This window comes from Kitasatospora sp. NPDC091335, assembly GCF_044757205.1.
Classification (GTDB): domain Bacteria; phylum Actinomycetota; class Actinomycetes; order Streptomycetales; family Streptomycetaceae; genus Kitasatospora.
This window is the reverse complement of the sequence record NZ_JBIVUM010000020.1, coordinates 1-53,385: the sequence shown is the minus strand read 5'-3', so window position 1 is coordinate 53,385 and position 53,385 is coordinate 1. Positions and strand designations below refer to the sequence as shown.

Sequence of the window (53,385 nt, the reverse complement as noted above, 5' to 3'; positions counted from 1 at the left end):
TGCCTTGCCGACGGCAACCGAACCGACGTCACGACCGCGCGAAATCCCTTGTCTCGCTTGGGAATTGGCTTCGCTTCGCGCGAGCGCGCGTCTTCAACTCTGGCGAGATCGAGCGCCTTGCTATGTGTGACCCAGCTCACGCAAGCTCGGTTTGACTTGTCCGGTGCTCGGCCCGCAGTGTTGGTCCTGCAAGCGAACGACCGACCGGAACGAGATCACAATCCGTAACCACCGCACCCCCGCCGCCCTGGGCCTGATCATGCTGCTGGCCGGGTCGCCGTGGCAGACGCACAACTGGGGCGGCGGGCTCGCTGCCGCCCTGCTGACCGGCCTTCTGGCCCACTGGGCGGGCAAGGTGCCCGCCCTGGTGCGGCGGGCCGTCCAGGGACCGGCTGTGGCCGCTGTCGAGCCGGAGCCGGTGGCCGTCGCCTCGGTGAGCGCCTACGACCGCGACCGCGCAGAGGTCCGCACCCGCCGCCCCCGTAACCGCCGCAACTCCCGCTGACTGCCCCGCCTCAACCCCCGGAGATTTCCGATGAACCCCCGCCGCATCCTCGCCGTGATCACCCTGACCCTCGCAACCTCCTTCGGCGGGTGGCTGGTCGGCCACGCGAGCGCCGCACCGGCCACGCCCGAATCCGTGCAGGTCCAGCTGTTCAACGACGGGTGGACCGAAGGCATGCACGACGCCTGCGAGCAGGGCAGCGCGTACGCCTGCGACTGGCTTGCCACCACCCGCTGACCTGCCCCGAACCGCACCACCCGCAAGGAACAATCATGAGCACCACCCTGACCGCCGAACTCCTCACCGCCATCGAACGGCACTGCCACCGCTGGGACTTCGTGACCCGCTTGGAGGACGAAGCCGACGCCCACGGATGGGCCAGCCTCGGCATGGTGATGGACGGCACCGGCGGCCTCCTGGAGGACGGGGAAGGCTGGCACCAGCACGAGGCGGAAGCGATCCGCGCACAGTCCAACTGGCAGGCCGCCTGCCGGATCATGGGCGACGCCGCCGGGGAGTGCGGGACGCTGTGGGACACCTGCGGCGACGGGATCGTGTACGACGCCGATTCGTTCCTGGCCGCCGACGCAGCGCGCCGGATCGCCGACAGCCTGGCCGGGTACCCCCTGCTGGACGACGACGACCACACCGAGCGCGAGCGGGCCGCGATGGCCCGGGAGGTCGGCGAGGCGGGCGGACCCCTGCCGCCCGACGTGGACGCCGACGACGTGCTCCGTCAGCTGCCATGCCCCCAACTCGGGGAGATCACCTGCTACATGGTCGAAGACGCCGTGTCCGCCATGGGCTACGTACAGTGCGGCGACTGCGACGAGTGGCTGACTCCCATGGACGCCCGCGACGGTGCGCCCTTGTGCCGCGACTGCGCGCTCGAAGAGTCGTGCCGGGCCGGATCGGGAACCACCGGCAAGCCCCTGAGGGCCGTCCTCAAGCCCTACCTGGACGGCTACGCCGCCCGGCAGGGGGCCGCGTACCGCGAAGACGTCCGCGCCATCGTCCGGGGCTCCGCGCAGGGATACCGCGCCGTGTACGGCCGGGCCGCGTAGGCAACAGGCACCACCCCCTCCAACTCCCGCACCACAGAACGGAAGCACCACCATGACCCGCGCCGACATGATCCGCCTGTCCGGCTACTGGCCCGCCCTGGCCAAGCTCGGCATGGACCACCCCGACCAGGCGGCCGCGATGCTCGACGCCTTCCGCGACATGCGGCGTGACCCTGAATTCGCGCCCGGCCTCGACGTCCTGCTGGACGAGCTGTTCGACGCCCCCGACACCGTCTGACCACCCCCGACCACCACGTCCCGCGCCGACCCGAGAGAGACCCCCGTGAGCCGCACCGCCGAGTACCTGACCGACCTTGCCGAAGACGCCGGAATCGTCGCCGAGCTCGAAGCCCTCACCGCCTACGCCGCCTACGTCGGCAACGCCGAGTACGCCGTAGCCACCTTCGAAGACGCCTACGAAGGCGAGTGGGACGACCTGGAGGACTTCGCCCACGACCGGCTCATGGAGACCGACGACGAATACCGCGCGGCCGTCGAAGGATGCCGAGGCTGGCGTCCCCAACTGGACATGACCGCGTGGCAGTGCGACTACTTCCACGCCAGCAGCGGGCACGTCTTCCGGTCGCTCTGAGCTGTGCGCCCCTGGTGAGGGCCCAGCCCCCCGCCGGGCCCCCCGCCAAGGGTGCACAGACACCAGACCCCACCCCCTCCCGAACCCCTTTGGAGCACAGCCATGCCCGTTGACCTGATCAAGTCCGCCGCCGTCGCCCAGTCCTTCGCCGAAATCGTCGCGGACGTCCCGGACCACGAAGTCACCGCCACCGAAGACGAGTTCGCCTGTGAGAAGTGCGGCGGGACGCTGGAGGCCGCCGCCCCGCTCTGGTTCAACGTCCGCCGGGGCCCCGACGGAACCCCCGTCCTGGACGTGTACGGCGTCGGCGTGGAGGCGTCCACGGTCAGCTGTGCCGACTGCGGCCGGGACGCCGGGGACCACCTGGCCCAGCTGATCACCTACGCCATGTGCCCGTTTGACGCGGCGCTCAAGGGCATGGAGGTCTGAGCCGCTTCGGTGGCGGCCGGAACCCCCGGCCCCCGCCGTGGCCGCTCAGCCACCAGGCCCCGCCCCCGACCCCCGGAGCACCACCGTGACCCCCGCCGCCCGACTGCGCGCACTCCTTACCGCCGCCGCCGACTTCGAGACCGAGTGGGAAACCCGGTTCCACGAAATCCCCTCGTACAACCCCAACGCCGACGGATGGAACGACTTCCACACCGACGATGACGACTGCGAGGAGTTCGACGAGGTCATAGACAGTCGCGCACGCGACGCCTACGCCCTGTTGACCGAGACCGTGACGGCCCTGGAAGCCATCACCCGCGAGCTGGAAGCCGCCGAAGCCACCACCTCCTGACCTCCGCTGACACCAGACCCCACCCCCATCCGAACTGAAGGAACAGCGCCATGCCCACCGCCCGCCTGCAAGCCCTCGTTGACCGCGTCCACCGCAACGAACGCGACTGGGAAGCCCTCTTCTACGAGTGCGTCCCGACCTACGACCCGCACTGCGACGACCAGCCCGCCGAAGACCGGCACATGGGCCGGTACGACGAGATGAACGCCGACCGCGCGCACGACTGCCGGGAACTGCTGCTCACCCTCACCGCCGAACTCGAAGCACTCATCCGTGAGACGGAGGGCGGCCGGTGATCCGCGCCGACGACTTCGCGCTCCTCGCCCACTGGAGCTTCAGCGACCGCATCGGGGCCGACGTCGCCGACTCCGGCGGCACCACCACCGCCCGACTCGCCGAGGCCGGATACCTCACCCCCGGGCACGTGCCCGGCATCTGGCGAGCCACCCGCGCCGGACACGCTGCCCGCGCCGAGTACACCAGGGCCCACCCCGTCGGCGTCCCGGCGTGACCGATCCGGACGGCTTCGAGATCGACCCCGCCAAGCTGGACGAGCTGCGCGCCAGCGTCGCGGCCGTCACCGCCGCGAACACCGCGTTGCGCGAAGAACTCGCGGGCCTCCGGGCCGACCTGGTCAGCCTGCTCGGCCTCCTGAGCCCCTGACACCAGGCCCCGCCCCCGGGCGCCCGAAGGCCCGCCCCGAGGCCGGCATCCGGCGCGCCCCGATGCCGGCCGGGCCCAGGTCCCACCCCCCGACCCACACCACCCGCAGGAGACCGTTGTGCCCCGCTTCGCCGTCTACATCGACAACACCGAGACCTTCCGCTTCGTGGTGGAGGCCGCCGACTACGACGCCGCCGAGGCCGCCGCCGTGGACCTCTTCGAGAGCGACGCCCGCGCCGACGCCTACAGCCACGGCCACGAACCGACCGTCCACGACCCCGAGTTGTTGGACGCGCTCCCGGTCGCCGCGTGACCGCGCGCCGCTGACACCAGGCCCCACCCCCGCCACCCCGAAGGACCAGCGCCACCGTGACCGCCCTCCGTGATGAACTCGCCCCCCTGCGCGCCGAGCTGCTGTCGCTCGCCGAAGAACTCGCCCAGGCCCTCGACCCCACCGTGTGGACTGTCGACCCCCGCCGGATACCCGACTGGCACCCGTGCGTCGAACTCCTCCGCACCGAGGACAGGGCCCGCATCCTGATCCAGCAGGAACGGCTGCGCCCCGGGCGGTGGTGGGTGCACGGCGTCCTGCCCGAGAGCAGTACCTACTTCTACCGGTACGACATCGAGTCCGGGGACATCACCGTCACCCGGGCCAAGACCGGAGCCCAGGTTGCCCGGGACGTGCAGCGGCGGCTGCTGCCCGTGTTGGACGCGGCGGTCGCGGAGATGAGCGCCCGGCAGCACCGGCACCTGACCGACGTCCACGAGGTCGACACCATCGCCCGCCGCTTGAAGCGCGTGCCGCTGACCACCGGCCGGCCGCCTGGCGAGGCGAACCGGCGCAACGGCGAGGACAACGTCCGCACCCTCCGCTGGAACCAGGGGACCGGCACCTCCTGGATGTCGCCGCACGCGGAGGTCAAGGTCAGCCGCGCCCGCTTCAGCGGCATCGAGATCACGTGCTCGCACCTCACCCCCGACATGGCAGAGGCCGTGCTGCGGGCCCTCACCGCCTCGCTGCCCGCCGCCGAAGCCGCGTAGGCACCAGGCCCCACCCCCGGTTGGCACCAGGCCCCACCCCCTCCCGCACCACCGAAGGAACAGCGCCACCGTGAACAGCACCACCCTGACGACCACGCTCCGCCTGCCCCACGAGGACGGGCCCACCGAGACCGTCACCGTGACCACCCCGGCCGGTCGCGGCGCGCAGGCGAAGCACACGAAGGCCGTGCAGCTCGCGCTGGACCTGCCGAGCGCCAGCAGCCCCGGCCGCGCGGTGAAGATCGGCCCCAGCCCCCGCCCCCGGATCAAGCCCAGCAGCACCCGCACGGCAGGCGCGGGCTGGCAGCGCTGGACCGAGCCCGACGGCCGAGTCCGGTACGGCGTCGCCAGCGACACCGACCCCAGTGTCCTCGGGCTGCTCCGCCCGGCCGTCCGCGCGACCCGCGCCCGGTTCCGCGTGGTCGTCCCCGCCGACGGCGGCGAGCCGTTCGCCATCGCCACCGCCCCCGGCTTCGGCTGGTTCCGCGACAAGGACACCGAGATGGTGCCCGCGCTCCTCCAGGACTGCCTGCCCGGCCTGCTCGTCAGCGGCACCGAACTGGCGGCCTGACCCGCCTCGGCACGGTCCGGACCACCGTCCGGACCGTGCCGAGGCCCGGCCAGACCCCAGGCCCCACCCCCGAGCAGCACAGGAAAGAGCGCATGCCCAAGTACATCGTCCCCGTCGACCTCATCACCGTGCACGTTGTCCCGGTCCTCGCCCCCACCCCGGAGGCAGCCCAGGCCGAAGCCGAGCGCATCGTCACGGGCGACTGGGAGACCTGGTACGCCCACACCGAGCCCGTGGTCGTCGGCGACGCCCTCACCGAAGCCGAGTGGGACGCCCAGCAGGAAGCCGACGCCCGGCTCGGCCTCGTGCCGATGGGTATCCCCGGACGCCGGCCGAAGAAGAACATCCCCGTGGCCAAGCCCCGGGCGCCCCGGACCGACCACCACGCCGACGGCTCCGTGTGCCCGCCCGCGCACAAGCACACCAGCAGCGGCAAGCCGCTCACCGAGGGCTGCCCCGGCCGGGCCTACTCCACCGCCACCTGCACCTGCGGCTGGACGACCCGCAACACCGCCAAGGGCTACACCGACGAGACCCGCAGGCGGCACCTGGCGACCGACCACCGCTGAGCCCCCGCTGGCACCAGACCCCACCCCCCGGAGAACCCCGTGCACGCCGCCCCCGAACCGCTGAAGGTCATGGACCTGCCCCGCACCCACACCTTCGGCTACGCCAGCCCCGGCACCCCGCCGCACGTCGCTGTGGTGGACGACCCCGACCGTCGGGCGCTGTGCTCCCCGGACACCCCGCTCGCCTCGGACTGGGCACTCAACGGTGACCCGCTCTGCCCGACCTGCGCCCCGCTCGTCCAGCCGTGACCCCAGACCCCACCCCCACCCCGGAGACACCAGTGCCCCCCGCTACCGCCACCGCCACCCGCTACACCCTGGTCTACCCGAAGGCCCGCCCCGAGCAGCCGCCGATGGCGGTCCGCTTCACTGTGGCCCCCGACGACGCCAAGGGCGCCTGGACCGTCGAGCGCCAGCCCTACGGAGCGGCCGGCCGAATGCTCACCGGAGACCAGCCCCGCCACTACTACGGAGACGAGGCCCAGGCCCGAGCCGAAGCCGCCTACCGAGGGCTTGTCGTCCGCGAAGTCCTCCACGTCGGGCAGCTGCTCGACCTGGAGCTGGAGCCCCGGGACGTCCGCTTCCGGGACGGCCTGCCCACCATCGACGGCATGGACGCCGGCCAGTGGCTCGACGCCCTCGGAACCGGCTGACCGCTCCCGCCGGCACCAGGCCCCACCCTCTGCCCAGGGTGGGGCCGGTGTCGAAGTGCCGGGTGTCGGAGCCCGGTTGGCATTGAGTCTCACCGTAAGAGTGCTGTGTATAGATTTTTTTAAGAGTGTCAATAAAACGACACTAACGACATGGCCCTTACGCCGTACTACCCCCTCCACCCCCAGCGTGACCACAGGCCCCCAGGAGACACCAGTGACCACCCCCGCCCGCGCCCCCTGGATACCCGGAGGCGGCACCGCCCTGGAGTGGGGCCTGCGCAACCCCTGCCCCGTCGGCGTCGGCCCCGGCGGCTACCGGGGCGAGGGCGGGAAGGTGTGGTGCCTGGACTGCGGCGACAAGTACGCCGGGCGCCCGGCCCAGGTCGGCGACGAACACCACCACCGCGACGACGCCCACCACGCCGCCCGCCTCCACGCCGACGACCACGAAGCCGACTTCCGCCGCTTCATCGCCGCCGAACGAACCCGCGAGGCCCGCGAGCAGTCGGGGTGGACGACCAGGGTGTACGGCCTCGTCGCGGCGGCCACCGGGGAGGACTACAGCGGGGTGTGGTGGGACGGCACCGGGTACCGGCTCGTCCCCGCCGGGGCCCGCCTCGGTGCCAAGGGCCGCCGGGTGCGTCGGAAGGTGGTCGAGCTGGCCATCAAGGCCGGGTTCCTCCAGCAGGACGAGCGCGGCGACGTGGTGGCCACCGTCGACGGCCGCACCATGCTCCGCATCTGGCAGCACCACCGCGCCGACCTCGCCGAGCCCTGGCCCGCCCGCCACGAACCCCAGGCCCTACCCCCGCTCCCCGGCGGCCAGGAAGCCGCCCGCCGCCGCGAGGCCACCCGCCAGCGCCTCGCCGAGCTGGAACGCCAGGCCGCCCACAGCCGCGCCGAGTTCCTACGGCGTCGTGAAGAGGCCGATCGGCAGCACCAGGCCGAGCAGGCGGACGAACGCCAGCGCCTCGCCGACGAACGGGCCGAGCGCGAGCGCGCCGACCGAGCCCGCACCGGGGCGGACATCGACCTGACGTGGGCCTCGGTGGGTGCCGGCCGCTGGACCGTCACCGGTGCCGGCCACGACCGCCGCCTGGACGTCGTCCTCAACGACCGCGACTTCGCGGAGGACATGTACGAGATCCGGGAGAACGGCTACTACATCTCCCGCCACCGCTACGAGCACCAGGCCGACGCCGCCGTACGGCAGCTGCTCGCCGACGGCGTCGAGATCGGGCAGCGAACACCAGACCCCACCCCCGCCTCACCCACCCAGCCGGCTGTCGACAGCCCCGCCTGCCGCTGGCACCAGGCCCCACCCCCACCCACCCGAACGGAAGGCACCACCCCTGAGCATTCACCCCGACAACGTCCTGCCCGACGGCCGATGGAATCCGCGGTGCTTCGAACTCGACTACGAGGGCCGCAGAGGCCACTACCGGGTCGTACGGGGCCTCGGCGAACAGATCGGCACCGTGGAGAAACGCGGGGGCGTCTGGCTGCCCAAGGACACCACCGAGGCGTGGGTGGCAGCCGCCGTCGGCCGGAGCGGCTACCTCACCCGCCGAGTCGCAGCCATCGAACTGTCCATCGCCGTCCCGCTCCCACCGCCGGAGGAAGAGGAGAAGTACCGGGTGGGCACAAGCCCCACCCCCTCGTGACCCGGCGACGAGGGCCGGGAACGCCAGGACACCCCCGCCTCCGTCGGAGGCGGGGGTGTCCTGGGCAGACGATATGGAGAAGGGCTTCTACAGACCGAGCCGCGTGCGGATGGCGGCCATGCCGTCAGCCATCGCGATGAACTCCTCTGGGGTGAGTCGAACGCCGAGGATGTCAGGATTCTGGCTGTCACCGACGAAGACCCCCGCAAGCTGTCCGTCCGCACCTGTGATCGGCGCGAACGTTGCGCACGTACCGTTCGCCTGGCTCAGCGGAGATTTGAAGCGCTCCTCGATGGGCGGGACCACGTCGTACAACTTCTGCTTTTCCATGTCACAGTTCCTTGAGTGCGGCGCTGATCAGCCCCACGGAGTCGTCAGGATCCAGCGCATTCCTTACCAGGTAGTCAAACATGCGGCGACGAGCCCGCACTTCCTTGGGGTCCTCGGCGAAGACGACTCCGGTCCCGGTATCGATCGCCGCCACCCCGGGGTCCTTCGGGTTGGGATAGTCCATGATGTTCAGAAAGAGCTGCGTTGCAGCCGCGGCTCCCGCTGAGAACGGCAGGACCCGGAGGCGGACGTTCGGTAGCTGCGCTATCTCCACGATCCGCGCCAACTGCTCACGCATTACCTCTGGGCCGCCTACCTGAGGACGGATCGCAGCCTCGGAGAAGAGAACGTCGATCGACGCCGGCCGCTCGGCCCGGGTAATGATCTCCTGCCGTCTCGCCCTCACCTCATGTTGAACGGCCAGGCGCTCCACCCCGACCTCATGAGCGGCGAACTCGTCGACACCCCTCATGTACTCCAGGGTTTGGAAGGGCCAAGGGATCAGGCTTCCCGTCGCGATGCTGATCTGGGACGCGCTGTCCTCGTATTCGATGAGCTTGACCAGGCTGCGCGGCAGATCCGCGACGTACTCGGCCCACCAAACCGCTTCCGACTCCCTGGCCCCTCTGATCTCGGCCATCAGGTCGATCCTGGTCGCCTGATCCACGCCGTAGAGGTCGAGCATCTTCCGGAGTTGCCCGTCCGTGGGGAGCTGTCCGCCCTTCTCGAACAAGCTGATCATGTCTTGACTCTTGCCGAGGGCCATGCCTACTGCGGCTTGCGTGTGGCGCGGGCGCGCCTCCAGACGAAGCGCCTTCAGCCGCCGGCCGACGTTCGCCATCGTGCGGGATGTCTGCGGCTTCGTCACCAAGCTCTTTGCTCCCTGTACAGCAGAAACGGTCGTGGGACGAGCGTAGCGCGCAGAGCGTCAACCAAGCGCCAGGAGAGTGAACTTTGACGAGTCATCACCGAAGGGTTGCGTACGAGGCTCTCGTACGAGGATTATCAATCCCGCGCCACCCCGCTACGAGCCGTCCGCGGAGTGTAGTGCGTCCGCGATGACGCACGGCTCCCTCCGGCCAACCTGTGGAGGAGCTGTGCACAATCCGTTCGATCACGCCCACCTGAGCACTGTCGTTCGTCTCTTTCGATCGGAATCCTTCGAACCCGACCCCACCTCGGTTCGCGGTGTCCGACAGCTCGTCACCGAGTCGTGCAAGGCCGTCGGGATCGACCCTGGCGACCCGGCACTCGTCGCCTGCGAGCTGGCCACGAACGCGCTCCGGCACGCTGGCACGCCGTACCAGGTGACCTTCGTGTCGCTCTGGAACCGGCTCCCGTGGATCGAAGTGATGGATCGTTCCACGGACCTCCCGAAGCCCCGTCTGGCCGGCATTTACGACACCGGCGGTCGAGGCTTCGGGCTGATCACGGAGCTGACCGCGTCGTGGCATTGGGACCTCAGCCCGGTTGATCACTACAAGATCGTCTGCGCCACTCTCAAGGGGGACTTCGATGAGTCCGGCGGACAGCATGTCCATACAGCCTTACCCGCAGGACAGCTCTCCGCTTCGTCGGGGCCGGATCAGCATCGAAGAACTCGGCCCGTCGCAGCTGGAACGCCTCGGTCAGCCTGACTTCCCCATCCTGCTGACCCTGAGCGGGGTGGCCCTCGACGCCGCCGAGGGCCACCCCTCTCCCTCGATCAAACTCCGGCTCACCCGCAAGACCGTGGTGCGGCTGGAAAACAAGATCCGAACGGTCCTCCGCCCCACGGGCGGGGCCGCGCCTTCGAACCCACAGACCCGCACCGCGCCGCGACGAGGGCCGATCTCCGTCGAGGAGATCCCGCCGACGCAGTTGCAGCTCCTCGATCGTCCGGAGCAGTCGTTCCGGATGACGTTCAGCGGCATCGAGCCGGACCCCTCCGGCGTGTGCCCTCCTCCCGTGATCGAACTTCGGCTCAACCGGTCGATGCTGGAAGACCTGCAAGCCCAGATCCGGGCCGTCCAGCTCGCATCGGTCGTGAACGCCGGCAGGGCCGCGACGGCTCCCCCGTTGGCCCGCCGCACTCGCGGTCGAGCGCTCCGAGAGCACTTCGGCTTCAGCTCCGAGCAGATCGAACAGCTTCACCAGGACCACAGCCACCAGGCGCCGTCGGCCGATCTCATGCAGCGGCTACTCGACGGCTTAAGACGGATGGAGGTGACAACGTGACCGTCGTCGTTGAGCCGCGCCTGCACGTCGAGCTGGAAGAACCGCTCACGCGGTTCACCGCGAAGTACCCCTACACCCCCGAGGCGGCGGCGTTGTCCCGCTGGCTTGTGGACGCCGCCTTGGCCTCCTGGGGGATGTTCGACCTGATCGACCCCGCCGTCCTGGTGGCAAGCGAGCTGGTGACGAACGCCATCCAGACGGGATGCCAGCTCAAGATCGGGTTCCAGGTCGAGCGCCTGGGCGAGTCCACGGTCCGGATCACGGTCAGCGACGGCTCATGCTCGATGCCGGTCTTCGTTGACGCCGGCCTGCCCGCCGGCCCCGACCACGTGCCGTCGCGCGGCCGAGGGCTCGTCATCGTCAACAGCTTGGCGCGCCGCTGGGGAGTCGACTTGTACGCCTGCGGCAAGGACGTGTGGGCCGAACTCCGGCTCAGGCCGCAGTCCCGCGCCCGCTAGTCGGCGGCAATCCAGGCTCCCAACCAACTCAAACTGCCCGCCCTTTCCCTTGAGAAACGAGTATTCAGACATGCACATGGAATGGCTCTGGGAACGCGCGCACCTCACGCACGCCCAGCTGAAGGCGCGCTCCAGGGACGCGCCGGACCTCCTGAACCTGCTGCTGCTCAGCTTGCAGGAGTACATGGGCAACGCGGCGCTGAACATGCTGAAGCTGCGAAAAATGCGGCCCAGCCAGAAGGCCACCGCTACCAGGGACCTCCAGTCGGCCTTGGCCGCGGTGGCGATGACGGCGCTGGCGGCGCTCCTGGAGTGCACCGAGGACGCGCCCGAGGTCTTCCGATCGGAGGTGGGGCCTCGAAACTAGAGCCTCGGGGCGACCCGCGCCGGGCTGCCAACAAATGACAGCCCGGCACTATCTACAACCCTGTTTCATTGCCGAAGCAGGGAGCTTTGCTATGCCCACATACAGAAACTCCGGAATGCAAAATTCCTTATAAATAGTACCGCCAAAAACGCTTTAGTGGATCTCTGGTATCGGCTATGTTAATGCCAGCTTCGAGGGGGCATCCCGCATCGGGGTGATCATCTCGAAGATTTCTTCCGGCGGCCGCCGGAAGGATGCTCGGGAAAGGAGAGTACATGTCCTCGCTCAACATCGCGGCGAGCATCGGAGCCGACCCGGAGGTCAGCGGCGTCTTCGCTGGCTCCCCGGACGTGACCACCCAGGGGAACGCCACCTTCTCCGCCGGGGGTGTCGTCACCGACGGCGACGAGATCGCCGTCAGCCTCGTGGACCAGGCGCCCGAGGACGCCGGCCTGTACGACCTGCTCGGCGTCCGGCGCACGGCCCTGCTGATCGCGGCCTGATCCCGTGGGGACCGTCATCACGGCCGTCGTGCTCACGGTGTGGTTCTTCGTGTCGGCTGCCGGCCAGTTGACGGTTCCGCGGGGAGGTCGGTTGCTGGACCGGTTGAGGCTCTGGGACATCTTCGGAATCATTCCGAATTTCCGCTTCTTTGCGCCTCGACCGGTTCAGCATGACTATCACCTTCTCATGCGGACGTCCGGACCATCCGGCGAATTCGGCCCCTGGCAGCAGGTCGCCGGCCCCCCAGAGCGCCGCTGGTGGCACGTGGCATGGAACCCGGACCGCCGCACCTTCAAAGGCTTATCCGACGTCATGTCCGTCGCGCATCGCTTTGATTTGGAGAGACCCCGCGCCGTGCAGGTTTCCCTGCCGTACCTCGCGATTCTGAACCACGTCACCGCCATTGCGTCGCAAGATCCAGACGGCCGCGAGGTTCAATTCGTCCTGGCGATTTCGCATGGCGTTCTCAGTGACGCGCACCCGGACGTGGTATTCAAATCCGGCCGCCACCGTCTTGGAGAATCTCGGTGATTCCGTCATCCGCCATCCGTATCACGGAGATCATCGCCGGAATCGGCGTACTCATCTCTTCTCTTGAGGTTCTGGCCCGGCCCCGGTCCACCGACGACAGCTCGTGGAACAGCTGGCGCGTCCTACGGCTGCGTCGGCGCTGGACTTCGACGGGGCGCTCGGGAGCCCTGTTCGACGTGCTACTGGGGTACCCCCGCGACCTGATCGGCGTGGCGGTGCGCTCGGTGGCCGCCGCCGTGCTGGTCCTGACTGCCCCCTCCGGGGCTTGGCAAGTCCTACTGCTGTGGTTGGTGACCGTGTCGCTGGCACTGCGGGGCCTGCGGACCCCCTACGGCGGCGAGGGCTCCGACCAGGTTCTCCTACTTGTCTTTGGCGCACTGGCGATGGCGCAGACGTTCGATGCCGAACAGGTAGCCCTGTGGTTCATCGTCGCCGAGGCATGCTTGGCCTACTTCTCGTCGGGGCTCGCGAAGGTTCTCCACTGGGAGTGGCGCGACGGGACCGGCCTTCTCGGTGTGCTCCGCACGCGCTCATGGGGCAACGCCTGGGCGGCCCGTCGGCTGTCCGAGCGGCCTGTTCTGTGCCGCTGGCTGTCGCTGGCTCTGATCAGTGCGGAGACGGCGTTCCCGCTGGTGCTGCTCGCGCCGCCTCCGCTGCTTCCGCTGCTGATCGGGTTGGCCCTAGTCTTCCACCTGCTTGTGGCGGTCGTGATGGGCCTGAACTGCTTCGTCTGGGCGTTCGCCGCCACCTACCCGGCCGTCGCGTACGTCGTCCTGGGAAGCGTCCGGTGACCAGCCGGTCAGCTCAGCCGAGCCAACTCCTCTTCGATCGTGCCCAGCACCCGGTCTTCGACCTCGGGGATGCCGATCTTCGCGATGATGTCGCGGAAGAATCCGCGCAGGACCAGACGCCTGGCTTCGTTCTCGTCAATGCCACGAGACATCAGGTAGAACAGCTGGTCGTCCTCGAATCGGCCGGTCGCGCTTGCGTGGCCGGCACCGACGATTTCACCGGTCTCGATCTCCAGATTCGGGACCGCGTCGGCACGGGCGCCCGGCGACAGCAGGATGTTCCTGTTAGCCACATAGGTGTCGGTACCAGGAGCGGCGGAACGGATGAACGCGTTACCGATCCACACGCTGCGCGAGTCCCGGCCGTGCACGGCGCACTTGTAGTTGACCCTGGACGTGCAGTGCGGTGCGGCGTGGTCGGCGATCGGCCGGTGCTCGATGTGCTGGCCGGCCTTCGAGAACACCAGACCCGACAGCTCCGCGTCCGCTCCAGGCGCGTCGAAGGTCAGCGTGGGGCTGACGCGGACGACCGAGCCACCAAGGCTGACGGTGGTCAGCCTGAGCTTGGCGTGGTGTCCAAGGCTCGTGTGGTGTGCGGAGACATGGACGGCGTCCGCGTTCCACTCGTGGAGGACCACCACCGCCAGGTCTGCGCTTTCGTCGGCAATCAACTCAACGTTGTCCGCGAAGGTCCCCGAGCCCGTGTAGCTCAACACGATGGTGGCCTTGCTGAACTTCCCGGCCCGGATCGTCACATGTCCGTACGCTGCGGTGTCCTCCCCCGGGCCGGTGACTCCGACCAGGACAGGTTCCGTCACGATCGTGTCCGGCGGGACAGTCACCAGGAGTGCGTGGGTGTGGCTGCGCCAGGCTTGAGCGGCGACTCGGTCGGCCGGAGCGATGGCACCGCCGATCCGGCTGTCACCGGACGCGACGACCTGAACAGCCACGCCGCTGTCCGCCTGGCCCGTGGGGCCGGCGTAAAGGCCGTTGTCGCGGTGAACAGCCTTGCCGTCGTGCAGTCCGCGCAAACGGTGCAGCGGGGTGAACCGCCATTCCTCCTCCCGGCCGGCCGGGACTTCAAATGCCTCAAGATCAAGAGAAGTGAAGCGGTGGATCGCGGACAACGCCAGAACGTCGCCACCGCCATGAGCAGCCGCATCGTGTCGTTCGTCGGGGAGCTTCATTCTCGCAGCCTACAGCGAACTGCCCTCCTGCGAGCGCTAGTTGGATCATCTGATCGATGCGCAGTGATCACGCTTCCGGCCCACACGGCACGTACCCCGCTCGAATCTCCGAGCATCCTCTCCGAATGGATAGCGCCTACATCGTGAAGCGAAAGATCCCCGATTCTGAAGTCCAGTTCGCCGCCAACAATGCCGCCTTAGCCATGGCAGCCGTCTGCCAAGTGGCGCGCGCGGATTCCGGCGTGTCCCGAGAAGAAGGGGACCGGCTCATCAAAGAGCAGATGCTTGCCGAGCTGTGCCAGCTCAGTCGTCGGCTCGGCCTCGCTCCCGACGCGGCGGTGGCCGAGCTGCTACGGGCGCTGTCGATTCTCTCGGGCGGCCTGTTGGCGGAGAACGCCCTTCTGGCCGACATGTCCGTGGCTGACCTCATCGAGATCCGGCAGATGGAACTGCGGTACGGAGGACCTGAAGGCGGAGAACAGCGGAGCAAGTGATGAGCGAGAACAAGAACACTTACCGCCTGACTGTGGCCATCACGGACCGCCAAGGGAGGAAGGTGTCGCGCGTCTACACCCCCTGGCGAGGCAGCGAGGATGAAGCGCGGCAGAAGTGGATTGCCTACGTGAAGGAATACATGCCCAAGGCAACGACCGAGGTACTGAGCTGCGAGTTCATTAGGTCGGACTGAAGGGGGGCGGTCGGCCGGGCAAGCACGGCCTCCGAATACGTCGTGGCCTCTTGCATCTCAGCACGTATCCGCAGGTCGGGAACAAGGTGCAAGGGTGATACGTTCTCCCAGGTGCTGGCCCACACCAGTTCGTACGGCAGCGCCAGCAGTTCCTCACCGTGCGACGGGTTCAGCCAGACCCGCAGCGGCTTCACCCGCTCGCGCGGCAGCGGTGCGTGGCGGGCCACCCAGGACTCCGGCAGCATCCGGTGCGTCCGGTAGCCGTCCGGGCGGCGGGTCTTGGGCGCCGCGTAGGGGTTGAGCGGCCCGTCGACGTCGAGCAGGAGCAGCGGCCGCCCGGTCATGCGGCCTCCGCCCACTCCCGCAGCCTGGCGAAGTCCCCGGCCAGCAGGCCGATCCGGGGATTGACGTGCAGGGTGAGGGCCGGCCCCGGGTGGTGGGCGGCGATCCACTCCTCGTCCTGCGGGCCGAGTTCGTCGTCCACCCAGACGAACGGGCGCCCGGCGGCCCAGGCGACCACGTCCCTGGTCTTCCAGTGCAGCCCGTCCCGGTCCTCGCCGAACAGGTCGGACCAGCGGATGTACGGGAGTTCGGGCAGACCGATGTGCGGGCCTATGTGGGTGTTGGCCTCGCCCATCCACCCGGTGGCCCACACCAGTTCGTACGGCAGCGCGAGCAGTTCCCCGCCGTGCGACGGGTTCAGCAGGACCCGCAGCGGCTTGACCCGCGCGGCGGGGGGCCTGGCGTGTCTGGCACGCGTGGCCTGCCGGGCCCGGACCGCCGCCAGGTGCTCCTGCTTCGCCACCCACCAGGCGGGGCTCAGCCGGTGGGTGTCGTAGCCCTCGGGCCTCCGCTCCGGCGCGGCGAAGGGATTGAGTGGTCCGTCCACGTCGAGGAGGAGCAGGGGCTGCTGGGTCATGCCTTGAATTCTCGGTCCGCCGGGGGCGCTTGACCAGCGATTTGCGGGTCACGATCGGGCTCCCCCACCGCCGTCCCCACCGCCGTCCCCGCCCCCGCCCCCGCCGCCGTCACGGGCGGGTCCACAGGTTGCGGGCGGCGAGCAGCGGCAGCACGCCCTCGCCGAACCAGTACGCCTCCTCCAGATGCGGCATCCCGCTCAGCACGAACTCGTCGATGCCCAGCCCGTGGTACTCGCAGATCAGGTCCGCGACCTCCCGGTGGCTGCCCACCAGCGCCGTCCCGGCGCCACCGCGCAGCAGCCCGATGCCTGCCCACAGGCCGGGATGCACCTCCAGCCGCCGCGCCGAGCCGCCGTGCAGCGCGAGCATCCTCCGCTGTCCCTCCGACTCGCTCTCGGCGAGCGCCCGTTGGGTCTCCCGTACCCGGCCCGGGTCCATCGCGGCGAGCAGCCGCTCGGTCTCCGCCCAGGCCTGCGCGGCAGTGTCCCGGGTGATCACGTGCAGCCGGATGCCGAACCGGACGGTCCGGCCCCTGGCGGCGGCCAGTTCGCGGATCCAGCGGATCTTCTCCCCCACCTGGGCGGGCGGTTCGCCCCAGGTCAGGTAGACGTCCGCGTGGTGGGCCGCGACGTCGCCGGCGGCCGGGGAGGAACCGCCGAAGTACACCGTCGGCACCGGGTCGGGCAGCCGGTTCAGCCGCGCTCCCTCGACCCTCAGGTGCGGCCCGTGGTGGTCGACCGTCTCGCCGGCCCAGAGCCGGCGGGTGATGTCCAGGAACTCCCCGGTCCGCGCGTACCGGGCGTCCTTGTTCAGGAAGTCCCCGTAGGCGCGCTGCTCGGCGGACTCCCCACCGGTCACCACGTTGAGCAACAGCCTTCCGCCGGACTGCCGTTGGTAGGTCGCGGCCATCTGCGCGGCCAGTGTCGGGCTGATCTGCCCGGGCCGGAACGCCACCAGGTACTTCAGCCGCTCGGTCACCTGGCTCAGCATCGCGGTGGTCAGCCAGGCGTCCTCGCACCAGGCCCCGGTCGGTGTCAGTACCCCCTCGAAGCCCAACTGCTCGGCGCTGCGGGCGATCTGCCCGAGGTAGCCGACGCTCGGCGGCCGGTGGGAGCCGGCCGCGCCGGGCGTGGAGCCGTGACCGCCGCCGACGATCAGCCGGCTGTCGCCGTTGGTGGGGAGGAACCAGTGGAAGGTGAGAGCCATGGACGGACACACTCCTGGGGCGGGGACTGCCTGCGGTCGGTTGACGGAACCCACCGACTGCGACACCCCGCCGCCCACACCCGTCCCAGGTCCACGTGCAGCCTGCGCACGAGAAGCGGTCGGCCCGAAGCGGTCATGCCCCGATTCTCCGCGACTCCTCCACCCCGATCAAGACGCCCGAGCAGGACGCCCCGAGCAGGACGCCCGGCCAGGACGCCCCCGCCGTCGGCGGGCGTACGAACGTCCCGGACAGCCGAACGGCCGCAGGCCCCCTCCTGCACCGGGAGGGGGCCTGCGGCCGTGGCGTGCGCGCCTCGTGGCGCGGCGGATCAGACCTGGCCGGCCTTCTCCAGGGCCTCGCAGCAGGTGTTGATCATGAGCCGGGTGACGACGTAGGGGTCGACGTTGGCGTTCGGGCGGCGGTCCTCGATGTAGCCCTTCTTGTCCACCTCGACCTGCCACGGGATGCGCACCGAGGCACCACGGTCGGAGACGCCGTAGCTGTAGGAGTTCCACGGGGCGGTCTCGTGCTTGCCGGTCAGGCGGGACTCGATGTCGGCGCCGTACTGGGTGACGTGCTCCAGCACCTTCTCCTGGGAGCTGCCGAGCGCCTCGCAGGCGGTGATGATGGCGTCGTAGCCCTCGCGCATCGCCTTGGTGGAGAAGTTGGTGTGGGCGCCGGCGCCGTTCCAGTCGCCGCGGACGGGCTTCGCGTCGAGGGTGGCGTCGATGCCGAACTCCTCGGCGGTGCGGTAGAGCAGGTAGCGGGCGACCCACATGTCGTCGGAGACGGTCAGCGCGTCGACCGGGCCGATCTGGAACTCCCACTGGCCGGGCATGACCTCGGCGTTGATGCCGCAGATGGCCAGGCCGGCGCCGATGCAGCGGTCCAGGTGCAGCTCGACGATCTCGCGGCCGAAGACCTCCTCGGCGCCGACGCCGCAGTAGTAGCCGCCCTGCGGGGCCGGGTAGCCGCCCTCCGGGAAGCCGAGCGGGCGGGAGCCCTTGAAGAAGGTGTACTCCTGCTCGATGCCGAAGATCGACTCCTGCGCGGCGTACTTCTCGGCGACCTCGCGCAGCAGTGCGCGGGTGTTGGAGACGTGCGGGGTGCCGTCCGTCTCCAGGACCTCGCAGAGGACCAGGATGTTGTCGCCACCGCGGATCGGGTCCGGAATGACCCGCACCGGGTCCAGCACGCGGTCCGAGGCGTGGCCCTCGGCCTGGCTGGTCGAGGAACCGTCGAAGCCCCAGGTCGGGATCTTGTCGGCGTTGGGCAGGACGCGAGTCTTGGAACGGAGCTTCGCGGTCGGCTTGGTGCCGTCGATCCAGATGTACTCGGCCTTGATTGCCACGGCGTGTCCCTCGCATTGCTGGCTGGTGGGTGCCCGCGTAGCGTCGCAAGCCGCCGTTTCCCGGTTGTTCCTCTCGTGTAACGCGCATGTGAACCAACCGTCCGCATCGGCACGGTCACGGTGCGGGAGTGCCGGGGACGGCACTCCCGCCGTTCCGGGTGCCGTCAGTGACGGCGGGCGTGCGCGGCGCGACGGCGCCGGGTGGCCCACAGCGCGGCCGCCCCGCCCGCGACCAGCGCGGCGGCGCCGGCCGCGAGCGGGCCGGTGGCGCTGCTGCCGCCGGTGGCCGCCAGCTTCTCCGACGGCTGCGACGACTGCCGCGACTTCTCCGGCTTCTCCGCTCCGGCCTGCGGGTCGGCGGCCCGCGAGGCGGTGGTGTCGGCGACCGGCTGGGCGGCGGGCGCGCTGGTGGGCGCGGCGCTCGGGGCGGCCGGGCCCGACGGGGTGGCCGGCGGCGCGGTGGGCTTCTCACAGCTCACCGAGGCGACGGTGATCTTCCCGGTGACCTTGGCGACGTTCAGGTTCAGCGGGTTCACCTCCACCTGCACCTCCAGGGCCGAGGCGGCGGCGGTGGTCGTGGTGACGGTCTTCTTGGAGAACTCCACCGAGACGCTGCCGATCAGCGGCACCTCCACCTTGGTCGGCCCGTACAGGCCGATGGTGACCGGCTTGCCGAGCACACTGAGCCTGACCGGCGCGATCACGTCGGCGGTCGGCTTCCCGTCGACCGGACAGGTCGCCTCGGCGCTCATCGCCTCCAGGCCCAGCAGCGCGGTGGCGGGCAGGCCCGGGGCGTGCACGTCGGCGTTGACCAGCTTGACGGAGGCGGTGGCGCCCTTGGCGTCGACGCGGGTCACCGACTTGCCGACGTCCGCCTTGACCAGGGTGACCGGACCCTGCTGGTCGACCCCGGCCACCGTGGCGGTGAGCATCGAGCCGTCGCGCTGCGCGGGCGACTCCACCTTGTTCAGCGCGATGTTCACCGGGACGTCCACCGCCTTGTTCAGCAGGCTGACGTCCAGGTCGAGTTCGGCGGTGACGGCGCGCGCCTTACCGGGCGACGGGGCGGGTTCGGCCGCCTGGACGGGCGCGGCGGTGAGCAGCGTGCTCGCCACCAGCGCGGTGGCCGCGGCAGCGGCGGAAGCGGAAACGATTCGGCGAGAAGACATGGCGATACCCCCACACGGATGAAACGATGAGACGCCAGTCTTCTCGAACAATCCGTCACATGAGTAACACGGAACGTCATTTCACTCGTTGGAGTGAGATTGACGTTTCGTGCTGACTCAACTCCGCTCCGGAATCGCCGAATTGCGGTCGCAAACCGCTACGGCAGCCGCCAGTCCACCGGCTGCGCCCCCTGCCGCACCAGCAGCTCGTTGGCCCGGCTGAACGGCCGCGAGCCGAAGAAGCCGCTGTTCGCCGAGTACGGGCTCGGGTGCGCCGACTCGATCGCCGGGATGTCCCCGAGCAGCGGCCGCAGGTTGCGGGCGTCACGCCCCCACAGGATCGCCACCAGCGGACCGCCGCGCGCCGCCAGCGCCCGGATCGCCTGCTCGGTGACCTCCTCCCAGCCCTTGCCCCGGTGCGCGGCCGGCTTGCGCGGCGCGGTGGTCAGCGCCCGGTTGAGCAGCAGCACGCCCTGCTTCGTCCACGGGGTGAGGTCCCCGTCGGACGGCTGCGGCAGGCCCAGGTCGTTCCCGTACTCCTGGTAGATGTTGATCAGGCTCGCCGGGATCGGCCGCACCTCCGGCCCCACCGAGAAGCTGAGCCCGACGGCGTGGCCCGGGGTCGGGTACGGGTCCTGCCCGACGATCAGCACCCGCACGTCGGCGAAGGGCTGCTGGAAGGCCCGCAGCACGTTCGGGCCGGAGGGCAGGTAGGTACGGCCTGCGGCCAGTTCGGCGCGCAGGAAGTCGCCCATCGCGGCGACCCGTCCGGTGACGGGTTCCAGGGCGGTGGCCCAGCCGGGCTCGACGATCTCGTTCAGTGGACGCGGTGCCATGGTCGCCACCCTATCGGCCTACACCGACAGGGCGTTCAGCGGATGATCATGTGAACGAGGCCCGGCGAGGGCCCGGCGAGCGCCGCCCGGACCACCCGCCCGGACCACCCGCCCGAAGCACCCGCCCGAAGCACCCGCCCCGCCACCCCGGCCCGCCACCGCGGCCACCGCGGCCACCCCGGCCGCCCCGACGCGGCTACCCGACCGGCCGCCCCCGCAGCACCACCAGCCGCGGGTCGGCGAGCACCCGGACGTCCGCCCGCGGGTCCTGCGCGTACACCACGAAGTCCGCCGGCGCGCCCTCCTCCAGCCCCGGCCGCCCCAGCCACTCACGCGCCCCCCAGCTCGCCGCCGACAGCGCCTCGGCCGGGCTCAGCCCCGCCCTGACCAGCTCCGCCACCTCGTCCGCGACCAGCCCGTGCGCCAGCGAGCCGCCCGCGTCGGTACCGACGAACACCGGGATGCCGGCCTCGTGCGCGGCGCCCACGGTGTCGTACCGGCGCTCGTGCAGCCGCCGCATGTGCGCCGCCCAGGCCGGGAACCTGCCCTCGCCGCCGGCCGCGAGGTCGGGGAAGGTCGCGATGTTGACCAGGGTCGGCACGATCGCCACCCCGCGCTCGGCGAAGACCGGGATCAGCTCCTCGGTCAGCCCGGTGGCGTGCTCGACGCAGTCGATCCCGGCCGCCAGCAGGTCCGGCAGCGACTCGGCGGAGAAGCAGTGCGCGGTGACCCGCGCGCCCTCCTCGTGCGCCGCCGCGATCGCCTCGGCGAGCGCGTCGCCCGGCCAGCAGGCGGCGAGGTCGCCGCGCTCGCGGTCGATCCAGTCGCCGACCAGCTTCACCCAGCCGTCCCCGCGCCTGGCCTCGGCCCGGACGTAGGCGGCCAGGTCGCCGGGCTCGATCTCGTGCGCGTAGTTGCGGATGTAGCGGCGGGTGCGGGCGATGTGCCGCCCGGCGCGGATGATCCGGGGCAGGTCCTCGCGCTCGTCGATCCAGCGGGTGTCGGCGGCCGAGCCCGCGTCGCGGATCAGCAGGGTGCCGGCGTCCCGGTCGGTGAGCGCCTGCTTCTCGCTGGTCTCGGCGTCCACCGCGCCGTGCGCGTCCAGGCCGACGTGGCAGTGGGCGTCCACCAGACCGGGCAGCACCCAGCCGGTCACCGTCCGCACGTCCCCGGCGGTCGGCGGGCGGGTGAAGCTCACCCGGCCGTCCACCACCCAGAGTTCGTCCCGGACGTCCTGCGGACCGACCAGCACCCGACCCCGCACGTGCAGCACCGCGCCATCGCTCATGGCCGCACTCTACCGACGGGCGGGTTCCGTGTAAGCGGTCACCATGGGGCAGACTCGTTGCCGGCACCCCCACCCCGCGAAAGGCGATAAAGACGTGAGTCCCTTCCTCGACCTGCCCCCGCTCAGCGCCGCCGAGTTCGCGGCGATCGAGGACCGGGTGGCCTCGCTGCTGCACACCGAGGCCGACGTGATCGTCACCCAGGGCGAGGCCCTGCTCCCCCTGGAGGCCGCGATCCGCGGCGCCGCGCACCCCGGCTCGACCGCCCTGAACATCGTCACCGGCCCGTACGGGCAGACCTTCGGCAACTGGCTGCGCTCCTGCGGCGCGAAGGTCGTCGACCTGGCCGCCCCGTTCGACAGCGCGGTGAGCGCCGAGCAGGTGGCCGAGGCCCTGGAGAGCACGCCGGAGATCGACTTCGTCTCCCTGGTGCACGCCGAGGCCGCCACCGGCAACACCAACCCGGTCGCCGGGATCGGTGCCGCGGTGCGCGAGCACGGCGCGCTGCTGATGCTCGACGCGGTCGCCTCCGTCGCGGCCGAGCCGCTGCTCACCGACGAGTGGGGCGTCGACCTGTGCGTCATCGGCGGCCAGAAGGCGATGGGCGGCCCGGCCGGGGTGTCCGCCGTGTCCGTCTCCGAGCGCGCCTGGGAGCGGATCACCGCCAACCCGGCCGCCCCGCGCCGCTCCTACCTCTCGCTGCTCGACTGGAAGGAGCGCTGGACCGACGCCGGCCGCACCGTACTGCCGCACGCCCCGGCCCAGTTGGAGATGCTCGCGCTCGGCGCCTGCCTGGACCGGATCGCCGCCGACGGCCTGCCCGCCGTGATCGCCCGCCACCGCGCCGCCTCCGCCGCCACCCGGGCCGGGGTCCGCGCGCTCGGCACCCTGTCCCCGTACGTCGTCGAGGACGCCCACGCGGCCCCGGTCGCCACCACCCTGCGCACCCCGGACGGCGTCGACGCGACCGCCCTCGCCGCCCGCCTCGACCCGGCCCTGCCGGTCCAGCCGGGCGGCGGCGCGCTGGCCGGCTCGATGCTGCGGGTCAACCACTACGGCCGGGCGGCCTCGCCGGACACCGTCCGCGCCTGCCTCACCGGCCTCGCCGGGGCGACGGACGCCGACCCGGCGCCCGCCCTGGCCGCCGCCGAGGCCGCCTGGAGCGCGGCCGTCGCGGCCTGAGCGACCCGCCCGCACACGGCGGCGGGGGGGGGGGGGGGGGGCCCGCGGCGGCCCCCCCCCCCCCCCCCCGGCCCCCCCCGCCGGGGCGCCCCCCCCCCCCCCCCCCGAGCCCGCCCCCACCAACCCCCCCCCCCCCCCCCGCCGCCGTACCCGGGCTCAGTGCCCGTTGACGTCCACCACCTCGACGCCCCGGATGTTCCGCTCGATCTCCTCCGCCGACAGCGCGATCGCCAGCGCCCAGTAGTAGACGACCAGCGAGAACACCACCACGACGGCGATGTCCCACCACAGCGGCAGGTTCCCCCGCGCGCCCACCCCGAAGGTGCCCTGCCAGGAGATCAGACCCATGCCGACCAGGTAGACCGGCAGCCACTGCCCGGCCCCGAAGTCCATCCGGGGCGCGTTCGGCACCCCCTTCGAGCGCGCGTACCAGGAGTACCCGCCGAGCAGCAGGTAACCGGTCACGATCGCCAGGCCCAGCCGCCACAGGGTGTCCCAGCCGGACCAGTAGACGACCAGGCTCGCCACCACGAAGGCCAGCGGCGAGACCACCGCGCCGCCGGGCAGGTGGTACGAGCGCTCCATCCCCGGCAGCCGCTTGCGCAGCACCCCGAAGGCCAGCGGCGCGCCCGCGTACATCAGCACCACCGCCGAGGTGATGAACCCGACCAGCCGCTGCCAGCTCGGGAAGGGCAGGAAGCAGATCACCCCGGCCGCCCAGGCGATGAGCAGGCCGAGCCAGGGCACCGCGCGCTTGTCGGTGGACTGGAGGGCCGGCGGCGCGTAGCCGTTGCGGCTCAGGCCGTAGGTGACCCGGGAGCTGGAGGTGATGTAGACCAGCCCGGTGCCGGCCGGTGAGATCACCGCGTCGACGAACAGCACGGTGGCCAGCCAGCCGAGGCCGATCAGGGTCGCGAGGCCGGCGAACGGCCCGCTGATCCCCGGGTAGTCGAGGGTGCTCCAGCCCTGGGCGAAGGTCTCCGGCGGCAGCGCGCCGATGAACACCACCTGGAGCATCACGTAGACGACGGTGCCGACCACGACCGAGCCGAGCACGGCGCGCGGGATGTCCCGGCGCGGGTTGCGGCTCTCCCCCGCCCACTGGATGGCCTGCTCGAAGCCGAGCAGCGCGAAGATCACCCCGCTGCTGCTGATCGCCGTCAGCACGCCCTTGGCGCCGTCCGGCGCGAAGCCGTGCACGTCGAAGTTGGAGGCGTGGAACTCGGTGAGGCCGAGCGCGAAGATCGTCAGCACCGGGATGGCGACCTTCCACACGGTGGCCGCGCTGTTGGTGTGCGCGAGCAGCCGGACGCCGAGGAAGTTGACCGCGACGAACACCCCGAGCAGGAGGGCCGCGACCACGAAGCCGAGCCCGGTGAGGGTCAGGTCGTCGTGCAGCAGGCCGCGCGCCCAGGTCCAGTGCCGGGCGTAGTTGATCATCGCCTGCACCTCGATCGGCGCGATGGTCGCGGCCTGGAGCCAGGTGAACCAGCCGAAGGACATCCCGGCGAACCCGCCGAAGGCGTAGTGCGGGTAGCGCGCCGTGCCGCCGGCCACCGGGAACAGCCCGCCCAGTTCGGCGTGCACCAGCGCCAGCAGGATGATCGCCACCGCGCCGATGCCCCAGGACAGAAGCGCCGCCGGCCCGGCCGCCACCACCGCCTTCTGCGCCCCGAACAGCCAGCCGGATCCGATGATCGCCCCGACCGAGGCCCAGAGCAGTCCGACGACGCCGACTTCGCGCCGCAGCCCGGTGCGCCCCGAGGCCGGCGGGTTGGAGGAGGAGTGGGCCATGGCCGGTCACCTCTCGAAGCAGGAGGAATTCCTCCGACAGTGCCGCAGCCCCACCGCCTCCCCGCCCCGGGACACCCCGCACCCCGCTCCCCTCACTCGAACAGCCCGTCGGGTGCGACCTCCCGGCACAGTTCCCGCAGCGTTCACCTGCCGGGCACGCGGAACTCACCGGGGGCAGGCAGGCTCCAGACCGCGGAGTGAAGTTGGCTATACAACTTCAGCCGATACGACAGCCGTAGTCCCGCCGAGGAGGAGACCGATGACCGAGCTGCCGCCGTACTGGCTGCGCGACAACTGCCCGTGCGCCGAGTGCCGGGACCCGCGCAACGGACAGAAGCTGTTCCAGATCGGCGACCTGCCGCAGGGGCTCGCGATCGCGACGAGCACCGAGGCCGACGGGCACCTGGAGGTGCTCTGGTCGGACGGGCACCGCTCCCGCTACCCGCTGGAGTGGCTCGCCGAGACGGACGGGGGCGACGGGCGCACCGAGCGGGACAAGCGGCTCTGGACGGCCGCGGACTTCGCGCCCGGCATCCCGGAGGCCCGGTGGGAGGCCTACCTGACCGACCCGGCCGAGCAGGCCGCCGTGCTGGCCGCGGTACGGAGCGACGGCTTCGCGGTGCTGCGCGGGGTGCCGGCGCTGGAGCGGCAGGTGCTGCGGGTGGCGGAGAGCTTCGGGTACGTCCGGGTCACCAACTACGGGGAGCTGTTCGACGTCCGGGTCGAGCCGGACCCGAACAACCTGGCCTTCACCAGCGTCGCCATCGCCCCGCACAGCGACAACCCGTACCGGGACCCGGTGCCGACGCTCCAGTTGCTGCACTGCCTGGAGAACTCGGCGACCGGCGGCGACTCCGGCCTGGTGGACGGGTTCAAGGCGGCGGCCCTGCTGCGCGAGGAGGCGCCGGACGACTTCGGGACGCTCACCCGCACGCCCGTCCCGTTCGTGTTCCGCGACCACCGCACCGAACTTCGCGCCGACCGCCCGCTGATCGACGTGGGCGCCGACGGGAGGATCCGCGAGGTCAGGTTCAACAACCGGTCGATCGGCACCCTGCGGGGCGAGGGCCTGGGCGCCTTCTACACCGCCTACCGCCGCTTCGCCGCGATCACCCTGCGCCCCGAGCTCCAGCTCACCTTCCGGCTCACCCCCGGCGACTGCCTGATCTTCGACAACACCCGTCTGCTGCACGCCCGTACGGCCTTCCAGCAGGACGGCCACCGGCATCTCCAGGGCTGCTACGCCGACGTGGACGGGCTGAACAGCACCCTCGCCGTGCTGCGCCGCCGCGCCGCCGCGCTGGACGCGATCGCCGCCCTGTTCGCGGGCGAGGGCGCCGGGGAGTACCTGGGCGAGGAGGTCACCATGGCCGAGCACATGCTCCAGGCCGCCGCTGCCGCCGAGGCCGCGGGGGCGCCGGACCACCTGGTCGCCGCCGCACTGCTGCACGACATCGGGCACTTCTTCGACGCGCACGGCCAGGAGTCCTCACACGGACAGAATCTGATGAAGGGTCAGGACAACCGGCACAGCGACTCGGGGGCCGACTGGCTGGCCCGCTGGTTCGACCCCGAGGTCACCGAGCCGGTCCGGCTGCACGTGGCCGCCAAGCGCTACCTGTGCGCGGTCGAGCCCGGCTACCGGGAGAAGCTCTCCGCCGCCTCCGAGTACACGCTGAACGTCCAGGGCGGCCCGATGGACGAGCGCCAGGCCGCCGCCTTCGCCGAACTCCCGGGCGCCCGGGACGCGGTGGCGGTGCGGCGCTGGGACGAGCAGGCGAAGGTGGCCGGCGCGCCGACGCCGGGCTTCGCTCACTACCGCCCGCTGCTCGCCGCGCTCATGCGGTAGCGGGGCAGGACGGACGGGGCAGGCAGGGCGGACGGAACGGGCGGGGCAGGCGGGTCGGGGCGGGCGGGGCGGGCCGGCCCGCCCGTCCGGTCGGGCCCGGGCTCAGTCCAGCTCCCGCGCGTGCCGCGAAAGCGCCGAGGTGGCCAGGGAGTTGTGCACGCTGAACGCCACCGTCCCCGGCAGGTAGCGGTCCTGGGACCACTCCACCGGCGTGCCCGTCGGGTCGGTGGTGCGGCGCCGCTCGCGCAGCAGCGGACCGCCCCGGCGGCAGCCGAGCAGCCGGGCGTCCTCGGCGTTGGCGGCGACGACGTCGATGGTGTGGTCGGCGTCGGTGAACAGGATGCCGTGCTCGCGCAGCACCTCGGTGTGCGAGACCACGTCCGGCGGCAGCTCGGCGACGATCTCGCCGACCCTCGGCGGGTAGACGGTGCGCTCGACCATCACCGGCGCGCCGGACAGCGTCCGCAGCCGGACGATGACGTACACCTCGGCGCCCGGCTCCAGGCGCAGTTGCTCGCGCTCGGCGGCGTCGGCGGGGCGGCGCACCAGCGAGTCCAGGATGCCGCCGGGCTCCTCGCCCATCGAGTACGCCCAGTGCGTGAAGCTGAGCAGTTCGGAGAAGCTCTGCACCCGGGCGCCGCCGAGCACCACCCGGCGGGTGCCGCGGCGGGAGGTGACCAGTCCGTCGGAGCGCAGCACCGCGAGCGCCTGGCGGACGGTGCCGCGGGAGACGCCGTACTGCTCGGCCAGCGCGCCCTCGGCGGGCAGCCGGCCGGCCTCGCCGAACGCGCCGGTGGTGATCGCTTCCCGCAGGTCGGCGGCCACCTTCCGGTACAGCGCGCCGGGGCGCTCGGCCGGGCGTTCCCCGGTGGCCGGGTGGTCTCCGGCTGCCGGGCGCCCCTCGGCCTCGGGGCGCTGGGGCTCAGTTGCCACGTCAGTCAAGTTCCCTCCTGGGGCGGTGTCCTGCGCAGCCGTACCGGCGCGGACAGCCCGACCCTATCCCGCTGCGCCTTCGAAGCATCGCACCGAACGGATCACGCTCCGATGGCCTGGTTCCACCGTTCCCGCAGCCGACCCCGGTTCCGGGCCGTCCGTTCACCTTCCCGTCACCGGGCTCCGGCGTACTTACTGATGTCAGCAAAGTTGGCTAGTCAACTCGGACGACGTCGAACAGCCGCTCACCCCGGCGGGACCGCCGTCTTCGCGAGACGCCAGCCCGCGGACCATCCCGCGAACGCCCCTCGCAGTACGCCCCCCAACAGGAGACTTCCCCGTGACCGTGCACCGCGCCCGCGCCGCCGCCTTCGCGGCCGTACTGACCGCCGCCGCGCTCTCCCTCACCGCCTGCGGCTCCGCCGGTTCGAGCGCCAAGTCCGGCGACGCCGCCAAGGGCGGCGGCAAGGACGCCAAGACGGCCGTCTCCGCCGCCGACTTCGGCGGCATGGACGGCCTGGTCGCCGCCGCCAAGAAGGAGGGCAAGCTGCACGTCATCACGCTGCCCCGGGACTGGGCGAACTACGGCAAGATCATCGACAGCTTCAAGGCCAAGTACGGCATCGAGGTCGAGGAGGAGAACCCGGACGGCTCCAGCCAGGACGAGATCAACGCGATCAACTCCCGCAAGGGCCAGGACCGCGCCCCCGACGTGGTCGACCTGGGCAGCGCCTTCGCCCTCCAGGCGGTCAAGGACGGCATCCTCGCCCCCTACAAGGTGGCCACCTTCGACAAGGTGCCGGACACCATGAAGGACGCGAACGGCGCCGCCGTCAACGACTACGGCGGCTACGTCTCGATCGGCTGCGACGCCAAGAAGATCGCCAACTGCCCCAAGACCTTCGCCGACCTGCTCAAGCCGGAGTACAAGGGCCAGGTCGCCCTCAACGGCAACCCGACCAAGTCCGGCTCCGCCTTCGGCGGCGTCTACGCGGCCGCGCTCGCCAACGGCGGTTCGCTGGACAACATCCAGCCCGGCATCGACTTCTTCGGCAAGCTGAAGCAGTCCGGCAACTTCAACCCGGTCGAGTCGACCCCGGCCACCGTCGAGAAGGGCGAGACCCCGATCTCGATCGACTGGTCCTACCTGAACGCCGGCTACACCGACGAGTTCAAGGACAAGGGCGTCGACTGGAAGGTCTCCATCCCCACCGACGGCTCCTACGCCCAGTTCTACAACCAGGGCATCAACAAGTGGGCCCCGCACCCGGCGGCCGCCCGCCTGTGGCAGGAGTACCTGTTCAGCACCGAGGGCCAGAACCTCTTCCTCGGCGGCTACGCCACTCCGTCCACCTTCGAGGCCCTGAAGAAGGACGGCACCCTGGACACCGCCGGCGCCGCGAAGCTGCCGACCGTCGAGAAGCCGTTCACCACCTTCCCCACCGTGGACCAGATCAACGCGGCCAAGAAGGTCGTCACCGAGAACTGGACCAAGGCCATCGCGGGCTGACCACCCCGCCACGCACCGAACCTCGGGCTGAGAAAAGGCACTCATGACCACGGCTCCCACCCCGGTGCCGACCACCCCCGCCGCCACCTCCCCCGGTGGCGGCGCGGGGGCGTCCGCCACCGCCACGACCTCCCCCGCCACCACCGCTCCCGCCCCGCGCCGACGGCGGTTCGCCCGCCTCGGCGGCGCGTCCTGGCTGGCCGCCGTACCGCTGCTGCTGTTCTTCCTGATCGGCTTCGGACTTCCGACCGTCGCCATCGTGATCGGCGCCTTCACCACCTCCAGCGACGCGGAGACCGGCGCCGGGCAGTTCACCCTCGACAACCTGGCGGACTCCGTCCAGGGCGGCTACCTGACGGCCATGCTGAGCAGCCTCAAGCTCTCCGCGCTGACCGCGCTGCTCGCCACCGCGCTCGGGCTGCCGCTCGCCCAGGCCGTCGTCACCTCCCGGCACGGCTGGCTGCGCCAGGCGGTGCTCACCGCCTCCGGAGTGCTCGCCAACTTCGGCGGCCTGCCGCTCGCGTTCGCGTTCGTCGCCACCCTCGGCAACGCCGGCGAGATCACCAAGCTGCTGCACCTCACCGACCACGGCTGGTCGCTGTACTCGTTCACCGGTCTGACGATCGTGTACCTGTACTTCCTCATCCCGCTGATGGTGCTCACCATCACCCCGGCCCTGGACGGCCTGCGGACCCAGTGGCGCGAGGCGGCCCAGAACAACCGCGCCACCACCGTCCAGTACTGGCGGCACGTCGCCCTGCCGATCCTGCTGCCCTCCCTGCTCGGCGGCTTCGTGCTGCTGTTCGGCAGCGCCTTCGCCGCCTACGCGACGGCCGCCGCCATGGTCGGCGCGACCGTCCCGCTGGTCAGCCGCTCGATCGCGGACGCGCTCTCCGGCAACGTGCTGGTCGGCCAGGGCAACCTCGCCCTCGCCCTCAGCCTCAACATGATCGTCGTGGCCGTCCTGGTGATGGCCGTGTACCTCCCCCTCCAGCGCCGGAGCGCCCGATGGCTCAGCTGACCACCCCCGCCCGTCCCGGCCGCCGCACCGTGCGCTGGTGGCGCGGTGCCGTGCTGCTGCTCGCCGGCGTCTACTTCACCGTCCCGCTCGCGGCCTCCTTCTGGTTCTCCATCGACGACCCCCAGGGCATCTCCTTCGCGGCCTACACCGGGCTGCTCTCCGCCCCCGGCTTCCTGGACAGCCTCTGGCTGACCCTCGGCCTCGCCCTCGTCACCGTCGTGGTGCTGCTGCTCCTGCTCGTCCCGGCGCTGATCGCCGTCCGGCTCGGCTCGCCGAAGCTGCGCCCGGTCATCGACGTGCTCTGCACCCTGCCGCTGGTCGTCCCGCCGGTCGCCCTGACCGCCGGCCTGATCGGCGTGCTCAAGTGGGGCCCGGACTACCTGATGGACACCCCGTTCTTCCAGACCTTCGTGTTCATCCAGAACCCCGACTTCCCGCTGGTGCTGGTCATCGCCTACGTGCTGATGGCCCTGCCGCTCGCCTACCGCGCCCTGGACGCCGGCCTGCGCTCGATCGACGTGCGCACCCTGGTCGAGGCCGCCCGCAACTGCGGCGCGAGCTGGCCGCGCGCGGTGTTCACCGTCGTCCTGCCCAACCTGCGCGGGGCCCTGCTGAACGCCTCCTTCCTCACCCTGGCCCTGGTGCTCGGCGAGTTCACCGCCGCCTCGATCCTCGGCTTCCAGCCCTTCCCGGTCTGGATCTACTCGGTCGGCAACAGCCAGGCCCACATGTCGGTCGCGGTCTCCATCCTGAGCCTGCTGCTCACCTGGCTGCTGCTGCTCCTGCTGGCCACCGCCGGGCGCGAGCGCCGCACCAAGACCGCCACCTCCTGAACCCCACCCGGAGTCACCCATCATGACCACGGCCACCGCCATCGCCAACGGCGTCCCGCTCTCCCCCGGCAGCGCCACCGTCGAGTTCCGCTCCCTGCGCCGCGCGTTCGGCACCACCACCGCCCTCGACGGCCTGGACCTGACCGTCCGGCCGGGCGAACTGCTCGCCCTGCTCGGCCCGTCCGGCTGCGGCAAGACCACCGCGCTGCGCATCCTGGCCGGCTTCGAGCAGCACGACTCCGGCGAGGTGCTGGTCGACGGCCGGGACATCACCGCGATCCCCGCGCACAAGCGCGACGCCGGCATGGTCTTCCAGTCCTACAGCCTCTTCCCGCACCTGACCGCGCTGGACAACGTCGCCTTCGGGCTGCGGATGCGCGGCGCCGGCAAGGCCGAGCGCCGCAAGCGGGCCCAGGAGCTGCTGGAGCTGGTCGGCCTGCCGCAGCGCGCCGAGCACTACCCGCACCAGATGTCCGGCGGCCAGCAGCAGCGCATCGCGCTCGCCCGCGCGCTCGCCCTCCAGCCGCGCGTCCTGCTGCTGGACGAGCCGCTGTCCGCGCTGGACGCCAAGGTCCGCCTCCAGCTGCGCGACGAGATCCGCCGCCTCCAGCAGGAGCTGGGCATCACCACCCTGTTCGTCACCCACGACCAGGAGGAGGCGCTGTCGATGGCCGACCGGGTCGCGGTGCTGCGCGCCGGCCGGCTGGAGCAGTGCGCCACCCCGTCCGAGCTGTACGGCCGGCCGGCCACCGCCTTCGTCGCCGAGTTCGTCGGCACCATGAGCCGCATCCCGTGCACCCGCACCCCGGACGGCGTCGAGGTGCTCGGCCGCCGCCACGCGGTGGACGGCGAGGTCCCTGCCGACGGCGAACTTCAGGTGCTGGTCCGCCCGGAGAACGTCATCCTGACCCCGGACGAGGACGGCCCCGGGATCGTCGTCACCGCCTCCTTCCTGGGCGCCGTCACCCGGCTCACCGTGCGCCTGGCGGACGGCACCGAGGTCAAGGCCGACCTGCCCACCGAGGCCGCCGCCGCGCTGCCGGCCGGCGCGCGGGCCGCGCTCACCCTGCCGGACCGCCCGGTACTGGTGGACCGCCGCGCGGCCTGAGAGCCTCGTACCTCCCCGCTCCGCCCGTGGAAGCGCCGAAGAACCACCGAAGGTACCGCCATGCCTGACACCGCCATGCCCGCATCCCCCGCCCGGCCCGCCGCCGTCCTGTTCGACATGGACGGCACCCTGGTCGACACCGAGCAGCTGTGGTGGCAGACCGCCGCCGAGCTCGCCGAGGAGCTGAACCGCCCGCTCACCGACCAGGACGCCCCCGAGGTGCTCGGCCAGGCCGTCGAACACACCGCCGCCCATCTGCACAGGGTCAGCGGCACCAGCCTCGGCGAGGCCGAACTCGCCTCCCGGCTGGGCGAGTCCTTCGCCGGCAAGGTCGCCGCCGAGACGGTGCCGCGCCCCGGCGCGCTCGCCCTGCTGGCCTCGCTGCGCGACGCCCGGGTGCCCACCGCACTGGTCTCCGCCTCCCCGCGCCGGGTGGTGGACCTGGTGCTGTCCGCCATCGGCCGGGACTGGTTCGCCGTCACCCTGGCCGCCGAGGACACCGCGCGCACCAAGCCCGCGCCCGACCCGTACCTCGCCGCCGCCGAGCGGCTCGGCCTGGACCCGGCCGTCTGCCTCGCCGTCGAGGACACCCCGACCGGGGTCGCCTCCGCCACCGCGGCCGGCTGCGCCGTGCTCGCCGTGCCGTCCACCCCGGTGCCGATGCCCGAGGGCGAGCGGATCACCCTGCTCGCCAGCCTGGAGCAGGCCGACCTCGCCCTGCTCGGGAAGCTCGCCGCCGCCGGCGCGGTTCGACCCTGACATGCCCTATCTGCTGCTCACCCTCGCCATCGTCAGCGAGGTCTGCGCCACCAGCTGCCTCAAGCTCACCGAGGGGTTCTCCCGGCTCTGGCCGAGCCTCGGCGTCGGCCTCGGCTACGCGCTCTCCTTCCTGCTGCTCGGCCGCGCGCTCAAGCACATACCGGTCTCGGTGGCGTACGCGGTCTGGTCCGGGGCCGGCACCGCGGCGGTCGCCGGGATCGGCGTGGTCGCCTTCGGCGAGTCGCTCGGGCGGCTCCAGTGGCTGGGGATCGCGCTGGTGATCGTCGGGGTGGTCGTGCTCAACCTCAGGAGCGGCCACTGACCCGGCCGGCTCCACGGAGCACCCCACTGACGCTCCGGGGCGGGGCGGACCCGCCCCGCCCCGGCGCCCTGACGGCGGACGGGCGGTTCCTGCTCGCCCGGGTCCGGCTGATGATCTCGACACCGGCACCGCGGGCCCGCCACCTGGACAACCGGTACGCCCTCCGGCAGGCCCTCGCCGCCACCTTCGGCGAGCCCGTCGCCCCGCGGGAGTGAGCGCCCGTCAGTCGGCCGCCACCCGGAATCCGATGTTGCCGGCCGAGCTGTCCGGGGTGTTGGAGCTGCGCGCCGCCACCCGGTAGCGGTTGCAGTAGGACGCGTGGCACAGGTGGGAGCCGCCCCGCATCACCCGCGCCGCGCCGCCCGGCGGGCCGAGGGGGTCGCGGCGCGGGGCGCCGGCGTGGCGGTGGTGGTCGGGGCTGAACCAGTCGGCGCACCATTCCCACACGTTGCCGACGGTGTTGTACAGCCCGAAGCCGTTGGGGCGGAAGGCGGTCACCGGGGCCGTGGCCCGGTGACCGTCGGCGGCCGTGTTCAGCGTGGGGAAGATTCCCTGCCAGGTGTTGCACCGGTGCCGCCCGCCCGGGGTGAGGTCGTCGCCCCACGGGTAGCGGGCCTGCTCCAGGCCGCCCCGGGCCGCGTACTCCCACTCGGCCTCGGTGGGCAGCCGGGTGCCGGACCAGGCGCAGTACGCCCGCGCGTCACTCCAGGAGACGTGGACGACGGGGTGGTTCTGGCGGGTGGTGACCGTGGAGCCCGGCCCCTCCGGTGCCCGCCAGGTGGCCCCCGGGACCGCCCGCCACCACGGCACCTCGGCCACCGCCTCCGCGGTGGCCGCGAGTTGTGGCGGCAGGAAGCCTTCGAAGACGTACGAGAAGCCGAACGCCTCGGCCCCGGTGCGGTAGCCGGTGTCCTTGACGAAGGTCGCGAAGGCGGCGTTGGTCACCGTGGTCGGCGCGATCCGGAACGGGCTCAACTCGACGGTGCGGACGGGCCCTTCACCGTCGGCCGGGTAGCCGTCGCAGTCGTCCGTGCCCATCAGGAAGCGTCCGCCCGGCAGTTCGGTCAGCTGCCGCGCCACCCGGGCCCCCCGCGGTGCGGCGGGCAGCGGTGCGGCGGGCGGAAGTGCGACGGGCGCGACGGGCCGGTCCGTTCCTCGTACTGGAGTGCAGCAGCGTCCGGGGGTGGTCGGCACAGGGTTTCCTCCGGAAGGTCCCGGGCCCGGGGGCGGCTGTGCGCCACCGCCCCCGGGCCGTCGGTCGGCGGGTCGGTCAGGCCGCCCGGTCGGCGGCCAGCTGCGCCGCCAGTGCCGGGATGTCGAGCGCCTGCTCCTCCTGCGGCGTGGCCTGGTGGAGCAGGTTGGTCAGCTGGTACGGGTCGGCCGAAAGGTCGTAGTACTCGCGGAACTTCACCTCGCCCGTCCCGGACACCACGCCGTCGGCGTCGGTGTGCAGCGCGTAGTACTCGGTGTACTGCCGGCCCTTGGCCACGTACGAGGACCAGGTGGGCGGGCCGCCCGCCGCCGTGCCCTGCTTCCACCACTCCACCAGCAGGTGGTCCCTGCTGTGGGCGGTGAGCAGCGAGTGGCCGTCCTGCGGGGTGTCGGGCGTGATCCCGGCGGCGTCGAGGATGGTCGGGGCGACGTCGATGTTGGCGACGATCCGGTTGTCGACCGTGCCCGCGCCGAGCCCGCCGGCCGGCCAGGACAGGTAGAACGGCACCTCGTGGGCCGGGGAGTAGGGCACGGACTTCTTGAGCCAGCCGTGGTCGGCCCAGGTGTAGCCGTTGTCCCCGAGGTAGACGACGAGGGTGTTGTCGAGCTGGCCGAGCGCCGCCAGCTTGTCGTGGACCGCCTGTACCGCGTCGTCGACGGAGAGCAGGGTGCGCAGTTGGCGGGTGCGCACCGCTTGGGCGTCGGCCAGGGTGGCAGTGGCGTTCCGGATGTAGGCGGGCTTGTCGCTGCGGTCGTCTTCGGGCACCGAGGGCCGCCCGTTCCACGGCGGGACGACGGTGTCCGCGTACCGGGCGGCGGGGACGTTGGGTTCGTGCGAGGCGTACGGGGTGACGTAGGCGAACCAGGGGCGGGGGTCGGTGGCGGCCTTGTCGAGGAACGCCAGGGTGCGGTTCCTGATGATGTCGGTGGTGTAGCCGGTGAGGGTCTGCACGGTGCCGTTGATGTTCCAGTCGGCGTTTTCGTACGCGGGCTTGAGCAGCGCCCACTCCTCGAAGTGCGGCGGATTGTCCGCGAGCGTCCAGGAGTTGAGGTACTTGCCGAAGAGCCCGGTGCGGTAGCCGGCCTGCCGCAGGTAGCGCTGGACGGTGGTGTGCTGGTCCAGGCTGTACGAGGCGCCGTTGTTGCGCACGCCGTGGTTGTGGGCGTGGCGGCCGGAGAACACCGAGGACCGCGAGGGCGCGCAGAGCGGCGTGGTGACATGGCCGTTGGTGAAGCGGACGCCGTGCCCGCTGAGCCAGGCGGCAGTCTGCGGGGTGGCCCACTCGGTGTGCTTGGGCTGGTCGTCGGTGACGATCAGCAGGATGTTGGGCCGGGCGGCGCCGGCCGCGGCGGCCGGACTCGCGGCCGCCTGGAGCACCGTCGGGGTGGCGGCGGCGGCCGCCACGGCCGCGGCGCCGGCGAGGAAACCGCGCCGCCCGACCCCGGGCGAACCATTCGTCCTCGAATCACTGGTCTCTTCCACTGAATTCCCTCCATGCTTTTCCGTAATTCCATCCGCGGTCGTTCGGGAAAATCCCGCCGACCGCACCGGAATCATTCACGGGGAAGCGGCCCACCGGCCCGCAGAACGTCCACGCCCGCACCCCGGACAGCATTCACGGGCATGGCGACTCACCGGGGATCCGCTGTGAAGGAACCGGGGAACCTCGTCGACCTGCACGAACAGTGCGGGTGCGAGCCACCCCGAGAAGGTCCGACGCGCCACGGCCGGCCCCCGTCCACCCGACCGGGGACCGCCGTCGGCTCACGCCGGAGCGGCCGTACAGAGGGCGCTCGCGAGCCGTCCGAAATCGACGTGCCGGCGAGCAGCCAGGAACTCTCCAGCTGCCATGGGTGCGACTTTAGGAGTTACCGGCGAACACTGGCAATACCTGGGCGCTTTTGTTTCCGCGCCGTTTCGGATATCCGGCCGCAGATTGCCCCGGTCGACGAACCGGACTCGCGTCCTGCGGGGCACGGCCGCCCCGGCCGGCTGTCGCCGACCGGCCGGAGCCGATCGCCCGACTCCGGCCGATCGCCCCAACTCGCCGGTGGCGAAAGGAAGTCGGCGCCGCCGACCTCCCGGTCGTGCCGCCCGCGGCCTTCGCTACGGTGTCCCCCATGACGGACCCCCGGCCCCATCACTACCGCTTCGTCCACCGCGAGCTCGCCCGCCAGGTGCTGGAGTTCGGCCCGCGCGTGGCCACCCCGACCCCGGACGGCGGCAGTCTGCTGCCCGTCGTCTCCCAGATCTGGGACGACCTGGGCGCCACCCTGCCGCCCGGGGACCGCCTGTCCGGCCACGGCCTCGACTGCCGCCACCTGTCGGTCGACGGCCACCACATGCTGCTGGTCACCCTGCCCGCCCCGGCCGGCGCCACCGAGGCCCACTTCGTCGCCGCCGTACACCCCAAGGGCGCCAAGGCCGTCCGCTACGTGACCCTGGAGCACGCGCTCAGCCCCTTCGACGGCAGCCCCGGCACCGTCCTCGGCGAGTGGACCACCGGGAACCACCTCAACCACGGGCCGGGGCCCTCCCCCGTCGCCGAACTGTTCGTCGCGGCCGTGGTGCAGCTCGTCACCCCCAAGAAGCGTGGCTTCTGGCGCCGTTGAGGTCCACTCGTACGTGTTGCACCCGGAGCCGGGCCGCCGACGTCAGGACCGCGTCGACGGCCCGTAAAGGTCCCGCGAACATCCGCCCCCGGCCCCGGCGGCACTGATCACCGGCGTCCCGGCCGGGGCTATGCTCGCCCGGTCCGACAACCCGAGCCCGGGACTGACCGCCGGGGTGAACTACACCACGGGCGGCGCAGCCGCGCTCAACGGTGCCGGAGGCGCCATCGGCGGCAGCGGCAAGGGCCGGATCCTGCCCGCGCTGCTCGGCGGCGGCAGCGCGCTCGTCACCGGCGTCTGGGGAGTGGGACATGACTGACACGACCGCCCCGTCGCTCTGGCTCTCCCTGCCGGAGGGGTTCACCGGCATCGACCTGGCCGAGGACCCGGGCGACCGGATGAGCCGGATCGTGGACGGACTCGACGCGCTCACCGGCGCCGGTCCGGAGCAGAAGCTCGGCATCGCCGTCTCCGCCGAGCTCGCCCTCCAGGCGCAGCTGCGCGAGGGCGCGGTCCACGTCTCCACCTGCCTGGTGGAAACCGAGGAGGGCGGGATCGTCCAGGGCATGTTCAGCCTGTTCCTGCGCGAGCAGGAGCAGGGCGCCCCCGGCACCTACCCCCAGCGCGTCGCCGCCGAGCTCTCGGCCGCGTGGCCGGACGCCGACGTCGACGTCCTCGACTTCCCGCTCGGCCGGGCCGCCGTGACCGTCCGCGACCTGGCCGTGCCCGTGTCCGGGACGGCCTACGGCCTGCCGGGATCGGGCGTCGCGACCGTCCGCCAGCTGGAGGCCCTGTTCGCGCACCCGTGGAGCCCCCACGTGCTCGCCGTCGTCTTCACCACCCAGCACCTGGATCACTGGGACGACTGGTCGGTCCTGGTGGGCGCCGCCATCGGCGGGATCTCCTTCCACCCACCGCTCGACGAGACGCGCGACGCCCTGCCGCCCGAGCGGCGGGACAACATCCGGAAGGCCTTCGGATGACCACCGCCCGGTCCGACGAGGGCACCCGGAGCGGGCTCCGCCGGCTCGGCGGGGCCCTGGCCCTCATCGCCGTCTCCACCGCGGTGCTCGTCGGCGTCATCGCGCTGGACGTCCACGTCAACGGGTTCCTCGCCGGCGTGGTGGGGCTGGTCTACCCCCTGGTCGTGCTGTACGCGTTCGCCGTGCGTCCCGACACCGGCGGCGACCCCCGGTTCCGGAAGAACGCGGTCGCCTGGGGTCTGGGCGTCTCCGCCGTCGGCTTCGTCGCCTACCTGGCGGGCACCGAGGCCTGGGCGAACCTGATCCTGGGCTCGGGGCGGACCGTGCAGGCCGTGGTCGTCGGTGAGGAGGTCACCAATGTGCTGCACGACTCGGGGCGGGTGTACACCCTGGCCTCGGCGGGGTCGGCCGACGCGGTGCCAGGCGGCCCCCTCACGGAGGACTCCCGCCGGTTCGGGCGCGGTGACGTCGTCACCGTCCGGATGGATCCGGCCGGGCGGGTCGCCCCCAAGCTGCCCGGTGAGGCCGACTCCCCCGCCGCCCTGCTGCTGTTCCTCGGCTGCAACGTCCTGATCGACGGCACGGTGCTCTGGTCCGTCCGCAGGACCGGGCCGTCGCCCGCCTGAGCCCGTCAGCCAGCCACCGTCAGCCGTCAGCCGTCAGCCGCGGAACGGGCGGGCGTCCCACGACGCCCGCCCGGTGCGGGGTGCCCGATCAGCCCAGCAGGGCGGGCAGTTCGGCGATCGAGCCGAGCACGTGGGTGGCGCCGTCGGCCCGCAGCCTGGCCTCCTCGTGGGCGCCGGTGAGGACGCCGGCGACGATCGAGGCACCGGCCCTGGTGCCGGTCAGCATGTCGTAGCCGGTGTCCCCGGCCACCGCGATCTGCCGGACCGAGTCGGTGCCGGTGCGCAGCAGCGCGGTGAGCACCATGTCGGGGTACGGGCGGCCGCGGCCGGCCTCGGCGGGGCAGAGGGTGAGGTCGGCGACGGACTGCCAGCCGAGGGCGTCCAGGATGCGGTCCTGGGTGGTCCGGGAGAAGCCGGTGGTGAGGACCACCTTGCGGCCCCGGCCGCGCAGTTCGGCGATGGCCTCGGCGGCGCCGGGCAGGGCGGCGCAGTGGCCGGCGCCCACCAGGTCGTCGTAGGCGGCCTCGAAGGCGTCGTTGGCCAGCCGGGCCTTCTCCTCCTCGCCGAACAGGTGCCGGAAGACGGAGATCTTGGACTCGCCCATGGTGGCCCGGACGTGGGCCAGCATCGGATCGAACTCCGGGCTGCCGGCCTCGACGCCGAGCTTCGCGGCGGCCGCGGTGAAGGCCTGCTCGACCAGGCCGTCGTCGGCCACGGTGGTGCCGGCCATGTCGAGCACGACCAGACGGATGTCGGTAGTCACAGCAACGTTCCTTACAGGTTGGCGAGTTCGGCGGTGGTCTCGGCGATGGCGGGCGAGCAGGTCATGCCGCGGCCGCCGGGCCCGGTGACCAGCCAGACGCCGTCGCGCACGCGCTCGCGGTGGACGACGCGGGTGGAGTCGACGCACTGCGCGTACACCCCGGCCCAGCGGCGGCGGATCCTCGGCATCGGGCGGCCGAGCAGCTCCTCGACGACGCCCGCCAGGTGGTCGTACGGGTCCTCGACCACGTCGAAGCCGAAGGGCTGGTCGTACTCGTGGGTGTCGCCGACGGTCAGTCCGCCGTCGCGGCGCTGGACCATCAGCAGCTGCATCCTGTGCTCGGCGGCGACCGGCGGCTGCGGCTGGGTCTCGCGCAGCCGGTCCAGGGCGGTGCCGGCGAAGGCGGGGTAGTAGCGGAAGCTGTCGCCGTCGGCGACGGAGGTGGTGAGGGTCTCGCCGAGCGGGTCGGTCTGCATCATCTGGAGCCGGACCCGGCGGACCGGCAGGGCGGGGGCGAGTTCGCGGACCAGGCCGCCGAGCCAGGCGCCGGTGCAGAGGACCACCAGGTCACCGGTGTGGACGTCGCCGTGGTCGTCGCGGACGGCGTTCTCGCCGACGACCTCGCGCACCTCGCGTCCTGGCAGGAAGGTGTACCGGCCGGTGGACTCCAGGTACCCGCGCAGCGCGGGCTGGGCGGTGCGCGGCTCGACGGCGGCGTCGCGCTCGCACCACAGGGCGCCGAGCAGCTTGCCGCGCAGGGCCGGGTTGGCGGCGCGGGTCTCCTCGGGGTCGAGCAGCCGGTAGCCGCGGACGGCGGCGTCGGGCAGGGCCAGGGCCTGCTCGGCGACGGCGAGTTCGGCCTCGGTGCGGATCGCGGTGAGCGATCCGTTGGCCCGGAAGCCGAGGTCGGGGACGCGGGCGCCGATGGACTCCCACAGTTCGCGGGCGCGCAGCGCGGTGTCGAGTTCCTCGCCCTGCGCCCGGCCGCTGACCCAGACCAGGCCGAAGTTGCGCACCGAGGCGCCGCGCGCCTCGGTCTCGCGCTCCAGGTGGACGACCTCGTGGCCGCGTTCGACTGCCTGCCAGGCGTGCATGGTGCCCAGCACGCCCGCTCCTACGACGATGACTCTCATGCGGCCAGGCTGATGCGGCCAGGTGTCCGAGGGGCGTCAGGATGCCGTCCCGCAGATGAATCGCCTGAAAAGTTGTACAGACAACCCGATCAGTCATCGCGGCCGGATGGCCGCGGCCGAACAGAAGCGGCCGAAGAGAAGCGGCCGAACAGGAACGGCCGACCACGAGAGGACGGCTACGAGCAGCCGGTCACCAGCGGCCGGTCACGAACGGACCACCCGCGCCCGCAGGTAGTTGCGCCGACCGAAGTTCGGCTCGTCCACCGCCGTCAGCTCCTCCACCTGGAAACGGTAGAGCGCCGCCGCCCCGCCCCCGGTGAGGAACTGCCGCCTGGTCTCCTCGTCCTGCGCGAAGGCCGGGTACCGGCCCCGGTACGCCGCCAGCGCCGCCTCGGCCTGCCGCCCCCAGGCCTCGCCCGCGCCGCCGGTCAGCTGGAGGCCGCGCAGCTGCTCGCCGAAGACCGGCGGCGGCAGGAAGACCGTGGCGGCGGCCCTGGCCTCCTCGGCCAGGTGGTGGCTGTGCCGGGTGGAGCGCTCGCTGACGAAGTAGAGGACGAGGTCGTCGTCGTAGGCGAAGAAGGCCAGGTTGGCGTGCGGCCCGTGTTCGTGGCCCGCGGTGGCGAGGGTGAGCACCATGGCCTCCGCCAGCAGCCCCTCGACCCCCTTGTCCAGCAGGTCGCCCGGCCAGTCCCCCTGCGTGATGTCGAGTCGGTACGGCATTCGGCACTCCCTCCGCTGGCACGCCCGGCGCCCGCGCGCCCGAGCACGACTGAGCCGGGCGGGCGCCCCCTCGGGAGGCTCCACGCCCGGCTCACATGCTCCACCCGCCGTCCGAAACCGGACAAGGGCCGGGCGGACTACGGAATGGCGACGACTTCCGGGGCCGCGGCCGCGGCCCGGCTCAGTGCCGCTGCACCCCGTACACCGAGTGACCGTGCCCGACCAGCGGCACTTCCCCGGGACCGAGCAGCGGCCGCAGCGCACCCGCCCGCATCCGGTCCACCAGCGGCCCGCAGCGCCCCGCGAGCGGCGCCAGCACCACCGCGACCAGCATCCCGGCCAGCGCGCCCACCGCCACGTCGTGCGGGTAGTGCACCCCGACCCAGACCCGGGAGGCGGCCATCAGCACCGCGAAGAGGCCGGCCACCCAGCCGAGCCGGCGGTCGACGAACCAGAGCGAGGCCGCGGCGGCGAAGGCGATCACCGAGTGGTTGCTCGGGAAGGACCAGTCCCCGGCACCGGGGCAGGTCTCCAGCGCGACACTGCCGGGGATCTGGGCGCACGGCCTGAGTTCCTCGACGGCGCTCTTGAGCACCGAGTTGAGGCCGTACGCGACGACCACGATCACCGGCGAGGCCAGCACCCTGGCCATCACCGCCGAGTCCGCGCCGCGCGCCCGCCACCAGGCGTAGAGCATGAAGACCGCGAACAGTCCGAGGCCCAGCGCGGACCAGACCTTGATCAGCTCGTCCAGCCAGTGCGGCGCCGACTGCGCCCACTCGTTGACCCGGGTGTACAGGCCGCCGTCGATACCGCTGCCGTCGTACACGGCGAGCGCCCTGGAGGGCATCAAGCGTCACCTCCGTGACGTCGCGCCTTACGGGCGCGGAACAGTTCGAGAACAATGGGGAACACGGAGACAACTACTACCAGACCGATGATCGGCAGCAGGTACTGGTCGATACCGGGGACGGACGAACCGAGCGCGTACCCGGCGAGCACCACGCCGACCGTCCAGACCACGCCTCCGGCCACCTGCCAGAGGGTGAACGAGCGGACCGGCACTTCGAGTACGCCGCAGAGCGGATTCAGCACCGTACGGACCACCGGGATGAACCGGGCGAGCACGATCGCCTTGCCGTGGCCGTACCTGGTCAGCAGCTCCTCGGCCCGCGCCACGCCGTCCAGCAGGCTCCTGCGCCTGGTCCGGCGCAGCAGCGCCCGGCCGCCGCGCCGGCCGATCAGGTAGCCGACCTGGGCCCCGCCGAGCGCGCCCACCAGGGCGGCGGGCAGCACCTGCCACAGCTCCAGCCGCGGGCCGCCGGTGGCGCCGGGCACGCAGAGCAGCCCGGCGGTGAACAGCAGCGAGTCGCCGGGCAGGAAGAAGCCCACCAGCAGACCGGTCTCGGCGAACAGCACCACGGCGATGCCGAGCGCGCCGAACGCGGCGAGCAGTGAGGACGCGTCCAGCGGGTTCACCGCGAGGTGAACGGCCGGATCGACGGGGAACTGGAGCAAGGCCGGCGAACCTCCCGTACGTTGGAGGGCGGCCCGCACGGGAACCACCCCGACCGTCTACATTAACGTAGACGGTCTACATGACTGTAGACGAAACCTGGAGGAAGCGCCGCCATGCCCGACGTACCGTCCGCCCGCCGGCCCGCCGGGGAGCTGGAGGCCGAGGTACTGGCCGCCCTCTGGTCGGCCCGGCAGCCGATGACGCCGCAGGACGTCCAGGCCGCGCTCGGCGGGGACCTCGCCCGCACCACCATCGCGACGATCCTGGCCCGGCTCTTCGACAAGGGGACGGTCGAGCGCACCCGGGCCGGCCGCGCCTACGCCTACACCCCGACCGTCCAGGACACCGCCGGCCTCGCCGCCCGCCGGATGCACACCGAGCTCGGCCGCGAGGCCGACCGCTCCACCGTGCTGGCCCGCTTCGTCTCCGACCTCTCCACCGAGGACGAGCAGCTGCTGCGCGAACTGCTCGGCGACAGCAGCCCGGAGGCGGACGCACCGGGCACGCCGGGTGCGGGCACGCCGGGGGGAGCGACCGGCCGATGATGCTCGCCGTCTGGGTCCCGCTGCTGCTGCCCTTCCTCGCCGTCCCCCTGGCCCGCCGACTCGCCGAGGCGCTGCCGCCGCGGGCCGCCGCCTGGACGCTGGCCGGCAGCGCCGCCGTTCTGGCGGGCGGCACCCTCTGCTCGCTCGGGCTGCTGGCCGCCGCCGGGCTGCTCCGGCTCCCGCCGGTCGCCGCCCTCGGCCACCTCTCGCTGCCCTGGCTCACCACGGCCGCGCCCGCCGCGCCGTTCGCGGCCGTCCTGGCCGCCGTGGCGCTCCTCGTGCTCGTCGTGCGGGCGGCGCGCACCGCCCGCCGGCGGCAGCGGGAGCTGCGCACCGCCCGGGCCGCGCTCCCGTCCGGCGACCTCCGATCGGAGCCGCTCGACCTCCGATCGGAGCCGCTCGACGGCCGGCACCCGGACCCGGCCGGCGCGCATCGGCCCGGCCACGCCCCCTCCCCTGACCGGAATCCGGACATGCGCCCCCAGCGAGCCTCCGTGCGCCGGGCGCGCCCCTCGGCGTGGCCGACCGCAGCACTCCGGGCCGCTGCCCTGTTCCGCCCCACCACGCCGCGCCGGGCCGGCACGCTGCGCCGCCCCGCCGACCACCCGCTCACCGTGCTGGACGACGAGCGCGCCGACGCCTTCGCGCTGCCCGGCCGCCCCGGCCGACCGGGCCGGCCGGGCGAGCCAGGCCGGATCGTGGTCACCTCCGGCATGCTGCGGGCCCTCACCGGCCCCGAGCGCGCCGCCCTGCTCGCCCACGAACGGGCCCACCTGACCGCCCGCCACCACCTCTTCCTCGCCCTCGCCGAGCACGCCGCCGGCATCCACCCCGCGCTCCGCGGGCTGCGCGCCCCGCTCGGCTACCACCTGGAGCGCTGGGCCGACGAGGTGGCCGCGGCCCGGGTCGGCGACCGCGCCGTGACCGCCCGCGCGGTCGGCCGGGCCGCCCTCGCCGCGAACCGCTCCCCCTGGCCGGCCCGGCCCCGGCTGGTCGCCGCCGCCCACTCGGGCCCGGTCCCTCGGCGGGTCGCCGCGCTGCTCCGCCCCCGCCCGGCCACCGCCCCCGGCACCTGGCTGCGGGCCGCCGCCGTGGCCCTGGCCGCCTGCCTGGCACTGAGCACCGGCGCCTCCCTGGAGGCCACCGCCGACCTGCACCACACCGTGGAAGCGGCCCAGCAGGGCACCGGCGCGCAGCGCTGACCCCGCCCGCCGCCGGCCCGGCCCCGGCCTCCCGTCAGCCGGGCGACGCCGGGGCCGCGTTTCCGTACCGCCCGGTATGCCGACTTGCCCGACCCCATCCCCAGCCGCCCACGTCGGCCGTACGCTTTCGTCAGCGCGTCGGCCCCGACGCGTCCTCGAACGGCGGCGAGGAGCAACGCGAGTGCGGCAGACCGGACGGCAGTCCCGACGACCAGAGCGCCGCACCCCGCCGACCGCGGCGGAGCTGGCCAAGGTCCACGAACGCACCCTCGCCGACGCCGCCGCCCGGGAACTGACCGCTCCCGCCCTGGCCGAGGAGGGCGGCGGCCCCGGCCTGCTCGAACCCCGCCCCGAGATCTGCGACTCCTGGGCCCGGCTGCGCCGCCTCGGCCTCGACCCCGACACCGGCGCCGCCACCGTCCTGCTGGGCCCCGCCGAAATAGAACAGCGCCGCCGCACCAGCGGGCTCGACACCGTCCTGCCGGTGCTGCGCGAGACCCTGCTGGAGGACGGCGGCGCGGCCCCGCTGCTGCTGTCCGTCGCCGACACCGAGGGACACGTGCTCTGGCAGGAGGGCGAACGCGGCCTGCGCCGCAGCGCCGACCGGATCGGCTTCACCACCGGCGCCCGCTGGATCGAGGAGAGCGTCGGCACCAACGGCATCGCGGTCGCCCTGCGCGCCCGGCGCCCGATGCACGTCCACTCCGCCGAGCACTACCTGCGCAGTCACCACTCCTGGACCTGCGTGGCCGCGCCGGTGCGCGACCCGGGCACCGGCCGGCTGGTCGGCGCCATCAACCTGAGCGGCCCCGCGCACAGCGTCCGCCCGTACCTGCTCCAGCTCACCGCCACCGCGGCCCGGCTCGCCGAGACCGAGCTGCGCGCCCACCGCCTGGAGGCGCTGCACCAGCTGCGCTCCCTGGCCGCCCCGCTGCTCGCCCGGGTCGGCGGCCCCGCGCTGGTGGTGGACGCGGCCGGGTGGACCGCCGCCGCGGCCGGGCTGCCGCCGCCCACCAGACTGCGGGTGCCCAGCGAGGGCTGGACCCCGGCCACCGTGCAATGGGTGCCGGGCCTCGGCGAGTGCGTGCTGGAACCGCTCGCCGACGGCTGGCTGGTGCGGCCGGTGCGGCCGCCCGAGGAGGACGGCTCCGGCACGGTGACCGCCGAACAGGCCGAGGGCGCCCACCTGCGGCTCGACCTGCGCCGCCCGGACCGCCCCGAACTGTCCGTCCGTGGCGCGGCCGACAGCTGGTCCCACCCGCTCAGCCCGCGCCACGCCGAACTGCTGCTCCTGCTCGCCACCGGGCGCGAGGGCAGCACCGCCGCCCAGCTCGCCGAGGCGCTGTTCGGCGACGCGGGCCGGACGGTGACGGTCCGCGCCGAGCTGTCCCGGCTGCGCCGCTACCTGGGCGGGCTGCTGGCCCACCGGCCGTACCGGATCACCGAGTCGGTGCTGGTCACCGTGGACGGGCCGGACGACCCGTACGACCTGCTGCCCGCCTCCTCGGCCCCGGCCGTCCGGCGGCTGCGGGCGGCGCTGGCCGCGGGGGCGGCCCGGCTGCCCGGCGCGCCGGGCCTCCCGCCGCCGAGGGCCGTCGGGTCGCCGGAGCGCCACTGACCGGTGGCGCCCGGCCGGGCGTCCCGGGGGCCCGCCTCGGCCCCCGGTCCCGGCCGTCGGTCCCGGCCGTCGGTCTCAGCCGTCGGCGAGCAGCGCCGTCAGCTCGGCGTCGGTGGGGCCGCAGTGGCGTTCCTGGTGTTCGGAGACCAGCGCGTAGGTGCGGTCCAGCCAGGCCTGCACCCGGGGCTTGGAGGCCTCCAACAGGGCGCTGCCGTGCGGGGATTCGAGCGCCAGGTGCAGCGTCGCGCCATGGCACGGGCAGTACGCCGGCCACAGCTTGACGTCGCCCTGGCCGCTCAGCGCGCGCAGGCCGTCCCGCAGCAGCTCGCGCGAGAACACCCAGTCGGCCTCGTCCGGTCGTCCCAGATGGAAGGTCAGCAGCACCTCGTACGGGCGCGCGGCCTCGAACCGGAACCGGGTGCGCACCTCGCCGACCACCTCCTCGCCCAGCGAGATCCGCAGCATCAGCACCTCCTCCTCCACCGCCGCCGGAGCGGCGGTGGAGCCGTCCCCATCGCCGCCCGTGGGGGTGGCGGCGAGGGGTGCACTGGAGGCTGCGGACAGCGGGTCGGGCGGCATGACGGTCTCTCCGGGACGGCTTGGGATGCCCTCAGCCTGCGTCACCCGGGCCAGCCGGGCAAGGGTTGCAAGGGGGTTGCAATAATCCCCGTCCGGGGCGACCGCCCCTTACCGCGCTTGTCGGACGGAACGTCAACTTCCGCACGTCGAACGGGTGTCCACGAAGTGGATGGAATCCGTCCAGGGGTCGGTCACCCGCTGGTACGCTCTCGCTCTCCCGGCGCGGGCCCGCCGCGGAAACCGGCCTCGGCGGCCGGGAGCCGGCCCCGGCGGCGACGCGTGGGAGAATACGGCGACGCGACGGCGACTTCGGGGAGGGAGGGGTCCGGTGGCTGTGCGGGAGGACACCGCGCGAGACGTGCAGCACGAGCCCGCACGACACGGCCGGCACGGCCGGTCCGGCCCGTTCGGCGGCCGGTTCAGGCTGCCCACCCTGCGCTTCTCCGGCGCCGCGATGGCGATGTCCACCGTGGTCGGCATCAGCATCGCCACCACCCTGCTGCTCAACGAGCAGCAGGGGATCGGCCGCCGGGCCGGCGTCGCCCGGGTCGGCTCCACCCCGCCGCCCAGTCCGGGCGCCACCGACGAGGCCGAAGCGGTCTCGGCGCAGCCCCGGACCGACGACCCCGCGTCCGGCGGGCCGACCGCGGGCCGGCCCTCGACGCGCCCCTCCTCGCGCCCCTCCTCGCGCCCCTCCTCGCGCCCCTCGGTGGCCGCGCCGGTGGCGGCCACCCCGCCCGCGACCCGCCCGGCGGGCCCGGGCACGCCCCGACCGGGCGGCCAGGCCTCGGCCGGGCAGACCTCGAGCGGCCAGACCGCGGGCGGGCAGGGCACGCCGCCCTCCGGCACCCAGCTCGCCGGCTCCGAACCGGGTACGCCCGCACCGGCCAGGTCCTCACCCTCGCCCTCCCCCTTCGCCCAGGCTCCCGGCACCGGTCAGCCCGCCCCCGGGCGCCCGGCCCCGGCGCAGGAGCCGATCGCCCCCGGGGTACGGCCCACCGCGCCCACCGCACCGTCCGCACCGGCCCGCCCGCTGCCGCCGCCCACCCCCGGCCTGCCGGTCACCGACGGCGTCGCCGACGCCTCGATCGACGGCGCCCCGGTCGACGGCCTCGGCCCCGGCCCCGGCGTCGGCGTCGGCGTCGGCGTCGGCGTCGGCGCCCGCAGGATCACCCCGGACTCCGACCACGCGCTGTCCGGCGCCGGCCGGGTCGGCCCGCTCGGCCGGGACGGCCTGCGGCACCGGCTCACCCTCACCACGACCGAGCCCGTCACCGCCTTCCAAACCGAATTCCGGCTCGCCCCCGGCGACTCGGCCCCCGGTGCCGGCACCGCCTGGACCGACCTTCCGGGCGCCGTGGTGACCGTCCAGCAGGAGCGCGGCACCCTGGTCTACCGCTTCACCACCCCGCCCGGCACCGACGTCCGGCCCGGCCACTACACCTTCGACGTCCGCGGCGCCCGTCCGGCCGTCGACCCCGGCGCGGTGCGCAAGCAGGCCCTGACGGAGAACTGGAGCGTCTCCGCCTTCGCCCTCGACCACCCCCGGGCGGTGGCCGCGCTCGGCTCCTTCGGGCCCGTGCCACCGACGTCCGCCGAGCCGCGGACGCCCGGTGTCCCGGCGGCCACCGCGGTGCGCTGACCTGCCGACGGCCGGACGTTGCGGCAGTCCGACGATCCGACAGTCGACCGCTCCGGACGGGCGCATCCCCGTACCCTCGTTCGTTACTGTGGGCAGCACCCGGCCCGGCGCCCCCACGGGCCCCGGCCGGGCCGTCGTTCCGCACCCGAGGAGGAGTCCGTGTCCACCGTCCTGACCCAAGGCGGCAACGCACCGCTGACCGCCGCGCGAGTGACCGTCGAGGTCAGCGCGCCCAAGGCGCTGGACGTCTCCGGCCTGCTGCTGACCGATGCCGGAAAGGTCCGCTCGGACGACGACTTCGTCTTCTTCAACGCCCCGGACGGCCCCGGTGTCAGTCACCGCCCGGCCGCCGCCGGCACCCCCGACGCGATCACCGTCGACACCCGGGCCGTCCCGGCCGGCATCACCAAGATCGTGGTCACCGCGAGCCCCGCCGACCAGGTCTCCACGTTCGCCGGGACGGAGCCCACGGCCACCGTCCGCGACGCCGACACCGGCGAGGTCCTGGTCACCTTCACCCCGCCCCGGCTGGGTCTGGAGACCGCGCTCATCGTGGTCGAGGTCTACCTGCGCAACGGCGCCTGGAAGGTCCGCGCGGTCGGCCAGGGCTACGCCAACGGCCTCGCGGGCATCGCCACCGACTTCGGCGTCACCGTCGAGGACTCCCCCGCCCCGGCCGCCCGGGCCGCCGCCGCGCCGGTCGCGCCGCCGGCCCCCGAGCCCCCGGTCGCAGCGCCGGCTCCCGTGGCCCCGCCGGCTCCCGTGCCCCCGGCGGCCCCGGCCGCGCCGCCGGCCCCGGTGGAGCGGACCCTCCACCTCCCCACCCGCCCGGTCGCCCCGCCCTCGCCCGCCGCCTCCCCCGTCGACCCGCGGATCGCCCTCGCCACCGGTCAGACCGCCGTCCCGGCTCCGCCCGCGGTTCCCCCGGCGCCCACCGCGCCGCCGGCCCCGGCCGCGCCCGCCAAGATCACCCTGGACAAGGGCCGGGTCAGCCTGGTCAAGGGCAGCTCGGTCTCCCTGGTCAAGAACGGCCGCCCGTTCCTCTCCTCGATCCGGATGGCCCTCGGCTGGAAGTCCGCCGCCCGCGGCCGCTCCGTCGACCTGGACGCCTCGTGCCTCGCCTTCGACGCCCGGCACAAGCGGCTGGAGACGGCCTGGTTCATGAAGCTGAACATCTTCAACGGCGCGATCTCCCACTCCGGCGACAACCTGGTCGGCGGCGAGGGCGGCGACGACGAGGTGATCACCGTCCACCTGGAGGGCCTGCCGGCCGACGTCCACGGGCTGGTCTTCGTCGTGAACTCCTTCTCCGGCCAGAAGTTCACCGACGTGCGCGACGCCTACTGCCGTCTGCTGGACGCCCGGACGGAGGAGGAACTGGTCCGCTTCGACCTCACCAACTCCGAGCCGCACACCGGCGTGGTGATGTGCAAGCTGGTCCGCCGCCCCGGCGGCGAGTGGGAGATGACGGCGCTCGGCGAGTACGTCGACGGCAAGACCGCCCGGGCGATGATCGAGCCCGCCGCGTCGATGCTGTAACCCCGCGGCGTCATGGCCGCGCCCGTCGATTCACCCCTTTGAGGCATCAAGTCGTCCTCATGGCAGCTCGATTGACTCTCAGGGGGGTGAATCGCGCTCCTCCCCGCACCCGAGGAGGAGATCCGTGCCACGCTTCCTGTCCCGCCTCGCCGTCACCGGCACCGCGGCGGTGCTCGCCGCCGGGCTGATCACCCCGACCACCGCCCAGGCCGCCGCCGGCCCCGGCGTCCGCGCCGCCTCGCTCCGCTGGACGGCCCTCGGCGACTCCTACACCGCCGGGGTCATCGAGGCCACCGGCGACGAGACCGCACCGCGCGACGGCTGCGCCAGGACCGTCGAGTCCTACCCCGAGATCATCCGCCGCGACCTGGGCTCCCTGGTCGGCCTGCGCAACGTCAGTTGCAGCGGCGCCACCACCGGCAACGTCGACGTGAGCACCCAGTCCCCCTTCGGCCGCCCGCTCCCGCCGCTCGGCACCGACCCGAACGCCCCCTACCCGGCCGTCCCGCGGCAGATCGACGCCGTCGACCCGGCCACCGACCTGATCACCGTCGGGATCGGCGGCAACGACCTCGGCTTCGCCGAGATCCTCAAGAGCTGCATCGAACTCGGCGCCGTCCATCTCGGCCAGGGCACGCCCTGCAAGGACAAGTTCGACGCCGAACTGCCCGGCCGGTTCGACCGGTTGCGCGCCGACTACGGCCGGATGCTCAACGCGCTGCACGCCAAGGCCCCGTCCGCCAGGGTCCTCACCGTCGGCTATCCGCACCTCGTCCCCGAGAACGCCGCCCTCTGCCGGTACGGCAACCCCCTCCAGTTCGGCACCTTCACCACCGGCGACCTGGCCTGGACCCGCACCGCGCTCGTGGAGCCGCTCGACGCGCTCATCGCCCGGGTCACCGCCGCCCACGGCGACTCCTTCGTGGACCTCTACCCCGCCAGCGCGGGCCACAGCGTCTGCGACGCCGACCACTGGCTGGACGGCGTGCTGACCAGCGTCCTCCCCCTCAGGTACGCGGTGGTGCACCCCAACGCCACCGGCCAGGCGCACACCGCCGCCCTGGTCGAGGACGCCGTCCTCGGCGGCTGAGACCAGGGCAGCCCCCGCACCCGGGCCGGCGGGCCGGCCCGGCGGAACCGTACGAGTCGCTCGGCTTCGAGGTCGTCGGCACCGTCCCCGAGGCCTTCCTCCAACCGGTGGACGGCTACGTCGGCCCGCACGTCATGTACCGCCGGCTCTGACCGGCCGGCCTACTCCTCGATCGCCCCGCCGACCCGCCGCAGGTGCTGCCGGAAGCTGTACGCCGGGTCGGCGGCGCGGCGCTCCAGGTACTCGTCGAAGGCGGTCTGCCGGCGCAGCGTGTCCCCGGCGGCGATCCGCCCGGCCTGCGCGCGTTCGGTCCCGGCGATCGCGCCGGCCGTCTCCAGCACCTCCGCGACCCGGTCGGCGGGGACGAACAGCACCCCGTCCGGGTCGGCGAACACCACGTCCCCGGCGCTCACCGGGTGCGGCCCGAACTTCGCCGTCAGCAGCGCCGCCGGCTCCCGGTCGTCCAGCCGCACCGGGCCGAGCGGCAGCGCGCCGTAGCTGAACACCGGCAGCCCGATCTCCAGCAGCTCGGGGGTGTCCCGGTGCAGCCCCCACACCACGATCCCGGCCACCCCGGCGGCCCGCGCCTCCAGCACCGCGAGGTCCCCGATGCAGGCCTCGTCGGTCCGCCCGCCGTTGTCGACCACCAGCACGTCCCCGGCCGCGGCAGTCCCGCACGCCTCCAGGAACACGTCCACGCTCCCGTAGTGACGCACCGGCAGCACCCGCCCCGCCACCCTGGCCCCGGCCACCACCGACGCGACACCCACCGGCGCCACCCGCGGCCCGACCCCGAGCCGCACACAGGCGTCCGCCACCAGCGGCGTGGACAGCTCCGCGAAAGCCCTCAGCATCCCGACTCCTCCCGTCGAAAGGCCAGTTCACCAGCACGGAATCCTATGGCAGGTCTCAAACTCACACCATCGAGTGAAACTCCGCCGCATACGGCACAGCCCGGCCGAGCGGCGATCAGCGTGACGGCCATCCGAAGGTCCCGGCGCCCTTCGGCTTCGGGCCCGACGCCAAACCGTTCCTCTGACGGCCGTTCCCGCTGACGCCGACGGCCCGCACCCCCCGTCAGGGGTGCGGGCCGCAGTTCGTGGGCGCCGGGTCAGCCGCGGGTGGCCATGGCGCGCAGGAAGAAGGTCAGGTTGGCCGGACGCTCGGCGAGGCGGCGCATGAAGTAGCCGTACCACTCCTGGCCGTACGGGAGGTACACGCGCATCGTGTTGCCCTCGCCGGCGAGGCGCAGCTGCTCCTCGGGACGGATGCCGAACAGCATCTGGTACTCGAAGGAGTCCCGCTTGCGGCCGTTCCACTGGGCCAGCTGGCCGGCGATCTTGATCATGTTGGGGTCGTGCGAGGCGATCATCGGGTAGCCCTCGCCCGCCATCAGGACCTTCAGGGCGCGGACGTACGCGAGGTCCACCTCGTGCTTGCCCTGGAAGGCCACCGACTCGGGCTCCTTGTAGGCGCCCTTGCACAGGCGCACCCGGGAGCCGGGGCCGGAGAACTCGCGGCAGTCGGCCTCGGTGCGGCGCAGGTAGGCCTGGAGGACGACGCCCAGCCAGGGGAAGTCCGCCCGCAGCTCGCGCGCGATGGCGAGGGTGGAGTCGGTGGTGGTGTGGTCCTCCATGTCGAGGGTCACCGTGGTGCCCGCGTCGGCGGCGGCCTCGCAGATGCGGCGGGCGTTCTCCAGCGCGATCTTCTCGCCGTCCACCGGGAGGAACTGGCCGACGGCCGACAGCTTGACCGACACCTCGGCACCGGCCGCGAGGCCGGTCTCCTTGAGGGCCTTGAGCAGGTGCTCGTAGGCCTCGGCGGTGCCGGCGGCCTGGGCGGCGTCCTGGGTGTCCTCGCCGAGGTGGTCCAGGGTGACCTTGCGATCGGTGGCGATCAGGTCGTCGGTGGCGGTCACCGCGTCGTCGAGGACGTCGCCGGCGACGAAGCGCTCGACTATCGCGTGGGTCGGCGGGAACTTCTCGACCACGGTGCGGACCTGCGGGGACCGGGAGGCCGCGAGAAGGGCGGAACGGAGCATCGTGACTCCTGGTGCTGGTGTTTCCAAGGGTGGCAGAAGGGCCGGGGCGGCGGTATCCGGGTGCCGCGCGCGGCGCGTCCCGGGAAGGGTGGCGGCGCGCGACGGGTGGGCGGACCGCCGCCCCGGCGGGGCGACGCCCGGCTGCGGGACCGGGCGTCGCGGGTGACCGGTGGCTACTGGACGAGCCGGCTGGTCGGTGGGGCTGGTCAGCCCATGTGCGGGTAGCGGTAGTCCGTCGGCGGGACGAAGGTCTCCTTGACCGAGCGGGTGGAGGTCCAGCGCGCCAGGTTCTGCTTGGCGC

The 53,385-nt window shown here is 72.7% G+C and carries 64 protein-coding genes and 1 pseudogene; 42 read left to right on the top strand and 23 right to left on the bottom strand.

Annotation, left to right across the window (positions count from 1 at the left end; genetic code table 11):
* Window positions 1-163: 163 nt before the first annotated feature.
* The 16 genes from ACIQOW_RS32670 (at window position 164) to ACIQOW_RS32595 (ending at window position 6,442) form a co-directional block, all read left to right on the top strand.
* Window positions 164-505, top strand: coding sequence for a hypothetical protein (locus ACIQOW_RS32670; protein ID WP_401091075.1), 342 nt, complete (start codon window positions 164-166; stop codon window positions 503-505).
* Window positions 506-535: 30 nt separating this feature from the next.
* Window positions 536-742 (top strand): hypothetical protein, encoded by a 207-nt coding sequence (locus ACIQOW_RS32665; RefSeq protein ID WP_401091073.1) that lies wholly within the window; start codon window positions 536-538, stop codon window positions 740-742.
* 35 nt (window positions 743-777) lie between these two features.
* Window positions 778-1,569, top strand: a complete 792-nt coding sequence (locus ACIQOW_RS32660) for a hypothetical protein (RefSeq protein WP_401091072.1) — start codon at window positions 778-780, stop codon at window positions 1,567-1,569.
* Between the two features lie 52 nt (window positions 1,570-1,621).
* Window positions 1,622-1,807, top strand: coding sequence for a hypothetical protein (locus ACIQOW_RS32655; protein ID WP_401091070.1), 186 nt, complete (start codon window positions 1,622-1,624; stop codon window positions 1,805-1,807).
* Window positions 1,808-1,852: 45 nt separating this feature from the next.
* The gene (locus ACIQOW_RS32650) at window positions 1,853-2,161 is read left to right on the top strand and encodes a hypothetical protein (protein ID WP_401091068.1); all 309 of its coding nucleotides are present in this window, start codon (window positions 1,853-1,855) and stop codon (window positions 2,159-2,161) included.
* A gap of 102 nt (window positions 2,162-2,263) precedes the next feature.
* Window positions 2,264-2,590 carry a hypothetical protein gene (locus ACIQOW_RS32645; RefSeq protein WP_401091067.1) on the top strand — a complete coding sequence of 109 codons (327 nt, stop codon included), beginning with the start codon at window positions 2,264-2,266 and terminating at the stop codon, window positions 2,588-2,590.
* A gap of 85 nt (window positions 2,591-2,675) precedes the next feature.
* Window positions 2,676-2,942, top strand: coding sequence for a hypothetical protein (locus ACIQOW_RS32640; protein WP_401091065.1), 267 nt, complete (start codon window positions 2,676-2,678; stop codon window positions 2,940-2,942).
* Between the two features lie 50 nt (window positions 2,943-2,992).
* On the top strand, window positions 2,993-3,238 hold the full coding sequence (locus ACIQOW_RS32635) for a hypothetical protein (protein ID WP_401091063.1): 246 nt from the start codon (window positions 2,993-2,995) through the stop codon (window positions 3,236-3,238).
* Entirely contained in the window at window positions 3,235-3,453 is a 219-nt protein-coding gene (locus tag ACIQOW_RS32630; RefSeq protein WP_401091061.1) for a hypothetical protein, read from the top strand. Before ACIQOW_RS32635 ends, ACIQOW_RS32630 begins: the two co-directional genes overlap by 4 nt.
* Entirely contained in the window at window positions 3,450-3,605 is a 156-nt protein-coding gene (locus ACIQOW_RS32625; RefSeq protein ID WP_401091059.1) for a hypothetical protein, read from the top strand. Before ACIQOW_RS32630 ends, ACIQOW_RS32625 begins: the two co-directional genes overlap by 4 nt.
* A 118-nt stretch (window positions 3,606-3,723) precedes the next feature.
* Complete coding sequence (locus tag ACIQOW_RS32620) at window positions 3,724-3,918, top strand: hypothetical protein (protein ID WP_401091058.1); 195 nt, start codon at window positions 3,724-3,726, stop codon at window positions 3,916-3,918.
* Between the two features lie 56 nt (window positions 3,919-3,974).
* A complete protein-coding gene (locus ACIQOW_RS32615) occupies window positions 3,975-4,649 on the top strand; it encodes a hypothetical protein (RefSeq protein ID WP_401091056.1) in 675 nt (224 codons plus the stop codon).
* Window positions 4,650-4,719: 70 nt separating this feature from the next.
* Entirely contained in the window at window positions 4,720-5,220 is a 501-nt protein-coding gene (locus ACIQOW_RS32610; RefSeq protein WP_401091054.1) for a hypothetical protein, read from the top strand.
* Window positions 5,221-5,312: 92 nt separating this feature from the next.
* Window positions 5,313-5,789: a hypothetical protein gene (locus ACIQOW_RS32605; protein WP_401091052.1), complete on the top strand. Its 477-nt coding sequence runs from the start codon at window positions 5,313-5,315 to the stop codon at window positions 5,787-5,789.
* A 39-nt stretch (window positions 5,790-5,828) separates the two neighbouring features.
* Window positions 5,829-6,038 carry a hypothetical protein gene (locus tag ACIQOW_RS32600; RefSeq protein ID WP_401091050.1) on the top strand — a complete coding sequence of 70 codons (210 nt, stop codon included), beginning with the start codon at window positions 5,829-5,831 and terminating at the stop codon, window positions 6,036-6,038.
* A 32-nt stretch (window positions 6,039-6,070) separates the two neighbouring features.
* Window positions 6,071-6,442: a hypothetical protein gene (locus ACIQOW_RS32595; protein ID WP_401091048.1), complete on the top strand. Its 372-nt coding sequence runs from the start codon at window positions 6,071-6,073 to the stop codon at window positions 6,440-6,442.
* Between the two features lie 907 nt (window positions 6,443-7,349).
* Here the strand turns inward: ACIQOW_RS32595 and ACIQOW_RS32590 are convergent.
* Complete coding sequence (locus ACIQOW_RS32590) at window positions 7,350-7,529, bottom strand: hypothetical protein (RefSeq protein WP_401091046.1); 180 nt, start codon at window positions 7,527-7,529, stop codon at window positions 7,350-7,352.
* A gap of 391 nt (window positions 7,530-7,920) precedes the next feature.
* On the opposite strand from ACIQOW_RS32590, the gene ACIQOW_RS32585 reads away from it, so the two are divergent.
* Complete coding sequence (locus ACIQOW_RS32585; RefSeq protein ID WP_401091044.1) at window positions 7,921-8,106, top strand: hypothetical protein; 186 nt, start codon at window positions 7,921-7,923, stop codon at window positions 8,104-8,106.
* A gap of 87 nt (window positions 8,107-8,193) precedes the next feature.
* On the opposite strand, the gene ACIQOW_RS32580 is transcribed toward ACIQOW_RS32585, so the two are convergent.
* Both ACIQOW_RS32580 and ACIQOW_RS32575 read right to left on the bottom strand, forming a co-directional pair.
* Window positions 8,194-8,436: a hypothetical protein gene (locus ACIQOW_RS32580; RefSeq protein WP_401091042.1), complete on the bottom strand. Its 243-nt coding sequence runs from the start codon at window positions 8,434-8,436 to the stop codon at window positions 8,194-8,196.
* Window position 8,437: 1 nt separating this feature from the next.
* Window positions 8,438-9,304, bottom strand: coding sequence for a helix-turn-helix domain-containing protein (locus ACIQOW_RS32575; protein ID WP_401091040.1), 867 nt, complete (start codon window positions 9,302-9,304; stop codon window positions 8,438-8,440).
* 647 nt (window positions 9,305-9,951) lie between these two features.
* Between ACIQOW_RS32575 and ACIQOW_RS32570 the strand changes: the two genes are divergently transcribed.
* The 6 genes from ACIQOW_RS32570 to ACIQOW_RS32545 all read left to right on the top strand — a co-directional run bounded on the left by ACIQOW_RS32570 (window position 9,952) and on the right by ACIQOW_RS32545 (window position 13,304).
* Window positions 9,952-10,653: a hypothetical protein gene (locus ACIQOW_RS32570; RefSeq protein WP_401091039.1), complete on the top strand. Its 702-nt coding sequence runs from the start codon at window positions 9,952-9,954 to the stop codon at window positions 10,651-10,653.
* Entirely contained in the window at window positions 10,650-11,111 is a 462-nt protein-coding gene (locus tag ACIQOW_RS32565) for an ATP-binding protein (RefSeq protein WP_401091037.1), read from the top strand. Before ACIQOW_RS32570 ends, ACIQOW_RS32565 begins: the two co-directional genes overlap by 4 nt.
* A 70-nt stretch (window positions 11,112-11,181) precedes the next feature.
* Window positions 11,182-11,478, top strand: a complete 297-nt coding sequence (locus ACIQOW_RS32560) for a hypothetical protein (protein ID WP_401091035.1) — start codon at window positions 11,182-11,184, stop codon at window positions 11,476-11,478.
* A 275-nt stretch (window positions 11,479-11,753) separates the two neighbouring features.
* Window positions 11,754-11,981 (top strand): hypothetical protein, encoded by a 228-nt coding sequence (locus tag ACIQOW_RS32555; RefSeq protein ID WP_401091033.1) that lies wholly within the window; start codon window positions 11,754-11,756, stop codon window positions 11,979-11,981.
* A 4-nt stretch (window positions 11,982-11,985) separates the two neighbouring features.
* On the top strand, window positions 11,986-12,513 hold the full coding sequence (locus ACIQOW_RS32550; protein WP_401091031.1) for a hypothetical protein: 528 nt from the start codon (window positions 11,986-11,988) through the stop codon (window positions 12,511-12,513).
* On the top strand, window positions 12,510-13,304 hold the full coding sequence (locus ACIQOW_RS32545) for a hypothetical protein (protein WP_401091029.1): 795 nt from the start codon (window positions 12,510-12,512) through the stop codon (window positions 13,302-13,304). Before ACIQOW_RS32550 ends, ACIQOW_RS32545 begins: the two co-directional genes overlap by 4 nt.
* Before the next feature lie 8 nt (window positions 13,305-13,312).
* Here the strand turns inward: ACIQOW_RS32545 and sufD are convergent, their stop codons facing one another.
* Entirely contained in the window at window positions 13,313-14,491 is a 1,179-nt protein-coding gene (gene sufD / locus ACIQOW_RS32540; protein WP_401091027.1) for a Fe-S cluster assembly protein SufD, read from the bottom strand.
* A 125-nt stretch (window positions 14,492-14,616) separates the two neighbouring features.
* Between sufD and ACIQOW_RS32535 the strand changes: the two genes are divergently transcribed.
* On the top strand, window positions 14,617-14,985 hold the full coding sequence (locus ACIQOW_RS32535) for a hypothetical protein (RefSeq protein ID WP_401091025.1): 369 nt from the start codon (window positions 14,617-14,619) through the stop codon (window positions 14,983-14,985).
* Between the two features lie 301 nt (window positions 14,986-15,286).
* On the opposite strand, the pseudogene ACIQOW_RS32530 reads toward ACIQOW_RS32535, so the two are convergent.
* From ACIQOW_RS32530 to ACIQOW_RS32500, 7 genes and pseudogenes are all read right to left on the bottom strand, one after another.
* A pseudogene (locus tag ACIQOW_RS32530) lies at window positions 15,287-15,523 on the bottom strand (hypothetical protein); the annotation flags it as partial.
* Complete coding sequence (locus tag ACIQOW_RS32525) at window positions 15,520-16,098, bottom strand: hypothetical protein (RefSeq protein WP_401091023.1); 579 nt, start codon at window positions 16,096-16,098, stop codon at window positions 15,520-15,522. The pseudogene ACIQOW_RS32530 and the gene ACIQOW_RS32525, both read right to left, overlap by 4 nt.
* A gap of 109 nt (window positions 16,099-16,207) precedes the next feature.
* Complete coding sequence (locus tag ACIQOW_RS32520) at window positions 16,208-17,305, bottom strand: LLM class flavin-dependent oxidoreductase (protein ID WP_401091021.1); 1,098 nt, start codon at window positions 17,303-17,305, stop codon at window positions 16,208-16,210.
* A gap of 329 nt (window positions 17,306-17,634) precedes the next feature.
* The gene (gene glnII, locus ACIQOW_RS32515) at window positions 17,635-18,657 is read right to left on the bottom strand and encodes a glutamine synthetase (protein WP_188299825.1); all 1,023 of its coding nucleotides are present in this window, start codon (window positions 18,655-18,657) and stop codon (window positions 17,635-17,637) included.
* Window positions 18,658-18,821: 164 nt separating this feature from the next.
* Entirely contained in the window at window positions 18,822-19,826 is a 1,005-nt protein-coding gene (locus ACIQOW_RS32510) for an SCO1860 family LAETG-anchored protein (protein ID WP_401091019.1), read from the bottom strand.
* 158 nt (window positions 19,827-19,984) lie between these two features.
* A complete protein-coding gene (locus tag ACIQOW_RS32505) occupies window positions 19,985-20,662 on the bottom strand; it encodes a uracil-DNA glycosylase (RefSeq protein WP_401091018.1) in 678 nt (225 codons plus the stop codon).
* Window positions 20,663-20,858: 196 nt separating this feature from the next.
* Entirely contained in the window at window positions 20,859-21,950 is a 1,092-nt protein-coding gene (locus tag ACIQOW_RS32500) for an amidohydrolase family protein (RefSeq protein WP_401091017.1), read from the bottom strand.
* Window positions 21,951-21,993: 43 nt separating this feature from the next.
* Here ACIQOW_RS32500 and ACIQOW_RS32495 point away from each other — a divergent pair, with 43 nt between their 5' ends.
* Entirely contained in the window at window positions 21,994-23,130 is a 1,137-nt protein-coding gene (locus ACIQOW_RS32495) for a pyridoxal-phosphate-dependent aminotransferase family protein (protein WP_401091015.1), read from the top strand.
* 156 nt (window positions 23,131-23,286) lie between these two features.
* Here ACIQOW_RS32495 and ACIQOW_RS32490 read toward each other — a convergent pair whose 3' ends face one another.
* Complete coding sequence (locus tag ACIQOW_RS32490) at window positions 23,287-24,924, bottom strand: APC family permease (RefSeq protein WP_401091013.1); 1,638 nt, start codon at window positions 24,922-24,924, stop codon at window positions 23,287-23,289.
* 259 nt (window positions 24,925-25,183) lie between these two features.
* On the opposite strand from ACIQOW_RS32490, the gene ACIQOW_RS32485 reads away from it, so the two are divergent.
* Complete coding sequence (locus ACIQOW_RS32485) at window positions 25,184-26,773, top strand: TauD/TfdA family dioxygenase (RefSeq protein WP_401091011.1); 1,590 nt, start codon at window positions 25,184-25,186, stop codon at window positions 26,771-26,773.
* A 102-nt stretch (window positions 26,774-26,875) separates the two neighbouring features.
* On the opposite strand, the gene ACIQOW_RS32480 is transcribed toward ACIQOW_RS32485, so the two are convergent.
* Window positions 26,876-27,610 (bottom strand): GntR family transcriptional regulator, encoded by a 735-nt coding sequence (locus ACIQOW_RS32480; protein ID WP_188300203.1) that lies wholly within the window; start codon window positions 27,608-27,610, stop codon window positions 26,876-26,878.
* Between the two features lie 436 nt (window positions 27,611-28,046).
* On the opposite strand from ACIQOW_RS32480, the gene ACIQOW_RS32475 reads away from it, so the two are divergent.
* Genes ACIQOW_RS32475 through ACIQOW_RS32450 form a run of 6 tightly spaced genes read left to right on the top strand, consistent with a single transcriptional unit; the run spans window position 28,047 to window position 33,259 of the window.
* The gene (locus ACIQOW_RS32475) at window positions 28,047-29,216 is read left to right on the top strand and encodes an ABC transporter substrate-binding protein (RefSeq protein ID WP_401091009.1); all 1,170 of its coding nucleotides are present in this window, start codon (window positions 28,047-28,049) and stop codon (window positions 29,214-29,216) included.
* Between the two features lie 43 nt (window positions 29,217-29,259).
* Window positions 29,260-30,237 carry an ABC transporter permease gene (locus tag ACIQOW_RS32470; RefSeq protein ID WP_401091008.1) on the top strand — a complete coding sequence of 326 codons (978 nt, stop codon included), beginning with the start codon at window positions 29,260-29,262 and terminating at the stop codon, window positions 30,235-30,237.
* Complete coding sequence (locus tag ACIQOW_RS32465) at window positions 30,225-31,070, top strand: ABC transporter permease (protein WP_401091006.1); 846 nt, start codon at window positions 30,225-30,227, stop codon at window positions 31,068-31,070. The genes ACIQOW_RS32470 and ACIQOW_RS32465 overlap by 13 nt, the downstream gene beginning before the upstream one ends.
* A gap of 22 nt (window positions 31,071-31,092) precedes the next feature.
* The gene (locus ACIQOW_RS32460) at window positions 31,093-32,178 is read left to right on the top strand and encodes an ABC transporter ATP-binding protein (protein WP_401091004.1); all 1,086 of its coding nucleotides are present in this window, start codon (window positions 31,093-31,095) and stop codon (window positions 32,176-32,178) included.
* A gap of 60 nt (window positions 32,179-32,238) precedes the next feature.
* A complete protein-coding gene (locus tag ACIQOW_RS32455; protein WP_401091002.1) occupies window positions 32,239-32,937 on the top strand; it encodes an HAD family hydrolase in 699 nt (232 codons plus the stop codon).
* Window position 32,938: 1 nt separating this feature from the next.
* Window positions 32,939-33,259: a multidrug efflux SMR transporter gene (locus ACIQOW_RS32450; RefSeq protein WP_188300193.1), complete on the top strand. Its 321-nt coding sequence runs from the start codon at window positions 32,939-32,941 to the stop codon at window positions 33,257-33,259.
* Window positions 33,260-33,481: 222 nt separating this feature from the next.
* Here ACIQOW_RS32450 and ACIQOW_RS32445 read toward each other — a convergent pair whose 3' ends face one another.
* Together ACIQOW_RS32445 and ACIQOW_RS32440 are read right to left on the bottom strand one after the other, a co-directional pair.
* On the bottom strand, window positions 33,482-34,339 hold the full coding sequence (locus ACIQOW_RS32445) for a formylglycine-generating enzyme family protein (RefSeq protein WP_401090999.1): 858 nt from the start codon (window positions 34,337-34,339) through the stop codon (window positions 33,482-33,484).
* A 190-nt stretch (window positions 34,340-34,529) separates the two neighbouring features.
* A complete protein-coding gene (locus tag ACIQOW_RS32440) occupies window positions 34,530-35,954 on the bottom strand; it encodes a sulfatase (RefSeq protein ID WP_401090997.1) in 1,425 nt (474 codons plus the stop codon).
* A gap of 638 nt (window positions 35,955-36,592) precedes the next feature.
* Here ACIQOW_RS32440 and ACIQOW_RS32435 point away from each other — a divergent pair.
* From ACIQOW_RS32435 to ACIQOW_RS32420, 4 genes are all read left to right on the top strand, one after another.
* Entirely contained in the window at window positions 36,593-37,084 is a 492-nt protein-coding gene (locus tag ACIQOW_RS32435; RefSeq protein ID WP_401090995.1) for a hypothetical protein, read from the top strand.
* Between the two features lie 175 nt (window positions 37,085-37,259).
* Entirely contained in the window at window positions 37,260-37,403 is a 144-nt protein-coding gene (locus tag ACIQOW_RS32430) for a hypothetical protein (RefSeq protein WP_401090993.1), read from the top strand.
* A complete protein-coding gene (locus ACIQOW_RS32425; protein WP_401090991.1) occupies window positions 37,396-38,067 on the top strand; it encodes a hypothetical protein in 672 nt (223 codons plus the stop codon). The genes ACIQOW_RS32430 and ACIQOW_RS32425 overlap by 8 nt, the downstream gene beginning before the upstream one ends.
* Entirely contained in the window at window positions 38,064-38,693 is a 630-nt protein-coding gene (locus ACIQOW_RS32420) for a hypothetical protein (protein ID WP_401090989.1), read from the top strand. Before ACIQOW_RS32425 ends, ACIQOW_RS32420 begins: the two co-directional genes overlap by 4 nt.
* Before the next feature lie 88 nt (window positions 38,694-38,781).
* On the opposite strand, the gene ACIQOW_RS32415 is transcribed toward ACIQOW_RS32420, so the two are convergent.
* The 5 genes from ACIQOW_RS32415 to ACIQOW_RS32395 all read right to left on the bottom strand — a co-directional run bounded on the left by ACIQOW_RS32415 (window position 38,782) and on the right by ACIQOW_RS32395 (window position 42,827).
* A complete protein-coding gene (locus ACIQOW_RS32415) occupies window positions 38,782-39,456 on the bottom strand; it encodes a phosphonatase-like hydrolase (RefSeq protein WP_401090987.1) in 675 nt (224 codons plus the stop codon).
* Window positions 39,457-39,467: 11 nt separating this feature from the next.
* Window positions 39,468-40,589: a TIGR03364 family FAD-dependent oxidoreductase gene (locus ACIQOW_RS32410; protein ID WP_401090985.1), complete on the bottom strand. Its 1,122-nt coding sequence runs from the start codon at window positions 40,587-40,589 to the stop codon at window positions 39,468-39,470.
* Window positions 40,590-40,793: 204 nt separating this feature from the next.
* Window positions 40,794-41,309, bottom strand: coding sequence for a pyridoxamine 5'-phosphate oxidase family protein (locus ACIQOW_RS32405; RefSeq protein ID WP_401090983.1), 516 nt, complete (start codon window positions 41,307-41,309; stop codon window positions 40,794-40,796).
* Between the two features lie 181 nt (window positions 41,310-41,490).
* Entirely contained in the window at window positions 41,491-42,159 is a 669-nt protein-coding gene (locus tag ACIQOW_RS32400) for a phosphatase PAP2 family protein (protein WP_401090981.1), read from the bottom strand.
* Window positions 42,159-42,827: a DedA family protein gene (locus ACIQOW_RS32395; protein WP_401090979.1), complete on the bottom strand. Its 669-nt coding sequence runs from the start codon at window positions 42,825-42,827 to the stop codon at window positions 42,159-42,161. Before ACIQOW_RS32395 ends, ACIQOW_RS32400 begins: the two co-directional genes overlap by 1 nt.
* A gap of 114 nt (window positions 42,828-42,941) precedes the next feature.
* Between ACIQOW_RS32395 and ACIQOW_RS32390 the strand changes: the two genes are divergently transcribed.
* The 3 genes from ACIQOW_RS32390 to ACIQOW_RS32380 all read left to right on the top strand — a co-directional run bounded on the left by ACIQOW_RS32390 (window position 42,942) and on the right by ACIQOW_RS32380 (window position 46,193).
* On the top strand, window positions 42,942-43,373 hold the full coding sequence (locus ACIQOW_RS32390) for a BlaI/MecI/CopY family transcriptional regulator (protein WP_401090977.1): 432 nt from the start codon (window positions 42,942-42,944) through the stop codon (window positions 43,371-43,373).
* Window positions 43,370-44,575 (top strand): M48 family metalloprotease, encoded by a 1,206-nt coding sequence (locus ACIQOW_RS32385; RefSeq protein ID WP_401090975.1) that lies wholly within the window; start codon window positions 43,370-43,372, stop codon window positions 44,573-44,575. The genes ACIQOW_RS32390 and ACIQOW_RS32385 overlap by 4 nt, the downstream gene beginning before the upstream one ends.
* 181 nt (window positions 44,576-44,756) lie before the next feature.
* Complete coding sequence (locus tag ACIQOW_RS32380) at window positions 44,757-46,193, top strand: GAF domain-containing protein (protein ID WP_401090973.1); 1,437 nt, start codon at window positions 44,757-44,759, stop codon at window positions 46,191-46,193.
* 75 nt (window positions 46,194-46,268) lie between these two features.
* On the opposite strand, the gene ACIQOW_RS32375 is transcribed toward ACIQOW_RS32380, so the two are convergent.
* Complete coding sequence (locus ACIQOW_RS32375; protein WP_401090971.1) at window positions 46,269-46,772, bottom strand: SsgA family sporulation/cell division regulator; 504 nt, start codon at window positions 46,770-46,772, stop codon at window positions 46,269-46,271.
* A 328-nt stretch (window positions 46,773-47,100) separates the two neighbouring features.
* Here ACIQOW_RS32375 and ACIQOW_RS32370 point away from each other — a divergent pair, with 328 nt between their 5' ends.
* The 3 genes from ACIQOW_RS32370 to ACIQOW_RS32360 all read left to right on the top strand — a co-directional run bounded on the left by ACIQOW_RS32370 (window position 47,101) and on the right by ACIQOW_RS32360 (window position 51,043).
* Window positions 47,101-48,414, top strand: a complete 1,314-nt coding sequence (locus tag ACIQOW_RS32370) for a hypothetical protein (RefSeq protein WP_401090969.1) — start codon at window positions 47,101-47,103, stop codon at window positions 48,412-48,414.
* A gap of 171 nt (window positions 48,415-48,585) precedes the next feature.
* Complete coding sequence (locus tag ACIQOW_RS32365; protein ID WP_401091250.1) at window positions 48,586-49,953, top strand: TerD family protein; 1,368 nt, start codon at window positions 48,586-48,588, stop codon at window positions 49,951-49,953.
* 124 nt (window positions 49,954-50,077) lie between these two features.
* A complete protein-coding gene (locus ACIQOW_RS32360; RefSeq protein ID WP_401090967.1) occupies window positions 50,078-51,043 on the top strand; it encodes an SGNH/GDSL hydrolase family protein in 966 nt (321 codons plus the stop codon).
* Window positions 51,044-51,204: 161 nt separating this feature from the next.
* Here ACIQOW_RS32360 and ACIQOW_RS32355 read toward each other — a convergent pair whose 3' ends face one another.
* Window positions 51,205-51,897, bottom strand: a complete 693-nt coding sequence (locus ACIQOW_RS32355; RefSeq protein ID WP_401090965.1) for an RraA family protein — start codon at window positions 51,895-51,897, stop codon at window positions 51,205-51,207.
* Window positions 51,898-52,154: 257 nt separating this feature from the next.
* Entirely contained in the window at window positions 52,155-53,084 is a 930-nt protein-coding gene (locus tag ACIQOW_RS32350; RefSeq protein WP_401090963.1) for a proline dehydrogenase family protein, read from the bottom strand.
* Window positions 53,085-53,385 lie beyond the last annotated feature (301 nt).

Excerpts from the sequence above, each read along its gene's own strand:
- ACIQOW_RS32665 (WP_401091073.1), top strand. The coding sequence starts at position 536 with ATGAACCCCCGCCGCATCCTCGCCGTGATCACCCTGACCCTCGCAACC.
- ACIQOW_RS32660 (WP_401091072.1), top strand. The coding sequence starts at position 778 with ATGAGCACCACCCTGACCGCCGAACTCCTCACCGCCATCGAACGGCAC.
- ACIQOW_RS32655 (WP_401091070.1), top strand. The coding sequence starts at position 1,622 with ATGACCCGCGCCGACATGATCCGCCTGTCCGGCTACTGGCCCGCCCTG.
- ACIQOW_RS32645 (WP_401091067.1), top strand. The coding sequence starts at position 2,264 with ATGCCCGTTGACCTGATCAAGTCCGCCGCCGTCGCCCAGTCCTTCGCC.
- ACIQOW_RS32635 (WP_401091063.1), top strand. The coding sequence starts at position 2,993 with ATGCCCACCGCCCGCCTGCAAGCCCTCGTTGACCGCGTCCACCGCAAC.
- ACIQOW_RS32605 (WP_401091052.1), top strand. The coding sequence starts at position 5,313 with ATGCCCAAGTACATCGTCCCCGTCGACCTCATCACCGTGCACGTTGTC.
- ACIQOW_RS32580 (WP_401091042.1), bottom strand. The coding sequence starts at position 8,436 with ATGGAAAAGCAGAAGTTGTACGACGTGGTCCCGCCCATCGAGGAGCGC.
- ACIQOW_RS32570 (WP_401091039.1), top strand. The coding sequence starts at position 9,952 with ATGAGTCCGGCGGACAGCATGTCCATACAGCCTTACCCGCAGGACAGC.
- ACIQOW_RS32560 (WP_401091035.1), top strand. The coding sequence starts at position 11,182 with ATGCACATGGAATGGCTCTGGGAACGCGCGCACCTCACGCACGCCCAG.
- ACIQOW_RS32555 (WP_401091033.1), top strand. The coding sequence starts at position 11,754 with ATGTCCTCGCTCAACATCGCGGCGAGCATCGGAGCCGACCCGGAGGTC.
- sufD (WP_401091027.1), bottom strand. The coding sequence starts at position 14,491 with ATGAAGCTCCCCGACGAACGACACGATGCGGCTGCTCATGGCGGTGGC.
- ACIQOW_RS32535 (WP_401091025.1), top strand. The coding sequence starts at position 14,617 with ATGGATAGCGCCTACATCGTGAAGCGAAAGATCCCCGATTCTGAAGTC.
- ACIQOW_RS32525 (WP_401091023.1), bottom strand. The coding sequence starts at position 16,098 with ATGACCCAGCAGCCCCTGCTCCTCCTCGACGTGGACGGACCACTCAAT.
- ACIQOW_RS32520 (WP_401091021.1), bottom strand. The coding sequence starts at position 17,305 with ATGGCTCTCACCTTCCACTGGTTCCTCCCCACCAACGGCGACAGCCGG.
- ACIQOW_RS32510 (WP_401091019.1), bottom strand. The coding sequence starts at position 19,826 with ATGTCTTCTCGCCGAATCGTTTCCGCTTCCGCCGCTGCCGCGGCCACC.
- ACIQOW_RS32505 (WP_401091018.1), bottom strand. The coding sequence starts at position 20,662 with ATGGCACCGCGTCCACTGAACGAGATCGTCGAGCCCGGCTGGGCCACC.
- ACIQOW_RS32500 (WP_401091017.1), bottom strand. The coding sequence starts at position 21,950 with ATGAGCGATGGCGCGGTGCTGCACGTGCGGGGTCGGGTGCTGGTCGGT.
- ACIQOW_RS32495 (WP_401091015.1), top strand. The coding sequence starts at position 21,994 with ATGGGGCAGACTCGTTGCCGGCACCCCCACCCCGCGAAAGGCGATAAA.
- ACIQOW_RS32490 (WP_401091013.1), bottom strand. The coding sequence starts at position 24,924 with ATGGCCCACTCCTCCTCCAACCCGCCGGCCTCGGGGCGCACCGGGCTG.
- ACIQOW_RS32485 (WP_401091011.1), top strand. The coding sequence starts at position 25,184 with ATGACCGAGCTGCCGCCGTACTGGCTGCGCGACAACTGCCCGTGCGCC.
- ACIQOW_RS32470 (WP_401091008.1), top strand. The coding sequence starts at position 29,260 with ATGACCACGGCTCCCACCCCGGTGCCGACCACCCCCGCCGCCACCTCC.
- ACIQOW_RS32465 (WP_401091006.1), top strand. The coding sequence starts at position 30,225 with ATGGCTCAGCTGACCACCCCCGCCCGTCCCGGCCGCCGCACCGTGCGC.
- ACIQOW_RS32460 (WP_401091004.1), top strand. The coding sequence starts at position 31,093 with ATGACCACGGCCACCGCCATCGCCAACGGCGTCCCGCTCTCCCCCGGC.
- ACIQOW_RS32455 (WP_401091002.1), top strand. The coding sequence starts at position 32,239 with ATGCCTGACACCGCCATGCCCGCATCCCCCGCCCGGCCCGCCGCCGTC.
- ACIQOW_RS32450 (WP_188300193.1), top strand. The coding sequence starts at position 32,939 with ATGCCCTATCTGCTGCTCACCCTCGCCATCGTCAGCGAGGTCTGCGCC.
- ACIQOW_RS32435 (WP_401090995.1), top strand. The coding sequence starts at position 36,593 with ATGACGGACCCCCGGCCCCATCACTACCGCTTCGTCCACCGCGAGCTC.
- ACIQOW_RS32425 (WP_401090991.1), top strand. The coding sequence starts at position 37,396 with ATGACTGACACGACCGCCCCGTCGCTCTGGCTCTCCCTGCCGGAGGGG.
- ACIQOW_RS32420 (WP_401090989.1), top strand. The coding sequence starts at position 38,064 with ATGACCACCGCCCGGTCCGACGAGGGCACCCGGAGCGGGCTCCGCCGG.
- ACIQOW_RS32410 (WP_401090985.1), bottom strand. The coding sequence starts at position 40,589 with ATGAGAGTCATCGTCGTAGGAGCGGGCGTGCTGGGCACCATGCACGCC.
- ACIQOW_RS32405 (WP_401090983.1), bottom strand. The coding sequence starts at position 41,309 with ATGCCGTACCGACTCGACATCACGCAGGGGGACTGGCCGGGCGACCTG.
- ACIQOW_RS32400 (WP_401090981.1), bottom strand. The coding sequence starts at position 42,159 with ATGCCCTCCAGGGCGCTCGCCGTGTACGACGGCAGCGGTATCGACGGC.
- ACIQOW_RS32390 (WP_401090977.1), top strand. The coding sequence starts at position 42,942 with ATGCCCGACGTACCGTCCGCCCGCCGGCCCGCCGGGGAGCTGGAGGCC.
- ACIQOW_RS32385 (WP_401090975.1), top strand. The coding sequence starts at position 43,370 with ATGATGCTCGCCGTCTGGGTCCCGCTGCTGCTGCCCTTCCTCGCCGTC.
- ACIQOW_RS32375 (WP_401090971.1), bottom strand. The coding sequence starts at position 46,772 with ATGCCGCCCGACCCGCTGTCCGCAGCCTCCAGTGCACCCCTCGCCGCC.
- ACIQOW_RS32355 (WP_401090965.1), bottom strand. The coding sequence starts at position 51,897 with ATGCTGAGGGCTTTCGCGGAGCTGTCCACGCCGCTGGTGGCGGACGCC.
- ACIQOW_RS32350 (WP_401090963.1), bottom strand. The coding sequence starts at position 53,084 with ATGCTCCGTTCCGCCCTTCTCGCGGCCTCCCGGTCCCCGCAGGTCCGC.